Raw genomic sequence first — 57,671 nt, forward strand, 5'->3', positions numbered from 1 at the left:
TCGGACACGCACTCGTTCTGCCACCCGGACAGAATGACGCCCACGCGCCGTCCACCACAGCACCCGGACGGCGCGTCACATCACAACAGGGCAAAGGTTGCCTGATGCGGCACTAGCGTTCCGGCACGCCGGGCGCCGCCATCGGCGACGACTCGACCGTCAGCTAATGGCAGTGGAGCCGGGCCGACGCACTCCAGTAGTCGGACTGCCGGATGTGGGCGGACGGCCCGCCGGGCGGACGGCTCGTCGCGGGCGGATGCGCGAAGGGCCCCGCATGTGCGGGGCCCTTCGACGCGGGATGCCGTCGGGGTGGCCGACCGGCCGGTCAGCTGTCGCCGTTGCGCTCCCCCAGAGTGACCTCGGCCGTTGCCGTCCGGCCGTCGCGCTTGTAGGTCAGCGTTACCCGGTCGCCGGGCTTGTGGGTCCAGATCTCGCCGATCAGGGTCGGCCCGCTGTCGATCGCGGTGTCGTTGAACCTCGTGATGACATCTCCCGCCCTGAGGCCGGCCCGGTCCGCGGGGCCGTCCTTCGACACGGCTGCCGTACCGTCCGCCCCCTGGTCGGAGATGACCGCGCCGCCGGTCTTCTCGTCCATGGTGACCGTGGCGCCGATCACCGGGTAGACCGGCTTGCCGGTCTTGATCAGCTGCTGGGCGACATTCGTCGCCTGGTTGATCGGGATCGCGAAGCCGAGGCCGATGGAGCCCGCCTGGGTCTGGCCGACGCTGCTGCCGGTCGACTGGATGGCCGAGTTGATGCCGATCACCGCACCGCGCGCATCGAGCAACGGGCCGCCGGAGTTGCCCGGGTTGATCGAGGCGTCGGTCTGCAGGGCGCTCATGTACGAGTTGCTGCCGCCGGAGCCGTCGCCGGAGGCGACCGGGCGGTTCTTCGCGCTGATGATGCCCGTGGTGACCGTGTTGGACAGGCCGAACGGGGCGCCGATCGCGATCGTGGAATCGCCCACCGCGACCTGGTCCGAATTGCCGAGGGCCAGCGGGGCGAGCCCCGACGGCGGGTTCTTCAGCTTCAGAACGGCGACGTCGTAGCCCTGCGCCCGGCCGACCACCTCGGCGCCGTACTTCTTGCCGTTGGAGAACGTCACCGTGAGCTGGCCACTGTCCGCCGCGGAGGCCACCACGTGGTTGTTCGTGAGGATGTGGCCCTCCTTGTCGTAGACGAAGCCGGTACCCGTACCGCCCTCGCCGTCACCGCCCTGTGCGTCGATGGTGACGACGCTGGGCAGCGCCTTGGCCGCGACGCCCGCGACCGTACCGGGATCGCGCTTGAGGTCCTGCGGGTTGGCCGAGGCCGAAACCGTGGTCGAGCCGGAGCCGTTTCGGTCGGCCGCCCAGTAGCCGAGGGCGCCGCCGATGCCGCCGGCGATCAGCGCCGCGGCCGCCACCGCCGCCACCAGCCCGCCCATGCCGCGCCTGCGCTGGCCTTCGGGGGCGTACGACTGGGGCGGGGCGCCCCAGACCGGATCGCCACCGCCCGCACCGTGGGACGCGTACGCGGGCACGGCGGGCGGGGGCGGCCAGTTGGCCTCGGCTGCCGACTGAGGCGCATGGGCTGCGTGTGGGGTATGGGGTGCGTGGGGAGGTGTCTCCGGGACGGGAGCCATGGGGGTGGCGGCGGCGGTGGTCGGTTCGGCCACCGGGGCGGGGGTGGACGCGGGCGTGCTCCCGGGTGGCCCCTGAGGAGCATCGGCCGGCACGGGAGGTGCGGACGGAACGGACGGAACGGCCTCGGCCGCAGTGCCCTCGTTGCCCTCGTTCTCTGTGCTCACAGCTCTTTACTCCTCGGTTCCACATCAATTTTTGGCAAGAGATCCGCTGTGTACGTGTCCCGTAACAGCCTTTCCCAAGGCACGTCAGGCCACTGTAAGCAGGACCTGTGCATCCGCACACCAATCTTTACATCGGGCAAAACGGTCTCACGAGGCAAGACGCACCGCCGCCGCGGCGCGGGGTGCGCACATCCGCCGCACAACGTGTGCACAGCGGTCGCCTCCCGGTGACACGATGACGCGGTGACCCACGCACGCCAGCAGCCCACGCACCACCCCATCCAGGTCATCGCTCACCGGGGCGCGTCCGACGACGCCCCCGAGCACACCCTGGCCGCGTACCGGAAGGCGATCGAGGACGGCGCCGACGCCCTGGAGTGCGACGTACGGCTCACCGCCGACGGCCACCTCGTGTGCGTGCACGACCGCCGGGTGAACCGCACCTCCAACGGCCGCGGCGCCGTCTCCACCCTGGAGCTCTCCGCACTCGCCGCCCTCGACTTCGGCTCCTGGAAGGACCGCGAGGAGTCGGAGTCCCCGGACTGGGATCCGGTGCCGGGGGAACTCACCTCCGTACTCACCCTGGAGCGACTGCTCGAACTCGTCGTCGAGACCCGGGCCGCCGGGCGTCCGCTCCAGCTGGCGATCGAGACCAAGCACCCCACCCGCTGGGCGGGCCAGGTCGAGGAGCGGCTGCTGCATCTGCTGAAGCACTTCGAGCTCGACGACCCCTCGACCGACGACCTGTCACCGGTACGCGTCATGAGCTTCTCGGCGCGCTCCCTGCACCGCATCCAGGCCGCGGCCCCCACCCTGCCGACCGTGTACCTGATGCAGTTCCTCTCGCCACGACTGCGCGACGGGCGGCTGCCGGCCGGGGCGCGGATCGCGGGCCCCGGGATGCGGATCGTACGCAACCACCCCGGATACATCGAGCGGCTGCACCGTGCGGGGCACCGCGTGCACGTCTGGACGGTGAACGAACCGGAGGACGTGGAACTCTGCGTCGACCTGGGCGTCGAGGCAATCATCACGAACCGCCCCAAACAGGTTCTGTCACAACTGGGACGCTCTTAACATCAGTTACACGGAGTACACCGGCGCATTCGAACCGTATTTGATCGTTACGAGTGCGTCACCGGCAGTCCATTGGCCGGTTTCCGGTCCAGTCCAGGGGGGCATCCACTCCGTGGCGTGGGGCAAAGGAGGTCTCGGGGGTGGCGTTGGTGGTGGCACAGGAAGTGCCCACGTCGTCGAGCATGGCCGTACCCCATGGCCCTGCGGGCGTGGGCCAGGCGCGGCACCGGATGCGCGAGCAGTTGCGCAGCCACGGGGTGTCGGATTCGGTCGTCGACGATGCTGTACTGATTCTTTCCGAACTGCTCAGCAATGCCTGCCGGCACGGCAGGCCACTGGGCCGGCACACGGATGTGGGTGACGGCGACGTCCGCGCCGCATGGCGCGTCGACAGAACGGGCGGGCTGACCGTCGAGGTGACGGACGGAGGCGGTCCGACCCGTCCGGTTCCGGCCACGCCGTCGGTCACGGCGCGTGGCGGCCGCGGGCTCAACATCATCAGTGCGCTCGCCGACGAGTGGGGCGTACGCGACAGTTCGTCCGGTGAAGTGACCGTCTGGGTCCTCGTCAACGAGGGACACGGGCAGGAGTCCGGGGTGCCGGGTACGCCGGGGCCGGGCGTGTCGGGGCTCGACGCGCTGGGCTTCGCGGACGCCTTCGACGACGTCGGCTGACGTTCCGGCGCGGATACCCGCCGCCGCGGCGGCGGGGGGCGCGGCACCTGTACGGGCATACGCAACGATGCGCGGGCACGCGGAAAGGCGCGTTCCGCACCCCGGTTCCGCCGGACGTGTGGGCGCGTGTGTCCCGGATGTGACAGGGACGGCTAGGCTCGCGGCCCAGACCGCACTGTCGCAAACGGGAGAAAGCCCACCATGGCCAAGAAGCGCCCTCAGACCAAGGCCGGGAAGCAGCAACTCAAGGATGGCGAGATCCCGGTGGTCGGGGCTCGTGAGCCCTGCCCGTGCGGTTCGGGCCGCCGCTACAAGGCATGTCACGGCCGCGCCGCCGCCCAGGCCGTGACCGAGCTCGTCCACCGCCCTTTCGAGGGTCTGGCCGGCGAGTGCGACTGGGTCGCGCTGCGCGAGCTGGTGCCCGCCGCCACGGTCGCGCTGACGCTGAAGGACGGGCTGCCCGAGGGCGTGCCCTCGGTGACGCTCGCGACCGTCCTGCCGATGGCCTGGCCGGCGCTTCGCCGCGACGACGGTTCGGTGCTGCTCGCCCTGCAGAACGACACCCCGTCCGGCGACCTCAGCCGTGACCTCGCGGACACCCTGCGGCGGGCGCTTGCCGCCGAGCCCGGTTCGCCCGTGGCGGCGCAGCGCGTGCCGGCCGACGGCCCCCGGCTCCAGGACGTGCTCGACCCCGACGCGGCGTTCGAGCCCGTCGTCCACTCCGGCTTCGAGTTCTGGGTTCCGGACGCGGAGAACGCCACACCCGAGGTGTCCGCCTCCCTGGAGCGCGCCAACGAGGCGGCGATCCCGACGACGCGGCTCGCCGGCGTGGATGCCGCCTACTGGTGCGAGACCCCGGAGAAGAACCACCTTCGCTGGGTCATGCCGCACGCCGAGGAACGGCTGCTCGACGCGCTCGCCCGGCTGCACACCGCCGGCACCTCCTCGCTGGGCGAAGGGACCAGGCTGGTCGGCTCCTTCCGGGCGCACGGGCTGATGGTCCCGGTCTGGGACCTGCCGAGCGCGATGGGGGCCGAGGAGTGCGAGAAGCCCGCGGCCGAGTTCGCGGAGCGACTGACCGCGGCGCTCGCCTCGGACGCACCGCTCACCGCCGAGGAGCGGCGGGCCCGTGGCGGGCTCACCAACCGCCAGGTGACGCTCAGTTGACGGTGACACCCACCGGACCCGCAGGGCCCGTCGGGTGACTCGCGTCACAACTCCCCGTACTCACAGGTAAATCCCTGTCCGAATACGCGAGATCGAATTTGCGAACGGCAGATCTCTTGTTACCGTTCTAGAAGCCCGGTCGCTGGTGCATCCCCCGTCGCCAGCGATCGGGCATCCTCATTTCCGGGCACGGCGCACAGTGCGCGACGCGGCGCACGAGCCGGCGCACAAGCCCCTCGCCGGTACGCCCCGGCTCATCGGGCACTACGGTCCACGACCGCCCCGCCAGCGAGTACCCCGTCCCACATCCTTTGCTTCCCCCACATTCCCCACTCGACAGCAGACCCCCTGCGTACGACCGACGGAACGGGAGAGCTGGAGGGCCGACGGAACCGTGACCACCGCAGGAGCCCGGACGCCCGGCGCGTCGGTGAACCGCGCGGGGACCGACCGGTCTCGGACAGATACCGGATACCGAATGCCAGATATCGAATGCCGGGTACCGGATGCCGGACGATCTCCACGAATACCCGCCGCCACCCCACTTCGGGGTTAGTCGAATAGATATTCGAAAACTCCGTCCGGGGCGTTCCGGAAAGGCCGTCAGAAAGTCTTCTGCCGCCAGACTTTGCAGCGGCAGACTTTGCATTTGTGCGGCACGGGCCGCGATCGGATCCGCGACCGTATCCGCCCGCGGGAAACCGATCACCCCGACAGTCACGAACCTCGTCTGTCAGCTTCGCATGAGTTTCTGACGTTCCGCCGGATATTCCGACGGAATACCGGGGCCGGCGCGGCTCGCCCCTTCGCTCCGGTACCTGTCAGTACGCGAGCCGGCTGCCGCCGTCCGGTGCGCCGCTGCTCGCCTCGACCAGCGCGTCCAGCACCGCCCCCACGTCCGGCAGCCACGGCGCGGCGGACGCCGGAGCCGGGCCCCTGCCGTTCGGACGCGGTCCGGCCTCCGGGGAGGGAATCCGCTCCCAGCGCACCTGCCCCGCCCCCACTTCGGACGGCGGAAGGACGAGATAGCCGCCCTCCCCGTGGAAACGCAGCGAACTGGGTACCCAGTCCTGGGCGTACAGCAGCTCACCGAGCCGTTCGAGGGTGTACGGGGCGACCAGCAGCGACCACCGGGTCGGCGTCGCCACCACCGGTCCGAGCCGCACGCCCATCCGGTCCAGCTCGACCAGCGCCCGGGCGGCGGCCACGGCCGGCAGGCTCAGCGCGCACGGGGCGCGCCCTCCGGTGGCCAGGAGGATCGGAACTGTGGGCCGGTTGGCCCACCACCAGCGCACCATGCGCTCGTCGGTGGTCGCCGCGAGGAGACCGGGATCGAAGGGGTGTGCGCCGGGCACGGCGCACTCGGGATCAGGACAGGCGCAGCCGCGGCCACGGCCACCGCGACCACCGGCCGCCTCCAGCCCCACTCCGGGGAGCACTGGCCACTGCCATGCGGAGGCACAGGTCAGAGCCGCGTCGAGCTGGGCGGGCCTTCCCCTGCGCCGGAGCCTGCGTCGCCTTCCGAGGATCTCGCGCATGAGCGCTCGTTCCTTTCCGTTGAACGCCGAGAGTCCACTTCACACCACGTGTGAGTCGCTGTACGTGTACATCAATTCACTGTGCGTACATGCTCTTCAAATCTGCGGTACGGGTGGGTCGTCGGTACCGAGCGTGGGCCGAGCCGAGTCGAGCAGGTGCGAGACGGGTCCGGACGAACAGGTCCGGACAAGCATGGCGAGGAGCAGCGCAGGTATCGCGCCTGCCGTCCCAAGGTGCAAACCCCGCCACTCGGGGGTGGGGGCGTGGCCGTCACAAGAGAGGACGTCCGGGCCCACTGCCGGGTTCCGGGGCGATCGAACTGCCCCTGACCTTCATCGATTACGTACCCAGCATGCCCGAAATGACGCTCCCTCCGGGACTTCACCCCGAGAACACCCCCTGTTCGAGCACGCCCAGTCGACCGCAAATGCCTGCCGCGGGGTGCGTTTTTTGGCCAACTTAGCAGCCGCTCGGACACCATAAATACCGTACGGACAATGCTGGACATCGCCTCACTTGTGCGTGTACATGTGGTGCTACGTGTACATGCGGATGCACTGATAGCGGCGCAGTATGACATGGGGGTTTGCGATGCTATTCGACAGAACGCACTGGTCGGAAAGCCGACGACCATGAGCGCCCCACACCTGCCGAAAGTGGCTGGAATCGATCCCAAAGTTCCGGTTTCAGCGCACACTGCCGGGCCACTGTCCGAAGCGTCCTCCGCCCCGGGAGCCTTCATCCAGGACCGGCTCGCCGGCTGGGTCTCCGACCTCACCACGTTGCACGAACTCACCGAGCAGCTGGCCAGAACCGGCACGCTCGACGACGCACTCCACGAGCTGCTGGACGCCGGAGCCTCCCTGGTCGGCGCCCGCCGGGGCCTGGTCGCCTTCGAACCGTCCGACCGGCGCGGCCCCGTGAGCACCATCGGCCTCGGGCTCGCCCATGCCGAGCTCGGGCAGATCGAGACGGTGCCGCGCACCGCCACCTCCTACGGCCGGATCCTGGAAGGGCTCCCGGACACCGAAGGCGCGCAGACCACCCCCGACCTGCTCGGCGACACCGGCCTGGACCCCCGCCGCCGCGAAGTCGCCGCCCGGCTCGGGTACGCCGCCAGCTACGCCGTACCGATCACTGCCGAGGCGACCGGCCGGCTCGGGGCCGCCGTCTGGCTGTACGACGAACCCGCCGAACCGCTGGAGCGCCAGCGCCATCTCATCGGCCTCTACGCCGGATACGCCGGTGAGCACCTGGCCAGGCTGTTGGAGCTGGAGCGGGCCAAGGCCGATGTCGCCACCGTCGCGGAGGAACTGCTGCCCACCCGGCTGCCCCGGGTCGCCGGAGTACAGCTGGCCGCCCGTCACCGCAGGGCGGCGCAGGGTGGCGGCGACTGGTACGACGCGTTGGCGCTGCCGGAGGGTGCGCTCGGTCTCGCCGTGGGCTCGGTGAACGGCTCCGGGCCGAGCGCCCTGGCCGCCATGGGACGGCTGCGGGCCGGCCTGCGGGCGTACGCCGTAATGGAGGGCGAGGATCCGGTCGCCGTGCTCTCCGATCTGGAACTGCTGCTGCGGCTCACCGAACCGGCCCGTACCGCGACCGCGCTCTTCGCCTACTGCGAACCCGCCGAGCGCAAGATCCTGCTGGCCGGCGCGGGCCACACCCCGCCGCTCGTCATCGGCGACCGGCGCACCGAGTTCATCGAGACCTCGGTCTCCGCGCCGCTGGGCATGCTCGCCTGCTGGGAGGCGCCCAGCGTGGAGATCACCCCGGCTCCCGGCGAAACCGTTCTGCTCTACACCGACGGACTGCTGCGCCGCACCGGCAACTCGACGGACCGGTCCTTCGCGCGGCTCCACTCGGCGGCCGCGTCGGTGCCGAAGGCGATGCGCCACGACGCCGGATCCGTCGCCGACCATGTGCTGCGCACCGTGCTGCCGGACGGGCTCGAACGGAGCGACAGCGCCGAGGACGTGGTCGTACTGGCCGCGCGTTTCGAGTGAAGGCGCCCGGTAGCCTCCCGGCGCTCTGATCCTCGCGGCACTCCCGGCCCAGCCATGTAACAGGTCTTCCGGCCCTGTGCCCCCTTCCGTACGCCCGTACGATGGTCGGGGTCCAGTGTCGTATCAAGGAGAGACAAATCGTGGCTGAGGAGCTCACCCCGGAGAACCCGGAGACCGAGGAAGAAGAGACGGTCAAGCAGCGGAAGAACGGCCTGTACCCGGACGTCTCCGATGAACTCGCCGCGAACATGAAGTCCGGTTGGGCCGATACCGAACTGCACGGCCTCGAACCGATCGCCCAGGCCGCACACACGGCCGCCCGCCGCGCCGCGCTCTCCGCGCGTTTCCCCGGTGAGCGACTGGTCATCCCCGCGGGCAACCTGAAGACCCGCTCCAATGACACCGAGTACGCCTTCCGCGCCTCCACCGAGTACGCGTACCTCACCGGCGACCAGACCCAGGACGGCGTCCTCGTCCTGGAGCCGACCGAGGACGGTCACGAGGCGACCATCCACCTGCTGCCGCGCTCCAACCGCGAGAACGGCGAGTTCTGGCTCGACGGCCAGGGCGAGCTGTGGGTCGGCCGCCGTCACTCCCTCGCCGAGGCCGAGCAGCTGCTGGGCATCCCGGCGAAGGACGTCCGCGAGCTCCCCGCCGCGCTGACCGGGGCCACCGGCCCGGTCCGTAACGTCCGCGGCCACGACGCCGGCATCGAGGCCGCGCTGACCGACAAGGTCACCGCGGAGCGCGACGAGGAGCTGCGCGTCTTCCTGTCCGAGGCCCGGCTGGTCAAGGACGCCTTCGAGATCGCCGAGCTCCAGAAGGCCTGCGACGCCACCGCGCGCGGCTTCGAGGACGTCGTGAAGGTCCTCGACAAGGCCGAGGCGACGAGCGAGCGCTACATCGAAGGCACCTTCTTCCTGCGCGCCCGCATCGAGGGCAACGACATCGGCTACGGCTCGATCTGCGCGGCCGGCCCGCACGCCACCACCCTGCACTGGGTGCGCAACAACGGCCCGGTGCGCTCCGGCGAGCTGCTGCTGCTCGACGCCGGCGTGGAGACCAACGACCTCTACACCGCCGACGTGACCCGCACCCTTCCGATCAACGGCACGTTCACGCCGCTGCAGCGGAAGATCTACGACGCCGTGTACGAGGCCCAGGAGGCGGGCATCGCCGCCGTCAAGCCCGGCGCCGACTACCGCGACTTCCACGACGCCGCACAGCGGGTACTCGCCGAGAAGCTCGTCGAGTGGGGCCTGCTGGGCGACCTGTCCGTGGACAAGGTCCTGGAGCTGGGGCTCCAGCGCCGCTGGACGCTGCACGGCACCGGCCACATGCTCGGCATGGACGTCCACGACTGCGCCGCCGCGCGCACCGAGACGTACGTCAACGGAACCCTGGAGCCCGGCGTCTGTCTCACGGTCGAGCCCGGTCTGTACTTCCAGACCGACGACCTGACCGTGCCCGAGGAGTACCGGGGCATCGGCGTCCGGATCGAGGACGACATCCTCGTCACCGAGGACGGCAACCGGAACCTCTCCGACAAGCTGCCGCGCCGGGCGGACGAGGTCGAGGAGTGGATGGCTCGGCTCAAGGGCTGATCCGGAACATCCGGCGGGTCCGGCGACGGGCCCCATGCGTCGAAGGACGCCCTGCTCAGGACACCATGAGCAGGGCGTCCTTCCGCCATTTCAGGACCTTGTCGAAGCTGACCACGGCACCCTGGCCGGGGCGGTTGCCGAAGTGCACGTGGTCGGCGAGCTGCTCGATCAGACACAGCCCCCGCCCGTCCTCGGCACTGAGCGGCGGGTACTGCCGGGGTTCGTACTGCTGGGGTCCGTACTCCCGGGTTCCGTGCTGCTGGGTTCCGTGCTGCTGTGCGGAGGTGCGGTGCGTGCGCCGGGCTGGGAAACCGGGCCCAGAATCGGCGACCTCGATCCGGCACTTCTCGCCGTCCAGATAGGCGGTGACCCGGTACTGCCCCGAGGCGGCCCCGGGCAGCTCGTCCCATACGTCCCACGGGTCCCGGGCACCGCCTTGGTCGGCCTGGCTCTCCTGGACGCTGTGGTCACCGCCGTGCTCGACGGCGTTGGCACAGGCCTCGCTGAGTGCGACCGACAGGTCGAAGGAGATGTCCGGATCCACGCCTGCGGTCTCCATCGTGCCCAGCAGAAAGCGACGGGCGAGCGGAACGCTCGCGGCCTCGCGCCGCAAATGGAGGGACCACCAGATGCTCATGCTCCAGCCTCCTGGCTGCGGCTCGACATACCGATACCTATTGCCGCGCAGCACCGTTCATAAGCGCAGACCGGATGTGAGACCGCTCATTCGGCGGATACCAGCGCTCCGTACACCCGTGTATGCCCGACCCGGCCGACGCCCCCCGACCGGCGTCCTGAACCGGCCACCGCGGCCCCGGCACGCTCCAATCGGACGGAAGACAACCTTCCGGACCTGCCGCACGGAGCCCGGGGGCTCGGTGCGATGATGGCCCCGCCATGTCTATGCCTGTCGCACGCGCCGGAGCCGGTCTGCGGCTCCTGAGGACCGCGGTGTTCACCGCGGTCTGTGTCGCGTTGTCCGCGGCAGGTCACTCCCTGGCCTCCTGCGCGCCCGTCCCCTGGTGGACCCTGCTCGCCGGATTCCTGGGCATGTCCGCGGTGGTGGCACCGCTCGCCGGACGCGAGCGTTCACTGCCGTCCATCGCCGCCGCACTCGCGGGCGGACAGATCGCCCTGCACGCCCTGTTCGGCATGGGTACGCACGGCACCCCGGCGAACGCCGCAGCGGGCGACGACTCACTGATCCGGTTCGCCGCGAGCCTCGTGTGCGGGGCCGGGCCGGCGCAGCTGAGTGCCGCCGAGGCGCAACGCATCGTCACCACCGCGGGCATCGACCCGGCGTCGGTGGCGGCCGGCGGCCACCAGCACATGGCCGCCGCGTCCGGCACGGATCCGGCCGCCCTCGCCGCTCTGCTGCCCGACCTGCCCATGGTGCTCGGCCACCTGCTGGCTGCGGTGGTCACCGGCTGGCTGCTGCGCCGCGGCGAGATCGCCCTGTTCCGGCTCGTCCGGCTGTCCGCGCACGGCGCCCAGCAGATCGCTGCCGGGGCCCGGCTGCGCGCGCTGCGCGCGGCGCTCGCCCTGGTCGACGCCCTGCGCGCCGGACTTCCCGGCGGCCCCACGACCGGGCCGTGCACCGCCCGTACGGCAGTCGACGCCCCGGCCCCCGCCGCCGGGGACCCGTTGCAGCACCTGGTGATCAGGCGCGGTCCGCCCGCCGCGTACGCGCTCGCAGCCTGACGCGACACCCTCCACCCGGCGCACGGACCGCTCCGTGCCGTACCCGGTCGCGCATACCCGCCGCTCGGGAAGGAGAGGAGAGGTGTCGTGATGCCGTCGCGCACCCGCGCGCCGGACCGCCTTTCCTTCGTGCTTCCGTGGAGTAATCCCTGTCATGAACGTTTCCCGCATCGCCCTCGCCGGCGGCCTCGCCGCGTCCACCGTCCTGCTCCTCGCCGGTACCGCCTCCGCGCACGTCAGCGTGCAGCCGCAGGGCGAGGCCGCCAAGGGCGGCTACGCCACCGTCAACTTCAAGGTCCCCAACGAACGCGACGACGCCTCGACGACCAAGCTCGAAGTCAGCTTCCCGACCGACCACCCGCTGGCCTCCGTCATGCCGCAGGCCGTACCCGGCTGGGACATCGAGGTCACCAAGAGCAAGCTGGCCAAGCCGATGGAGATGCACGGCCAGAAGATCAACGAGGCCGTCTCCAAGGTCACCTGGACCGCCAAGGGCGACAAGGACGAGCGCGGCATCCGCCCCGGCGACTTCCAGCAGTTCCCGCTCTCCATCGGCCAGCTCCCCGAGGACGCCGACCAGCTGGTGTTCAAGGCCATCCAGACGTACGACAACAAGGAAGTCGTCCGCTGGATCGAGGAGCCGAAGGACGGCGCCGCCGAGCCCGAGAGCCCGGCGCCCGTCCTCGCCCTGACCGCGGCGACCGCCGGCGAGCACGGCTCGGCCGCCGATGCCAAGGGCGCCGGCGAGCACGCGGCGGACAAGAAGACGACCGCCGCCTCGGACACGTCCTCCAGCGACACCACGGCCCGTGTCCTCGGCATCGTCGGCATCGTCATCGGCGTGGCCGGGGTGGCCTTCGGCGTGCTCGCCGGCCGCCGCCGCGCCGCCTGATCCACAGCCCCACACGTCCCACCGACCACCAGGAATCAGTGCTCCATGCCCAAGAAAACGGTGCTGGCCGCGGCGTTCGCCGCCGCGGCCGCGCTCACCCTGTCCGCCTGCGGCAGCAGCGACGACAGCACCAAGAAGCCCATCGCCGATGTGTCGGTCCAGGCGAAGACCAAGGCCGCGACCGCCCTTGACCAGCCGTTCACCAAGCCGAATCTGGTACTCACCGACACCCACGGCAAGAAGTACGACCTCCGGGAGCAGACCAAGGGCAAGCCGACCCTGATCTACTTCGGCTACACCAACTGCCCCGACGTCTGCCCGCTCATCATGAGCAACATCGCCATCGCCAAGAAGTCGCTGCCCAAGGCCGACCAGGAGAAGCTCCAGGTCGTCTTCGTGACCACCGACCCCGAGCGGGACACCCCGTCCTCGCTGGGCAGCTGGCTCAAGTCCCAGGACGCCTCCTTCATCGGCCTCACCGGCGACTTCCCGACCATCCAGGCGGGCGCGCGCCAGATCGGCATCGGCATCGACGCGCCGAAGAAGGAGAAGGACGGCACGGTCGTCTCGATGCACGGCTCCCAGGTCATCGCGTTCTCCCCGAAGACCGACAAGGGGTACCTCGTGTACAGCGAGGACACCTCGCCCGACGACTACACCAAGGACCTTCCCAAGATCATCAAGGGGGAGACCCCGTGAACCGCCGCACCACCCTCGTCGGCGTCATCGCCCTCACCACCGGGCTGACGCTGGCGGGTTGCTCGTCCTCGGAGAGCAGGCCCGAGCTGAAGGTGACCGGCGCGTTCATGCCGCAGCCCGTCAGCGACATGGCGGCCGGCTTCCTCGTCGTGAAGAACAGCGGCGGGGCGTCCGACCGGCTCACCTCCGTCACCAGCCCCCTCTCCGACGACGTCACGATGCACGAGACGAAGAACCAGACGATGCGCATGGTGACGTCCTTCGACGTGCCCGCGGGCGGCGAGCTGGATCTGGAGCGCGGCGGGAACCACATCATGTTCATGAAGCTCAAGCAGCAGCCCGAGCAGGGCGAGACGGTGCCCGTGGAGCTGCACTTCGAGAAGGCCGACCCGATCAAGGTCGACCTTCCCGTGAAGGAGACCACCCACAACCCGAAGAAACAGTGAGGGACTGACTCGTCATGACAGCCACCGCCCCGCACTTCGGACCGACCCCGTCGACTCCCGCGATGCGACGCCCACTCGCCGCGGCCGCACTCCTCGCCACCCTCATCGGCATGGTGTTCGGCTTGTTGCTGGGAGGCGCGGGCCCGGCGTCCGCGCATGCCGCACTGACCGGGAGCAATCCGCAGGACGGGGCGGTGGTCGACACCGCTCCCAAGGAAGTCACACTCACCTTCTCCGAGCAGGTCGCCCTCGGCGACGACTCCATCCGGGTCCTGGACCCCGACGGCAAACGCGCCGACACCGGCGGCGCACCACGTGATCTGCAGAGCGGCTCCACCGTGAAGTACGGCATCTCGCTGCACACCGGACTGCCCGACGGCACGTACACCGTCGCCTGGCAGGCCGTGTCCGCGGACAGCCACCCCGTGTCCGGCGCCTTCACCTTCTCCGTCGGAGCACCCTCGAAGACCACCGTGGCGCTCCCGACGAACGAGGCCGGGGGCGGCCTCGTCGGCGCCCTCTACGGCATCGCGCGCTACGCCGCGTACGCCGGTTTCATCCTGCTGGCCGGCGGCTCCACCTTCGTGCTGGCCTGCTGGCAGCGCGGCGCGGGTGCCCGTCCCCTGCAGCGCCTGGTCGCACGCGGCTGGATGACCCTCACCGTCGCCACCCTGGCCATGCTGCTCCTGCGCAACCCGTACACCGGGTCCGGGAAGCTCGCGGACGCCTTCGACCTCGACGGTCTCAAGGCCGTGCTCGACACCAAGCCCGGCGCCGCACTCGTCTCCCGACTGCTGTTGCTCGGTGCTTCCGCGCTCTTCATCGCCGTGCTCTTCGGGGCCTACGCCAAGCGCGAGGACGAGCGCGAGAAGAAGGACCTCACCTTCGGACTGGCCATCGGCGGCACGGTGATCGCTGCCGGGATCGCCGGTACATGGGCGCTCGCCGAGCACGCCTCGGCCGGTATCCAGCCCGGCATCGCCATGCCGGTCGACGTGCTCCACCTGCTGGCCGTCGCCGCCTGGCTCGGCGGTCTCACGGCCCTGCTGGTCGCGCTCTACCGGACCCCCGACATCGATGTGACGGCCGTACGCCGCTTCTCCGGCATCGCGTTCGGCAGCGTGATCGTGCTCGCCGCGACCGGGATCTACCAGTCCTGGCGCCAGGTCGGCACCTGGTCCGCGCTCACCGGCACCGGATACGGGCAACTGCTGCTCGTGAAGGTGGGGCTCGTCGCCGTCCTGGTCGGGGTCGCCTGGATCTCGCGGCGCTGGACGGCGCGTCTGATCACGGGCGGGGGCGGCGCGGCGACGGAGGCCGGGACCGAGACCGGAGCCGGGGCCGGAAAGGGGTCTTCGGCAGAGGCGTCCGACAAGGCCGAGGTCCCGGGCGCACCGGCGCCCACGGCCGAGGACCCCGCGCGGGCGGCTCAGCTCGCCCGGCAGCAGGCCGCCGTGGCCACCGCCGAGAAGAAGCGGATCCGCGACGCCGACCCCGACCGGTCCGGGCTCCGCAGGTCGGTACTGGCGGAAGTGGGAGTCGCCGTGGCGCTGCTGGCGGTGACGACCGTACTGACCTCGACCGAGCCGGCGCGTACCGAGGAAGAAGCGGCCCGCACTTCGGCGGCCGCCCCGGCAGCCCAAGGCCCGGTCGAGATGAAGCTGCCCTTCGACACGGGCGGCAAGAACGGCAAGGGAACGGTGCGGATGGAGATCATCCCCGCCCGTACCGGCGCCAATGAGCTCCACCTGTGGATCGACGGCAGCGACGGCCAGGTCATGGACATCCCCGAGGTGAAGGTCGCCTTCACCCTGGAGTCCAAGGACATCGGCCCGCTCCCCGTCGTCCCGGCCCGGCTGGCCGAGGGCCACTGGACCGCAGACGGCGTCCAGATCCCGATGGCGGGCAACTGGAAGGTCGCCGTGACCGTACGTACGTCGGACATCGATCAGACGACCGTCGACAAGAACATGAAGATCGGCTGAGCAGGATCGTGAGCGTAGACAACAGCAGGAAGACCTCCGCGAACAGGAAGACCTCGGCGGGCAGCAGAGGTGACGACACCCGTGGCAGCGGGGACGACCAGGAGGACGATGCCCGTGCCGGCGGTGGTATCTCCCGGCGTCGGCTGATCGGCAGCGCGGGCGCGGCCGGTGCGGCCGGACTGGTGCTGGGCGCGGCGGGCGGCGCCACCGGCTATGCCGCGACCCGGCCCGACGAACCCACCGCACTGACCACGGTCGGCTCCACCCGGGTGATGTTTCACGGGAAACATCAACCGGGGATCACCACTCCGCTTCAGGCATGCGGCCATCTCGTCGCCTTCGACCTGGTGCCCGGTGCCGGACGCAAGGAAGCCGCCGCCCTGATGCGCCGGTGGTCGACCGCGGCCGAGCGCCTGATGGCCGGCGACCCCGCCGGAAGCGGCGCGGCGGACGGCCCGGACCATGACACCGGGATCGCGCTGGATGCCGGACCGTCCTCGCTGACCGTCACCTTCGGCTTCGGCCGGACCTTCTTCGAACGCACAGGCCTGACCGCCCGCCGCCCACCCGGGCTCGACCCGCTGCCGCCCTTCTCCTCCGACCGCATCGACGCCGAGCGCTCCAACGGTGACCTCTGGGTCCAGATCGGCGCCGACGACGCGCTCGTCGCCTTCCACGCGCTGCGTGCCGTGCAGAAGGAGGCCGCCCCGGCCGCCAGGGTCCGCTGGCAGATGAACGGCTTCAACCGCGCCCCCGGCGCCACGGCTCAGCCGATGACCGCCCGCAATCTGATGGGCCAGATCGACGGCACCGGCAACCCGAAACCGGCCGAGAGCGACTTCGACCGCCGCATCTTCGTCCCGGGCGGAACCGATGCGGGGGACGGTGCGCAGACCGACGCGAAGTACGACTGGCTCGCGGGCGGCTCGTACGCGGTCGTACGCCGGATCAGGATGCTGCTCGACGACTGGGAGAAACTCCCGGTGGAACGGCAGGAGCAGGTCATAGGGCGCCGGAAGAAAGACGGCGCTCCGCTGAGCGGCGGCACCGAGACCACCGCGATGGACCTCGACCGGGCGGGCCCCGACGGCAGGCTCCTGATCCCGGACAACGCCCACGCCCGGATCTCCTCCCCCGAGAAGAACAGCGGTGCGGCCATGCTGCGGCGCCCCTTCTCGTACCACGACGGCATCTCGGCGGACGGCACTCCGGACGCCGGTCTGCTGTTCATCTGCTGGCAGGCGGACCCCTTGCGCGGATTCGTTCCGGTGCAGCGCAAGCTGGACCGGGGAGATGCCCTGTCGCCGTTCATCCGGCACGAGGCGAGCGGTCTGTTCGCGGTGCCGGGCGGTGCGGCGGACGGCGAATACGTGGGTCAGCGACTACTGGAGTCCTGAGCCACCGGGGCGCATTAGGGTGACGGTATGTCCGCCACGCGCTACGCATATCTCGGCCCCGAAGGCACCTTCACCGAGGTCGCCCTCCGTACGCTCCCGGAAGCCGCCACCCGCGAACTCGTCCCGATGGTCTCCGTACCGGCAGCTCTGGACGCGGTGCGCAGCGGGGCCGCCGCGGCGGCGCTCGTACCGATCGAGAACTCCGTCGAGGGCGGCATCACCGCGACGCTCGACGAGCTGACCACCGGCGAGCCGCTGATGATCTACCGCGAGGTGCTGCTCTCCATCACCTTCGCACTGCTGGTGCGGCCGGGTACCAAGATGTCCGACATCAAGTCGGTCACCGCGCACCCGGCCGCGCAGCCGCAGGTGCGCAACTGGCTGGCCGCCCACCTCCCGGACGCCGTGTGGGAGTCCGCGGCCTCCAACGCGGACGGCGCCCGGCTGGTGCAGGAGGGCCGGTACGACGCCGCCTTCGCCGGTGAGTTCGCGGCGGCGACCTACGGTCTCGAACCGCTGGTGACCGAGATCCACGACGCGGTGAACGCGCAGACCCGCTTCGTCCTGGTGGGCCGCCCGGCCCGGCCGGCCGCGCCGACGGGCGCGGACAAGACCTCGGTGGTCATCTGGCTGGGCGAGGACCACCCCGGTGCGCTGCTCGAACTGCTCCAGGAGTTCGCGGTACGCGGGGTGAACCTGATGCTGATCCAGTCGCGGCCGACGGGGGCGGGCATCGGGAACTACTGCTTCGCGGTGGACGCCGAGGGGCACATCGCGGACCGCCGGGTCGGCGAGGCGCTGATGGGGCTGAAGCGGATCTGCCCGAAGGTACGGTTCCTGGGTTCGTACCCCCGGGCCGGCGTGGCGGTGCAGGATGTACGGCCGCTGCGGGCGGGGACGTCGGACGCGGAGTTCACGGAGGCCTCCGACTGGCTGGCCAGAAACATGGACGGCCGGGGCTGACGAGGCCGGGGCAGCAAGGCCGGCCCCCGAAGACGTCCGGGACCGACTGGGACCAGGAGCCGAAGACGCCCGGGACCGACTAGGACCGACCGGGTTTCGCCCTGCGGGGCGGGAGCGAGTCGGAGCCCGGGTCTCAACACGCCAGGACCGTCGGTGCTATCTGCCGATTTTCGGCATCCACAGAGTTATCCACAGGGGCGGTTCTCGACCTGGGGACAAGTCGACACCCCAATGCGACATGGTCGACATATTGCTCCAGTCGGCCCAGATGCATCCACAGGCCGACAGGTCGCCCGGGTCGCCCCGTGTCACCTCAATTCCATTGATCGACTCTTCAGGACGGGAAATTCCCACCCGAACGGGCGTCTGAAGTGGGTTTGAACGGGAAATCCGCGAGCCGTCACGCGGCTTTCGGAATGACCTCCTCAGACATCCACAGATCTTCCTCACAGCCTGTGGATAACTTTCGGAGCCCCAGGAACCTGTGGACAAGTAACGGTCAACTGCCCTTCCGGGCACGGGGGATACGTCAAGACGAGTGAAGCCTTCTGCCCCATTTAGGGGAGTAGGCTCTTTTTATTGACGATCGAGATCAACTTCAGCCGCACAATCCCCTCCAGCATTGCCAATTCAGGCAATTAGGGCAAAGTGACACGCTCGTCAATATCGGTTCGAGCTGGGCAAGTGCACACCGGTAGCCTGGAGGGGTGATTGACCTTCGCCTGCTCCGTGAGGACCCCGACCGTGTTCGCGCCTCCCAACGCGCCCGTGGAGAGGACGTCGAACTCGTCGACGCCCTTCTCTCCGCCGATGAGCGGCGCAGGTCGTCCGGTGTCCGCTTCGACGAACTCCGCTCCGAGCAGAAAGCGCTCGGCAAACTCATTCCCAAGGCCTCGCCCGACGAGCGCGCCGAGCTGCTCAAGAAGGCCGAGCAGCTGAAGGCCGACGTCAAGGCCGCCGACGCGGCACAGGACGAGGCCGACGCCGAGGCCAAGAGCCTGATGCTCCAGATCGGCAACATCGTCCACGAGGACGTACCGGTCGGTGGCGAGGAGGACTTCGTCGTCCTGGAGACGCACGGCACGATCCGTGACTTCGGGGCCGAGGGCTTCGAGCCCAAGGACCACCTGGAGCTCGGCGAGAAGCTCGGCGCCATCGACATGGAACGTGGCGCCAAGGTCTCCGGTTCGCGCTTCTACTACCTGACGGGCGTCGGCGCGCTCCTGGAGCTCGCCCTCGTCAACGCGGCAATCGCGCAGGCCACCGAGGCCGGTTTCGTCCCGATGCTGACGCCGGCGCTGGTCCGCCCGCGCGCCATGGAAGGCACCGGATTCCTCGGCCAGGCCGCGGAGAACGTGTACCACCTGGAGAAGGACGACTACTACCTGGTCGGCACCTCCGAGGTCCCGCTCGCCGCGTACCACATGGACGAGATCATCGACGCCGAGAAGCTGCCGCTGCGCTACGCGGGCTTCTCCCCCTGCTACCGCCGCGAGGCCGGTACGTACGGCAAGGACACCCGGGGCATCTTCCGGGTGCACCAGTTCGACAAGGTCGAGATGTTCTCGTACGTCGACCCGGCGGACGCCGAGGCGGAGCACCGCAGGCTCCTCGACTGGGAGAAGCAGTGGCTCACCGCTCTTGAGCTGCCCTTCCAGGTGATCGACGTCGCCACCGGCGACCTGGGTGCCTCGGCCTCCCGGAAGTTCGACTGCGAGGCGTGGATCCCGACGCAGGGCAAGTACCGCGAGCTGACGTCCGCGTCGAACTGCAACGGCTTCCAGGCCCGCCGCCTGTCCGTCCGGATGCGCGACACCCGCGACGGCAAGAAGGTCCTCCAGCCGCTGGCCACGCTGAACGGCACGCTCTGCGCCGTACCGCGCACGATCGTGGCGATTCTGGAGAACCACCAGCTGGCCGACGGTTCGGTACGGGTGCCCGAGGTGCTCCGGCCGTATCTGGGCGGGCGCGAGGTTCTGGAGCCGGTCGCCAAGTGACCTTCCCGTACAAGCTCGTCGCGACCGACCTCGACGGCACGCTGCTGCGTAACGACGACACGGTCTCCGGGCGCACCCGTGACGCACTGGCCTCGGTCACCGCGGCCGGTGCCGCGCACATCATCGTCACCGGCCGCGCGGTCCCCTGGACCCGACACATCCTGGACGACCTGGGCTACGAAGGGCTCGCCGTCTGCGGCCAGGGCGCGCAGGTCTACCACGCGGGCGAGCGCAAGCTGCTGACCTCATTGACGCTGGACCGCCAGCTCGCCGGTCTCGCGCTGTCCAAGGTCGAGGCCGAGGTCGGTCCGCTGGCACTGGCGGCGAGCCGGGACGGGCTCGACGGCGAAGTGATGGTCGGCCCCGGCTACCGGGTACAGGAAGGTCCGCTTCCGGCCGTCTTCGTGGAAGACCCGGCCGAGCTGTGGTCCGCGCCCCTGAACAAGGTCTACATCCAGCATCCCGATCTGGACGACGACGCGCTGGCGAAGACCGCGCGGGCGGCTGTCGGCAACCTCGTGGACGTGGTCATGGCCGGTCCGGGAGTGGTGGAGATCCTGCCGCTGGGGCTGAGCAAGGCGACCGGACTCTCGCTGGCCGCGCGCCGGCTGGGCGTGAAGGCCGCGGACACCCTGGCTTTCGGCGACATGCCGAACGACATCCCGATGTTCGCCTGGGCGCGGCGGGGTGTGGCGATGGCCAACGCGCATGAGGACCTGAAGGCCGTGGCCCAGGAGATCACCGCGTCCAATGAGGACGACGGCATCGCCGTGGTGCTGGAACGTCTGCTCCAGTCGTAGGGGCGGACGCAGGGCCACGCACGGGTGCGTGGCCCTGCTGCGGCGGAGGATGCGCGGATCGAACGCGCGCGGGGTTCAGGGCCCCGACGACGGCTTAGCAAGCCGCTGCCTTACCACTCGGCCAATCCTCCGGGTGGGCGGCCGCGCGCGATGCGCTGACAAGGCCGCCCCGGGCGTCCTGCTCCGAGCGGCACGGCGGAGTCGTCGGTGACTACTCCGGTGCCGGCTCGGGTCCGCCCTGCGGGGAACTCGACGGACTCGTACTCCCGGTCATCGTCGCGCTCCTCTCCCGGCCTGTGGCGTGCGTGTCGGCGTGTGCCGCACCAACCACTGTGCCGGGGACGGCCTTTCGACGCCACCCGTTTTCCGGGCGGCACCGAAAGGCCGCGAACTCCCGCCGAGTCAGTGCTGCTTGCTCCAGCCGGATCAGCGCTGCTTGTTGTTGCGGCGGCCCAGCTCCTTCAGGCTGCGGGCAGATCATCCATCCTGCCGTCGATACGGACGATGTCCTCGGACATGTGGCCCAGCCGCACACTCATGGCACCGACGACCTGATGGGTGACGTCCAGCCTCCGGTCGAGGCTGTCGAGCGCGGTGCGACATCCGGTTGAGGACGGGCCCCAGCTCCTGGAGCGCGGTGCCGACTCCGGCGAGGCAGCTCTCCACCCGGGTGATGCGGTGTTCGAGCGAGGCGTAGCCCGCGCGCAGATCCTGCTCGGCGTCGAGCAGATACGTACGGGCGCATCGGGCGATGTCGCTGTCGCGAAGAAGCATCGCGACGTTGAGGACGGTCCTGCGGGTGTAGACCCTGAGCCGGGTCACTGCCTGTGGATATCTTTCCGACACCTCACCCGCCCATAGCGACATCGTGTCGCTATGGAAGGAGCGCAGGTCAGCGCCGCGCAGCACTCGCATCCCGTTCTCAATCAACTCGTCCTGATGGCGATCCGTGAGCCTCCTGACGGCGGTTGTGGATACTTCGAAGTAACGAGCCACGTCCTCTGTGCGAAGGTGAATTCCGTCCGGGAGCATGACAAGGCTCTTGACCTTGTCGAGGACATCGACGCGCTCCATCTGCTCCACGCGCAGCGCACGCGATTCGAGCAGGGCGACTTCTGTGGGCATGGGCATGCCTTCCGATCGTGAAACCGACGACGGGCAGCTCTGTCCCGGGCTCGGGCGGAGAACGCTCACGGTTGCCACTCACTCAATGACCGACCCGGCTGGTACTCCCTCGCCGGCATCGGCAATCCCTGCTTCACGAAAGCTACGACGCCACAGATTCCAGTTGCCTCCACGCACCCCGCCCAACGAACCGATAACCGTACAGTTACGCGTACGACTGTCCGAAATGCGTCAACCCCCGCCAGAGAGGCGGGGGTTGACGAGTGGACGAGCACCGGAGCGATCAGAGACGGAACACTCGGGAAGACGCGCCGGGCGGGAAACCCCCGGTCACTCCTCCCCGGCCAGCTTCAGCGTGCGCAGCTTCTGGCCCGCGTACCAGGTCGCCACCACCGTGACCGCCGCCAGCAGGACCGTGGCGGCCGGCAGTCCGACGTCGGAGGTGATCGCGCCCGCCCCGCCGACCTTCTCGGCGACCGCGAGGGACCACTGCTGGACACTGAGCGTGCGCGCCCCCGGCACCAGGGAGCCGAACAGGGCCTCCCACACCAGCGCGTAGACGAGGCCGAAGACGACCGCGTGCCGGCTGACGGTACCCAGCAGCAGGAACAGCGCGCTGTACGCGATCGAGGCGACCAGTGCCGCGATGGTGTAGGCCACCGCGATCTGCTGGCCGTTGCCGTTGAGGATCAGGCCCGCGATCAGTGTGGGCAGCGCGGAGAAGACCATCGTCACGGCGATGGCCACGATCAGCTTGGTGAAGATGATCGTCGGCCGCTTCACCGGCTTGGCCAGCAGGTAGACGATGGATCCGTCGTCGATCTCGGGACCGATGGCGCCGGTTCCGGCGATCACACCGATCAGCGGCACCATCGTGGCGATGGCGAATCCGCCCAGCACATCCGAGGCCACCTGGTCGTCGGACCCGGCGAACGTCCGTACCGCGACGGCGATGACCACCAGCAGTACCGGCAGGACGAACAGGATGGCGGCCCGGCGCCGGCCGAGCAGGGCCCGGTAGGTGAGCCGGGCGACTGTGGGGTCGTACATGACGCTTCACAGCTCCTTTCAGGCCACTACTCAGGCCGCTACAAGATAGGAAAAGACCGATTCGAGGGACTCGTCGGACGGCGAAACGGTCAGCAGACGGATTCCGTGCTCCCGCGCGACCTTCGGCAGCAGCTCGGTGAAGCGTCCGAAGTCGACCGCCTGGATACGCAGCGCCCGTTCGCCCTGGTCCACCTCGATACCGGCCGTCGAAGGGTCGGCGATCAGCGCGGCGGCGAGGGCGCGGTCATCGCTGGAACGTACGAGGTAGCGGTGCGGACGGTCCGTCATCAGCCGACGAATCCTGCGGAAGTCGCCGGACGCCGCGTGCCGTCCTGCCACGATCACCTCGATGTGGGAGGCGAGTTGCTCGACCTCTTCGAGGATGTGGGAGGAGAACAGCACCGTACGGCCCTCCGCCCCCATCCGTCGCAGCAGTTCCATCAGCTGCATCCGCTGGCGCGGGTCCATGCCGTTGAACGGCTCGTCGAGCAGCAGCACCGAAGGCTCATGGACCAGGGCGGACGCCATCTTCACGCGCTGGCGCATGCCCTTGCTGTACGTCGAGATCTTGCGGTCCTGCGCGTACTCCATCTCGACCGTGGCCAGCGCCTTCTGCGCCTCCGCGGCACCGAGTCCCTGGAGTTCCGCGTTGGCGACGACGAACTCCCGGCCGGTCAGGAAGTCGTACATGCCTTCCCGCTCCGGCACGATCCCGATCTCCTGGTACACGGCTTCGTTCCGCCAGATCGGCTTGCCGTCCAGCGTGACCGTGCCCGTCGACGGGGCGAGAAATCCGGCCATCATGTTGATCAGCGTGGACTTTCCCGCGCCGTTCGGCCCGAGCAGCCCGGTGACGCCCGGACCCACCGTCATGCTCACGTCGTTGACGGCGACCACATTGCCGAACCAGCGCGAGGTGTGGTCGATCTCGATGGTGGTCACAGCCCGACCCTCCGGTAGCGGCGCATCAGTACGGCGTACGAGCCGGCGACGAGCGCGAGAACAACGATCAGATAGACCACGCCGACCCCGGCTCCCGGGGCCGCCCCTCCGGGGAAGGCCGAATTGGCCCCGAGGAACGCGGTCTGCACGCCGCCGATCAGCGTGATGGGGGAAAAGAGCCCCAGCCACTCGACGGCCCCGGCGGAGCCGGTCTGCCAGGCGATGGCCTGGACCGTGGAGACCGCGCCGTAGGTGATGGTCAGCACGGCGATCACCGCGGCGACGCCGAAGCCGCGGCGCGGCGTCAGAGCGGCCATCACCAGGCCCAGCGCGGCGAAGAGCACGGAGAGCAGCGCCACCGAAAGCAACCCCTGTCCGAATCCCTTGGTCTGGTCGGCGAAGCCGAACTTCCCGAGCAGAGCGCCCGCATAAAGAATGACGAGCGGTGCGCCGGTGAGGATGAAGAGCGCGGACGCCATGGCCGCCAGCTTGGCCACGACGTAGTCGACCCGTTCGATCGGCCGCGAGAAGTACAGCGGCACACTCTTGAAACGCAGGTCCCTGGAGACCGACTGCGGTGCCTGTGCGGCAAGGAAGAGGCCGATCACGGCCTGGAGGTAGATCGCGAACGCGGTGTACTTGATCGGCAGGGCCGTCGATCCGGGGGTGGCGATGGCGACGGCGACGATGATCGCCGCGATCATGCACATCACGCCGGAGAGCAGCATCGGCAGCACCTTGGACTTGGCGGAACGGCCGAGCCCGAATGCACCGCGCAGGGACTGCGAGTAGAGCGAGCGCCGCGCATAGCCGCGGCCCAGCCGCGGGCCGTCGTAGGAGCGGTACCCGATGTTGTGGATGCGGGAGGTCTCGCTCCCGGCCACGGTCCCGGTCTCAGTGCTCATCGCGACCGCTCCCCTTCTGTACGGCGTTCTGCCGCACGGCGTTCTGCTCCCCAGCTGCGGACGCGGCTGCGGTCGCGGTTGCCCCGTCGGTACGGAAGACCTCGGCGATGTGGTGGCGCCGCTGCTCCATCCGTACGAGGCCGAGTCCGAGCCCGGCGACGCTGTCGCGCACGATGTCGTACGTCTCGTCGCCGGTCGCCTCGACCAGCAGGATGTGGCCCGCACCGGGCAGCCCCTGTGCGTCGAGACCGTCGTGGCCGATGAACTTCACGCCGGCCCGGGTGAGGGCCTGGCGCAGCGCGTCGGTGCCGTCCGGGTGGGTGTCGCTGTCGGTGACCTCGACCGCGAGGGTCGCGGTGGTCTGGGTGAAGTCGCTGGTGGAGCTGGAGCGCAGGAGTGTGCCGCCGTCGATGACGACGACGTGGTCGCAGGTGCGTTCCAGCTCGCCCAGGAGGTGCGAGGTGACCAGGACCGAGATGCCGAAGTCGGTGTGGACACGGCGGATCAGTCCGAGCATCTCGTCGCGGCCGACCGGGTCGAGGCCGTTGGTCGGCTCGTCGAGCAGGACCAGCTGCGGGTCGTGGACCAGCGCCTGCGCCAGCTTCACGCGCTGCTTCATGCCGGTCGAGTAGCCGCCGATGGGCCGGTAGCGCTCCTCGTAAAGCCCCACGTGCCGGAGCGTGTCGGCGGTGCGCTCGCGTGCTGCCGTCGGCGGCAGTCCGGACATCCGCGCCATGTGGACGACGAATTCGGTGGCCGAGACGTCCGGTGGCAGGCAGTCGTGCTCGGGCATGTAGCCGACCCGTTCCCGGATGGCGGCACCACGGGTGGCGACGTCGAGCCCGAGCACCGCGGCCCGGCCTTCGGTGGCGGGGGACAGACCCAGCAGGATCTTGATCAATGTGGACTTGCCGGCTCCGTTGGAACCCACCAGGCCGGTCACACCGGGGCCGATGTCCAAGGAGAGCCGGTCAAGAGCGGTCACCCGGGGGAACCGCTTGCTCAGGCTTTCGGTCGCGATCACAGTCACAGTTCGAAGGTAGTGGCGCGCGCCACACCGGTCGTCACCCCTGGCGGCTGGATCGGCCTCCGACTCCAGATGTACGGACCCGTAGGGGGCCAACACTGGGGATGAGGTGCGCGGCCGGGGGCGGCGACCGAGTTGTCCACAGGTCTCCGCACACCTCTTGACGCAGCCGTCGGACATTGTCACATTCATCAGTGTCACGTTACGGGCACGTACCGCACACGGCAGGGAACGGACGGTGGCATGGCCTCGGCAGTGAAGGACGAACAAGCCCCGGAGCTGCGGGGGTTCAGAGAAGTCCAAAGCCTCGCGTACGCCTGCGCGGAGGCGGTCGCGGGCCGGCTCCGGCCGGGCGTCACCGAGCGCGAGGCGGCCCGTATGCAGCGCGACTGGCTGCGTGAGCGCGGGGTGCGGGACTGGTTCCACCTCCCCTTCGCCTGGTTCGGGGACCGCACGGCGTTCGCCGGCTTCAAGGTGCCTCTGCAGTTCTTCCCGAGCAACCGGAAGCTGGAGCCGGGGATGCCCTTCATCCTCGACATGGCTCCGGTCCACAAGGGCTTCACCGCCGACATCGGCTACTCCGGCTGTCTCGGGCTCAACCCCTTGCACGACAAGCTGCTGGCCGATCTTGAGGCCCACCGCGAGCTGATACTGCGCGAGGTGCGCGAGCGGCGTTCGCTGCGCGAGATATACGAGGACGTCGAACGCCTGATGATCAAGCAGGGGTACGCCAACAGGCATCGCGCCTACCCCTTCGGCGTCATCGCCCACAAGGTCGACCGCGTTGCCGAACGCCGTTGGTCCCCGCATGTGTTCGGCTTCGGCACCCAGTCCCTCAAGGGGCTGCTGAGCGACGCGTTGCACGGGCACCGGGACGGCTGGTCACCGCTGTGGAGTCCGTACCGCTTCTCCGATCATCCGCCGCAGCCGGGTCTGTGGGCGGTCGAGCCGCATCTCGGATTCCGCGGTACGGGCGCCAAGTTCGAGGAGATCCTGGTGGTCACCGACTCCAAGGACCCCGAGCAGAGCGCCTTCTGGCTGGACGACGATCTGCCGCATGTGCGGCGCTGGGCCGAGGAAAGGGTGGCGGCATGAGTCTGCGAGGCCTGCCGGGGGCGCGCGAGCGCCGGGTGCGAACGGGCGGAATCGAGCTGTGCGTTACCGAGTTGGGCGAGGAGGGCCGGCCGACGGTCGTCCTTGTGCACGGCTACCCAGACAGCAAGGAGGTCTGGACGGACGTGGCGAGGCAGCTGGCCGACCAGTGGCATGTCGTGCTGTACGACGTGCGCGGGCACGGCCGGTCCACGGCCCCGAAGCCGCTGCGCGGCGGCTTCACCCTGGAGAAGCTCACCGATGACTTCCTGGCCGTCGTCGACGCGGTGAGCCCGGACCGGCCGGTGCATGTCGTCGGGCACGACTGGGGGTCGGTCCAGTCCTGGGAGTTCGCCACGGTCAAGCGGACCGAGGGCCGGATCGCCTCGTTCACCTCGATGTCCGGCCCGTCCCTGGACCACTTCGGGCACTGGATCAAGCAGCGGATGACCCGGCCCACCCCGCGCCGGGTCGGCCAGTTGCTCGGCCAGGGCGCCAAGTCCTGGTACGTCTACATGCTGCATACGCCGGTCCTGCCGGAGCTCGCTTGGCGCGGCCCGCTCGGCAAGCGGTGGCCGCGGATACTCCAGCGGATGGAGAAGGTACCGGCGGGCGACTACCCGACGTCCTCGCTGCCGAGCGACGCGGCGCACGGCGCCTGGCTCTACCGCGACAACGTCCGCGCCCGGCTGAGCCGACCGCGCACCGACGCCTACGCACATGTGCCGGTCCAGCTGATCACGCCTACCGGCGACATCTTCCTCTCCGAGAAGCTGTTCGACCAACTGGAGCTGTGGGCCCCTCAGTTGGTACGCAGATCTCTCGACGCCAAGCACTGGGCGCCACGCACCAGGCCGGACCAGCTCGCCTCCTGGATAAGTGAGTTCGTCGCCGCCAACGAGGCGGCCAAGGAGAACGGCGGCCCGGTGCAGGACGCCGCGCCGACCGGGGCGTACGCGGACAGGTTCGGCGGCCGGCTGGTTCTGGTGACGGGCGCGGCCGGCGGCATCGGCCGGGCCACCGCTTTCGCCTTCGCCGAGGCGGGTGCCCGGGTGGTGGCCGTGGACCGGGACGCGGAGGGGGCGGCCAGGACGGCCGAGATGGCCCGGCTCATCGGCGCCCCGGCCGCCTGGGGCGAAGCGGTCGACGTCAGCGACGAACAGGCGATGGAGAAACTCGCCGAGAAGGTCGCCGCCGAATACGGAATCGTCGACGTCCTGGTCAACAACGCCGGGATCGGTCTGTCCGGCTCCTTTCTGGACACCACGAGCGAGGACTGGAAGAACGTCCTCGACGTCAATCTGTGGGGGGTCATCCACGGCTGCCGGATCTTCGGCAGGCAGATGGCCGAGCGCGGCCAGGGCGGCCATATCGTCAACACGGCTTCGGCCGCCGCCTATCAGCCGTCCCGGGCGCTGCCCGCGTACAGCACCTCCAAGGCGGCCGTGCTGATGCTCAGCGAGTGCCTGCGGGCCGAGCTCGCCGACCGGTCGATCGGGGTCAGCGCCATCTGTCCCGGCATCGTCAACACGAACATCACCGCGACGACGCACTTCGCCGGTGCCGACGCCGCGGAGGAGAAGCGCCTGCGGAAGCGGACCAGCCGGCTGTACGGGCTCCGCAACTACCCGCCGGAGCGGGTGGCCGACGCGATCCTCAAGGCGGTGGTGCGCAACCAGGCCGTCGTGCCGGTGACTCCCGAGGCCCGCGGCGCCCGTCTGCTGTCCCGGCTCAGCCCCCGCGCGCTGCGCGGAATCGCCCGGCTGAAGCCGCCGCTGTGAGCGGGACCGGGCGGTCGGCGGCGGACCGGCAGGCCGCCGCCGAGTACCGGATCGAGGACCTGGCGCACGCGAGCGGGGCCACGGTCCGCACGATCCGCGCCTACCAGGACCGCGGTCTGCTGCCGACGCCGGAACGGCGCGGCCGGGCCAATGTGTACCGGGACACCCATCTCGCCCGGCTCCGGCAGATCGCCGATCTGCTGGATCGCGGTTACACACTGGCCAGCATCAAGGAGCTCCTGGACGCCTGGGACACCGGCCGCGGTCTGGGCGGGGTGCTCGGTCTCGTGGCCGAGGTGCACGGTCCCTGGACGGACGAACAGGCCGACCGGATCACCCGGGACGAGCTGAACCTCAAGTTCGGCGGCGCCCCGGACGACGAGGCGGTGGCCGAGGCGGTGGACCTCGGGGTGCTCGAACCGATCCCGGGCAGGGACGACGAGTTCCTGGTGCCGAGCCCCCAGGAGCTGGCGGTGGCCGCCGAGTTGCATGCGGCGGGCGTACCGCTCAGCGCAATCTCCGGTCATCTGAGGGAACTTCGTGGCCAGGTCGAGCAGATCGCCTCACGTTTCCTGGAGTTCACCACCGAGCATGTCTTCGCCCGCTATCTCGGTCATCGGCCACCGACCGACTCCGACGCGGCCGAAGCGGCGGCCATGGTACGCAGGTTGCGTCCGCTCGCCCAGCAGACCGTCGATGCCGAACTGGCCCGCGCGATGCGGACGTTCGCCACCCGGCATCTGCGTCATCATCTCGGCACGGACACGCCCCTCGGATCGGACTCCCCGTCGCTCGCGACGCGCCGAGTGGATCTGCCGCCGGAGACAATCCTGGCCGTGCAACAGCTGGTTGGCGCGGAGCACGTCTCGGCCTTCATAACGGCAGCCGCCGAACGTGAAGTGCAATCAAGGACATTGGACGTGCTTGTGTCACCTGCTGCCAAAGCGGATCAAATTAACCAAAGCGGTTGATTGCGCTTGGACTTGTCCACAGAATCAGCAATTAGCCTGTGGATAACCAGACTTGACTGTGGATCAAACCTGTGGACGAAAATTGCTTCGCCGAACCGCGAGCGAAATCCGGATGCACCGGGGAGAGCGCCCCGGGCACCCTGGCGGCATGGATGAAAGACGCACCGTAAAGGTGTCCAAGTACCTCTCGAAACACCTGCGGCATCAGCCGGAGCGGATCGGCATCACGCTCGACGCCAACGGCTGGGTGCCGATCGACACGCTGCTGCGCGCCACGGCCCGCAACAACTTCCCCCTCACCCGGGCCGAGCTCGACCATGTCGTCGCCACCAACGACAAGCAGCGCTTCGCCGTCGAGAACGACCGGATTCGCGCGAGCCAGGGCCATACCGTCCCGGTGGATCTCGACCTGCCGCCGGCCGAGCCGCCCGCGTACCTCTACCACGGCACGGTGGGCCATGCGCTGGACTCGATCCGGAGCGAGGGCCTGCGACCCATGGACCGTACGCACGTCCATCTCTCGCCGGACCGCGAGACGGCGACCAGGGTCGGTGCCCGGCGCGGCCGGCCCGTCGTCCTGTCCGTGGACGCGGGTGCGATGCACCGCGCGGGCCACACCTTCTACGTCAGCGCCAACGGCGTCTGGCTCACCTCGGCCGTACCCCCCGCGTTCCTGCGGTTCCGGGGCTGACCAGCGGCCCAGCCGCCCGTCCGGTCGGCCGGTCAGTCGGCCGGTGACCGGTCCCGTGCCCGGCCCGGTGTCCGGCCCCGTGCGGCCGTGTCCCCCCGCATGGTCGTATCCATGCGTCTGAGCACTGCGATTCTGCCGATCCACCGCCGGGGCGAGGGCCGCAAGGTCCGGCAGCGCGCCGAGGAACTGGGGTTCCACGCCGCCCACACGTACGACCACCTGGCCTGGCGGACCTTCCGCGACGGCCCCTGGTTCGGCGTCGCTCCGACTCTCACCGCCGCGGCCGCCGCCACCCACCGGCTGCGCCTGGCCACCCTCGTCACCTCGGTCAGGCCTCGTTCGCCTGTCGCAGCCTGACCAGTCGGCTTCTCCGCACAAGCGCTCAGCGCCGCCCCGCACCGAGCAGCTCACTCAGGCGGTCGCCGATGACGGACACCCCAGGGCGCGGCTCACTCTCGTAATACCAGGGCTTGCGCCGGCGCAGCAGCGCATCACCGTGCTCGCTCCAAGTGAAACCGGGCTTCCGCAGGAGCTTTCGGAACACCGCGTCGGCTGCCTCCGGGTGGGCGGTGGCCAGTCGGCGGATCGGCAGTGGCGTGATCGACTCCTCGCGCAGGTACGTGCGCAGCAGGTCCTGGTGCTCTCTGCGGCCTGCGAGGGCGGGGTCCTCGAAGAGGTCCCGCAGCATCCCGTAGTCGGCGTAGAAGTTGAGCCCGTCGACGTGATCGTAGATGACACCGATGGTGTCCGAGTCCGCGAGTTCCCAAGGCAGTTCGAAGAGAGACGGGCCCGTGCCGGGGAGTCGCCTGCCCCGGGCACGGCCGGGCTGTCCGTCGACAGTTGCCTCCTGGCGCAGGCGGTAATAGGCGTTGATTCGTTCCTCGGCTTCGGCAGGCGGAAGGACCAGTTCGTCGCTGCCGCAGAACTCGATGAATGCGGCTCGGTCCTCCCGCATCCGCTGCCATCCCTGTTCGATCTTCGCAGGGTTGCGGAAGACCAGCTCGGGCCGGCTGGTGGCAACGCGCAGGGCGGCTTGGGCGATCTCGACGGCGCTGGACTTGGGGTAGTACGACATCGCCCCGGACACCAGCCACGCCTCGCCCGTCGACTGCACGGGTACCAGGCAGGTGTGGAGAAAACCTCCCTTGGACACTCCACGGAACGCGGTCCGCCCGACATTCGAGTAGGTGCGATACTCCAGGTCGTTGACCAGGTTGAGCAGGACGACGGCATCCCTGTCCTTACGCCGGACCTCGAAGACGCCCTCGACCGGGTCACGCCAGCCGAGCAGCATCTCCCGGTCGGAGGCGGTCAAGTCCTTCCGAGCGGCGACGAACCGGTCCACCACCGTCGAGCCGCCCGGCAGCCGGTATCGCAGGATGAAGTGGTCGGTGATCCGGATCGCCTCGCTTTCGTCCAACTGCCGTTCAGGCCCTGCGGCCTCCAGCAGGAGCGGCGTCAACCACCGGTCGAAGCGGGCGCTCTGCGCGAAGGCGACCAGTCGCCCCTTCAACGCGGCACTGCGCTCGATGAGATCCGTCAGCGACGGTCCACCGGCGCCCTGATTCGCGCCCTCTACAGGGTCAGCCATGTCCAGCCCTTCCGTGCAAACCCGTTCCGCCTGAAGTGTGAGGCGTCCGGCCTCAACCCACCCAGTGACGGTATGCCTCGATCCACTCCGAGCCCTCAGGCGCCGGGACGGGCAGCGGCAGCTCCAGGATCCCGATCGGCTGCCGCATGCCGCCGCGAGAGCACAGGGTGACGATCCGGCCGTCCGGTGTGAGGTCAATGCCGCGCACGGTCACCTCGACGCCGAGGACCGCGGTGGTGAAGGGCAGGCCGAGGTGTTCCTCAATCTTGGTGAACAGACCGGTCAGTTGCTCGTACTCGCCATAGGCATCGACAGTCGCCTGGTCGATCATGGCTTCGAGTTCCGCTTCGCCCAGCATGCCCATGAAGCCACGGTAGCGGCCTCCATGGCGACGCCGGTGCGGCTTCCTGATTCTGGCTCCGGCGACACATCCGTGGCAGCGGAAAGCACCGCGTATCGTCTGAGGCATGCGTCTGAGCACGGTGATCCTCCCCATCCACCCCTGGGGCGAAGGACAGAAGACCTGGCAGCGGGCCGAAGACCTCGGGTTCCATGCCGCGTACACCTACGACCACCTCTCCTGGAGGACCTTCCGGGACGGGCCGTGGTTCGGTGCCGTCCCCACGCTCACAGCCGCGGCGATGGTGACACGGAGTATCCGCCTGGGCACCCTCGTCACCTCCCCCAACTTCCGGCACCCCGTCACGCTCGCCAAGGACCTCATCACGCTCGACGACGTCTCCGACGGGCGCCTCACCCTCGGCATCGGCGCCGGTGGCAACGGCTTCGACGCCACGACACTGCGCCGGAGCGACGAGGAGCCGTGGACGCCGCGCGAACGGGCCGACCACTTCGACGAGTTCGTACCGCTGCTCGACCGGCTGCTGCGTGAGCCCTCGGTGACGTACGAGGGCACCTTCTATGCGGCGAACGAGGCCCGGAACATCCCCGGCTGTGTGCAGCGGCCCCGGCTGCCGTTCGCGGTGGCCGCCACCGGCCCGCGCGGAATGAAGCTCGCTGCCCGGTACGGCCAGGCCTGGGTCACCACGGGCGACCCGAAGCTGTACGAGACGGGTACCCCGGAGCAGTCCGTGGAGGCCATCCGCGGGCAGCTCACCAAGCTGGGCACGGCCTGCGAGTCCATCGGCCGGGATGTGGCCGAGCTGGACAAGGTCCTTCTCACCGGTTTCACCCCGGACCGCCCGCTGCAGTCCTTCGACGCCTTCGTGGACTTCGCGGGCACCCACTTCGCGCTCGGCTTCACGGAGATCGTCCTTCACGCGCCGATCCCCGACTCCGACTTCGCGGCGGACGAGAAGGTCTTCGAGCGCATCGCCACCGAGGGCCTGGCCCAGCTCGGCCACTGAACCACCCGCCACCGGAACCGGTGGCATATGTACCAGGCATGTTCGCCTGGTCAGGGGCGTGCATCCTCAGATGTGCGCCCCTCCGCACGCCCGTGCACCCTCGTACGCGAGAATGGACCGGTGACCTCAGCTACCGACTCGCCTTTGCCTGCCGCTATCCGGCTGATCGCCACCGACCTGGACGGCACCCTGCTCCGCGACGACAAGACGGTCTCCGACCGTACGGTCGCCGCGCTGGCCGCTGCCGAGGAGGCCGGTATCGAGGTCTTCTTCGTCACCGGACGCCCGGCCCGCTGGATGGATGTCGTCAGCGACCATGTGCACGGCCACGGCCTGGCGATCTGCGCCAATGGCGCGGCGGTCGCCGATCTGCACGCCGGTGGCGAGCTGGTCAAGGTCCGGCCGCTGGAGCGCACCATCGCCCTCGATGTCGTCCGGTCCCTGCGCGCCGCCGCCCCCGGCACCTCCTTCGCCGTCGAGCTGGCCACCGGTATCCACTACGAACCGGATTACCCGCCGCTCCACCTGGACCCGGGCGCCACGGTCGCCACCGCCGAGAAGCTGCTGCACGAGGAGTCGCCCGGCACCGGCGTCCCCGTGCTGAAGCTCCTCGCCCACCACGCCGAACTGACCCCGGACGACTTCCTCGCCCTGGCCCGTACGACGGCCGGCGACCGGGCCTCCATCACCAGGTCCAGCCCCACGGCCCTGCTGGAGGTCAGCGGTCCGGACGTCTCCAAGGCCAGCACGCTGGAGCTCTGCTGCGCCGAGCGCGGCATCACGCCCGCCGAGGTCGTTGCCTTCGGGGACATGCCCAACGACGTGGAGATGCTGAGCTGGGCGGGCACGTCGTACGCGATGGGCAATGCCCACCCGGCCGCACTCGCCGCCGCTTCCGGCCGGACCGCCACCAACGGCGAGGACGGCGTCGCAGTCGTCATCGAGCGGATCATCGCCGAGCGCCGGGCATCCGACGCCGGTCGCTGAGCTCCCCGGGGGAGGGCAGGTGCCCGGGGACCAGGACCCCACGGGAAGACAGGCGTCCGGTTGCTGATCCCCGGAACACAGGCGTCCGGTCACCTCAGAGGGGCACCTCCCACACCACTGTCGTGCCGCCCCCGTCCTCCCCGATCCCGGGCCCGAACCAGCTCGCACCGCCGAGCGACTCCGCACGGCGCGCCAGATTCCGCAGCCCGCTGCGACGGCCGCCCTCCGGAATGCCCACTCCGTCGTCGGCGACCGACAGCCGCACGGCGCCCCTTCCGTCGGGCAGTGTCGCGGTCGCGTCGACGACCACGTCGATCAACGACGCCTCGGCATGCCGGAAGGCATTGGACAGCGCCTCCCGCAGCGCCGCGATCAGGTTCTTGCCGGTCAGCTCGCCGACCAGTGAATCGACCGGCCCGAGGAAGCGGTGCGAGGGCTTGAAGCCCAGCGGGACCGCCGCCATGTTGATCTCGCGCAGAACGCGGGTGCGCAGGCCCGACGGCGCCTCGGCGGGTTCCTGCTGGAGCGCGAAGATCGCGGTACGGATCTCCTGGATGGTCACGTCCAGTTCGTCGACCGCCCGGCCGACACCGGTCCGCACCTCGGGCACGACCGACCGGCGCTGGGCGCTCTCCAGCATCATCCCGGTGGCGAACAGCCGCTGGATGACCAGATCGTGCAGATCGCGGGCGATCCGGTCCCGGTCCTCGTAGACCGCCAGCCGCTCCCGGTCCCGCTGTGCCTCGGCCATCATCAGCGCGAGCGCGGCCTGCGAGGCGAACTGGGCGGCGAGGGTCCGCTCCGCCTCCGTGAACGGCCGGTCGCCCCGGGCGCGGGGGGTGGCGAGCGCGCCGAGCACCCGCCCGCCGCTGTGCAGGGGCAGCAGCATGCTCGGGCCGTACCGATGGGCGAGCCTGGTGACCATGCGGGAGTCGGTGGCCGAGTCGTCCACGAAGACCGCCTCGCCGCCCAGCAGCTTCGCCGCCACCGGGCTCTCGGGCCCGATGATCACCCCGAGCGAGGAGGAGGGGTCGTCCGAGGAGACTGCGACGATCTCCAGCCCGCCGTCCTCGGTGGGCAGCAGCACGATCCCGGCGGCGGAGTCGGCGAGGCGGCGGGCCTGTTCGGCGACGACGGAGAGCGCGTCGTCGGCGTCCCCGCCGGAGAGCAGGGCGGTGGTCACCGCTACCGATCCGTCGATCCATCGCTCGCGCTGGCGTGCCGCCTCGTACAGCCGGGCGTTGCCGATGGCGATCCCGGCCTCCGTGGCGAGGACCCGCACCATATGCAGGTCGTAGTCGTTGAACTCGCCGTCGTCGACCTTCTCGGCCAGATAGAGGTTTCCGAAGATCTCTCCCTGTACGCGGATCGGGACGCCGAGAAAGGTCCGCATCGGGGGGTGGCCGGGCGGGAAGCCGGCGAACCTCGGATCGGCCGTCAGATCGGCGAGCCGCACCGGTGCCGGGTCGTGGATCAGCGCGCCCAGTAGCCCCCGGTGCCCGTCGGGGCGGTGACCGATCTCGTCCGCCACCTCGTCCGGCACCCCGTACGTGACGAAGTCGGAGAGCCCCTCGCCCTCCTCGTCGACGACGCCGATGGCGGCGTAGCGGGAGTGGGCGAGTTCGGCGGCCGTCTCGCAGATCCGGTCGAGGGTGGAGTGCAGTTCCAGGCCCGCGCCGACGGAGCGCATGGCTTCCAGCAGTTGTGGGATGCGGGCGGTGATTTCGGTGGACAGGCCCTGCAGGCTGCGGGTCGCCTGGGTAGCCGCTTCGAGTGAGTCCTTCGGGTCCTGCTCCGGCATACCCCGAGAGTAGTTAGTCCAGATTGGGGAGGAAAGTCGGCTGTCGTGCTGCCCGGCTCACGCGTGTGCGCCCACGGCTTCTTCGGGTACCCGTGCGGTCTGTAGGCCGATGGCTCCTTCCGGCACCCGTGCGGTCTCCCGCTCGCGCTCCAGCATCCGGCGCAGGGGGCCTTCCCCGGCGGCGAGGTCGGCGTACGGGCCGCGCTGCACGATGCGGCCGGCGTCCAGCACCAGCACCTCGTCGACGGCTTCGAGTCCCTGCAGGCGATGGGTGATCAGGACGGTCGTGCGTCCCTCGGTGGCGGCCAGCAGGTCCGCGGTCAGGGCGTCCGCGGTCGCCAGGTCGAGGTGCTCGGCGGGTTCGTCCAGGACGAGGACGGGGAAGTCGGCGAGGATCGCCCTGGCCAGGGCGAGGCGTTGGCGCTGGCCGCCGGAGAGGCGTGCGCCGTGTTCGCCGACGAGGGTGTCGAGCCCGTCGGGCAGCGCATCGGCCCAGTCGAGCAGCCGGGCCCGGCCGAGGGCGGCCCGCAGTTCCTCGTCCGTCGCGTCGGTCCGGGCCAGCCGCAGGTTCTCCCGGATGGAGCTGTCGAAGACATGGGCGTCCTGGGCGCAGAGCCCGACGAACCGCCGGACCGTGTCCCCTTCCAGCGCACCGGCCTCGACGCCACCGATCCGGTACGTCCCCGTCCGTGCGTCCAGGAAGCGGACCAGGACCTGCGCGAGGGTCGTCTTGCCGGAGCCGGAGGGTCCGACGACGGCGATACGCCTGCCGGGCGTCAACGTCAGGTCGACGGCGTCGAGGGCGTCCCGGTCCGCTCCGGCGTACCGCGCCGACAGCCCGCGTACTTCCAGCGGGAAGGGCGATGCGGGTGCCTCGGCCGGGTTGGCGGGTTCGTGTACGGGCAGCGGGGCGTCCAGCACCTCGTACACCCGCTCCGCGCTCCGCTCGACCCTTCCGCGGTACCGCACGGCGAGCGGCAGGCCGGTCACGGCCTCGAAGGCGGCCAGCGGGGTGAGCACCACCACCGCGAGTTCCACGCCCGCGAGCCGGCCGTCGTGCACGGCGGGAAGGGCGACGAGGGCGGTGGCGACGGCGGTGAGGCCGGCGATCAGGGCGATGAGGCCGCCACCGAGCGCGGTGGCGGTCGCCGCGCGGGCGGCGATGCGGGTCAGCACGCCGTCGGCGTCCCGGGTCCGTTCCGTACGGGCGGGCAGGGCACCCGCGACGGTCAGTTCGGCGGTCCCGCCGAGCAGGTCCGTGATCCGGGTGGCCAGATCGGCGCGGGCGGGGGCGAGCCGGCGTTCCGTGTGGCGGGAGCAGGCGCTGCTGATCAGCGGCACTCCCACTCCGGCCAGCAGCAGTCCGACGGCCAGCACGGCGCCTGCCGCCGGCAGCAGCCAGGCCATGAATCCGGCGGCCGCCGTTCCGACCACCACGGCGGTTCCGGCGGGCAGCATCCAGCGCAGCCAGTAGTCCTGGAGGGCGTCGACGTCGGCGACGAGCCGGGAGAGCAGGTCGCCGCGCCGGGCCCGGCGGAGTCCGGCGGGGGCGATGCGCTCCAGCCCTCGGTAGACCGCGACGCGCAGTTCGGCGAGCATCTTGAGCACCGCGTCGTGCGACACCAGACGCTCGGCGTAGCGGAAGACGGCCCGGCCGAGTCCGAAGGCGCGGGTCGCGGTCACGGCGACCATCAGATAGAGCACCGGGGGCTGTTCGGAGGCGCGGGAGATCAGCCAGCCGGAGACGGCCATGAGTCCGACGGCCGAGGCCAGGGCGAGGCTGCCCAGCAGCAGCGCGAGTGCCAGCCGGCCGCGCTGTGCCCCTGCGGCCTCCCGGACCCGTGCCAGGACCCGGCCGGAACGGGCCGCGGTGTCCCGCAACGCCTCGGGTTCCGGGGCGTCTTCATTCCGATCAGCGGGTGCGCTCGCCGGCCGTGGCACGACCGCGGACGTCTCGGTCCTGGCCGGTCGCGCGGTCGCGCCCGGGGTCAGGGTCACCACCCGGTCGGCCACCGGGAGCAGCGCCGGGCGGTGCACGACGAGCAGCACGGTCCGGCCCACGGCCAGCCGCCGTACCGCCTCGACGATCCCCGCTTCCGTCTCGCCATCCAGGCTCGCGGTCGGCTCGTCGAGCAGCAGCAGCGGGCGGTCGGCGAGGAAGGCCCGCGCGAGTGCGAGCCGCTGGCGCTGTCCGGCGGAGAGGCCCGCGCCGTCCTCGCCGATGAGCGTGCGCTCCCCGTCCGGCAGTTCCGCCACGAAGTCGTACGCCCCGGCGTCCCGCAGTGCGGCCATCACCGTGCTGTCGTCGGCGTCCGGCCGGGCCAGCCGTACGTTCTCCGCGATGGTGCCCGCGAAGAGATACGGGCGCTGCGGCACCCAGGCGATCTGTTCCCGCCATCGCTCGGGTGCGAGTGTCGCCAGGTCGACGCCGCCGATCCGTACCCGCCCCTCGTCGGGTGCCGTGAAGCCGAGGACCACATCGAGCAGGGTGGACTTTCCGACGCCGCTGGGGCCGACCAGGGCCACGGTCTCCCCCTCGTCCACCACCAGGGAGGCCGCGTCGAGCGAGGGTTCGGTGCGGCCCTCGTGCCGCACGGTCACCCCTTCCAGCTCCAGCCGCAGCGAACCCGGTACGTCCGCCGTCCCGTTCTGCCGGGGCTCGGTCTCCAGGACCGCGAAGATCTCCTCCGCGGCCGAGAGCCCCTCGGCGGCCGCGTGGTACTGCGCTCCGACCTGGCGGATCGGCAGATAGGCCTCGGGCGCCAGGATCAGCACCACCAGGCCGGTGTAGAGGTCGAGTTCGCCGTGCACCAGCCGCATGCCGATGGTGACGGCCACCAGGGCCACCGACAGCGTCGCCAGCAGCTCCAGGGCGAAGGACGACAGGAACGCGATCCGCAGGGTCCGCAGCGTGGCCCGGCGGTACTGCGAGGTGATCGTACGGATGGACTCGGCCTGTGCCTTGGCCCGGCCGAAGACCTTCAGTGTCGGCAGTCCGGCGACCACGTCGAGGAAGTGTCCGGACAGCCGGGACAGCAGCCGCCACTGGCGGTCCATCCGTGACTGGGTGGCCCAGCCGATCAGGATCATGAAGAGCGGGATGAGCGGCAGCGTCACCACGATGATCGCCGCCGAGACCCAGTCCTCGGTGACGATCCTGGCGAGGACCGCCACCGGCACGACCACCGCGAGTCCGAGCTGCGGCAGATAGCGCGCGAAGTAGTCGTCGAGCGCGTCGACACCGCGGGTCGCGAGTGCCACCAGGGAGCCGGTGCGCTGGCCGCTCAGCCAGCCGGGACCGAGCGCCGTGGCCCGTGCCAGCAGCCGGCCGCGGAGTTCGGACTTGACCGCCGCGCTGGCCCGGTACGCGGCCAGTTCGGTCAGCCAGGAGACCAGGCCCCGGCCGAGCGCGACCGCAGCGAGCAGGATCAGCGGGGTCCGCAGACCGGAGACCGTCAGTCCGTCCTCGAACCCGCCCACCACCACTTCGGCGATGAGCATGGCCTGGGCGATGACCAGCGCCGCCCCGACGACTCCGAGCGCCACCACGGCTGCCAGGAAGAGGCGGGTGGCGCGGGCGTGGCGGAGCAGACGCGGGTCGATCGGTTTCACGTGAAACAGCCCCTAGCGAGCTCGGTCGATGGACCGGGTTCTGCCCGGCGGATCGGGGTCGGCGTCGCGCCCCGGGTCGTGATCCGCCGGCCAGGCCCCGGCTGCGTTCAGTGCGCTTCGGCGATGTGCTGCGTACCGATGCGCTTGCGGAACACCCAGTACGTCCAGCCCTGGTAGAGCAGAACGACCGGAGTGGCGATCCCCGCACACCAGGTCATGATCTTCAGCGTGTACGGGGTGGACGAGGCGTTGGTGACCGTGAGGCTCCAGGCGTCGTCCAGCGAGGACGGCATGACGTTCGGGAAGAGCGTCAGGAAGAGCATCGCGACCGCGGCCGCGACGGTCACTCCGGAGAGCGCGAACGACCATCCCTCGCGCCCCGCCGCGATCATGGCGATCGCGCCGACCAGCGCCACCGCAGCAATGATCATCGCCAGCAGGCTCCAGCCGTCCCCGTTGTCGAGCTGGGTCCAGATCAGGAAGCCGAGCGCGAGCACCGCGGTGACGATCCCCAGCTTCAGCGCCAGCCTGCCCGCCCGCTCCCGGATGTCTCCGACCGTCTTGAGCCCCGCGAACACGGCTCCGTGGAAGGTGAAGAGGGAGAGCGTGACCAGTCCGCCGAGGATGGCGTACGGGTTGAGCAGGTCCCAGAAGTTGCCCACGTACTCCATGTCGGCGTCGATCTTCACGCCGCGCACGATGTTCCCGAAGGCCACGCCCCAGAGCAGGGCCGGGATGAGCGAGGTCCAGAAGATCGCGTGTTCCCAGTTGGTCTGCCACTTCTCGCCGGACCGCTTGGCCCGGTACTCGAAGGCGACCCCGCGCACGATCAGGCAGACCAGGATGATCAGCAGCGGCAGATAGAAGCCGGAGAACAGGGTGGCGTACCACTCGGGGAAGGCGGCGAAGGTCGCGCCGCCCGCGGAGAGCAGCCACACCTCGTTGCCGTCCCAGACGGGCCCGATCGTGTTGATCAGGACCCGTCGTTCCTTGCGGTCCCGGGCCAGCAGCTTGGTGAGGACACCGATCCCGAAGTCGAATCCCTCCAGGAAGAAGTAGCCGGTCCAGAGGACGGCGATGAGCACGAACCAGACGTCGTGGAGTTCCATCTCTCAGCTCCGCTGCTCTCAGTAGGAGAAGGCCATCGGCCGGTCGGCGTCGTCGTGGTCGCCGCCGATCTTGGTGGGCGGGTTGAGGTCGGCGTCCGTGAGTTCCGGCGGGCCTGCCTTGATGTACTTCACGAGCAGCTTGACCTCGACGACCGCGAGCACGGCGTAGAGCAGGGTGAATCCGATCATCGAGGTGAGCACCTCGCCCTGCGAGACGCCGGGGGAGACCGCGTCGCGGGTCTGGAGCACGCCGTAGACGACCCAGGGCTGGCGGCCCATCTCGGTGAAGATCCAGCCCCAGGAGTTGGCGATCAGCGGGAAGAGCAGGGTCCAGAGCGCGACGATCCAGTAGCACTTGGCGAGCTTCGGGCTGAGTGCCTTGTTCTTGAAGAGGACCAGGTTGGGCACTTCGTCCTCACCGGTCCGCAGCCTCGGCGGCAGCATGAACTTCTTCCGGGTCAGCCACAGTCCGAGGATGCCGAGGGCGAAGGACGCCATCCCGAAGCCGATCATCCAGCGGAAGCTCCAGAACGCGACCGGGATGTTGGGCCGGTAGTCGCCGGGGCCGAACTTCTCCTGCTCGGCCTTGTTGATGTCGTTGATGCCTGGGACATACGAAGTGAAGCTGTCGTCCGCGAGGAAGGACAGTATCCCCGGGATGGAGATCTCCACGGTGTTGTGGCCCTTGGCTACGTCGCCGACCGCGAAGATCGAGAAGGGCGCCGAGTTCTGTCCCTCCCAGAGCGCCTCGGCGGCGGCCATCTTCATCGGCTGCTGCTTGAACATGACCTTGCCGAGCTGGTCGCCGCTGATGGCGGTGAGCAGTCCGGCGATGACCACCGTGACCAGGCCGAGCCGCAGCGAGGTCCGCATCACCGGGATGTGCTTCTTGCGCGCCAGGTGGAAGGCGGCAATGCCGACCATGAACGCGCCGCCGACCAGGAAGGCCGCGGTGATGGTGTGGAAGAACTGGGCCAGCGCGGTGTTCTGGGTGAGCACATGCCAGAAGTCGGTGAGCTCGGCCCGGCCGCGTTCCTTGTTGATCCGGTAGCCGACCGGGTGTTGCATCCAGGAGTTGGCCGCCAGGATGAAGTACGCGGAGAGGATCGTCCCGATCGAGACCATCCACATGCAGGCGAGATGGATCTTCTTCGGCAGCTTGTCCCAACCGAAGATCCACAGGCCGATGAAGGTGGACTCGAAGAAGAACGCGATCAGTGCCTCGAAGGCGAGCGGAGCGCCGAAGATGTCGCCGACGAACCGCGAGTAGTCGGACCAGTTCATGCCGAACTGGAACTCCTGGACGATGCCGGTGACGACGCCCATGGCGATGTTGATCAGGAAGAGTTTTCCCCAGAACTTCGTAGCCCTGAGGTACTTCTCGTTGTTCGTCCGGACCCAGGCGGTCTGCAGGCCGGCGGTGAGCGCGGCGAGCGAGATCGTCAGTGGGACGAACAGGAAGTGATAGACGGTAGTGATACCGAACTGCCATCGCGCCAGGGTCTCCGGCGCCAGAGCTAGCTCCACGTCGTCTTCTCCTTACGTCGCCGTAGTCGCACCGGCAGTTTGCCCTTTAAATCCGACTAATCATGGGAGGAAGCAGGACACGCTTGTGAACGCGTTCACATTCACAAACATTATGGCGCACAGACTTTCGGGACGTTCGGGCGGGGTACCCCTCTTGGGACGTTCCGATCAATCCACCCGAACCAGACGCCCGGGAGCACAGCGTTCCGGACCCGGCGTACCCGGACAACGAGAAGGGCCCCGTACCCCGTCGAACGAGGTACGGGGCCCGGCCCCGAGTCGCGCAGGCGGCCTGCGCCGCCGCGCTACAGCTCCTTGCGGTAGGACTCCGCCACCTTCAGGAACAGGTCGTTCGCCTCGTCCTCCCCGATCGTGACCCGCACCCCCTCGCCCGCGAACGGCCTGACCACCACTCCGGCCCGCTCACATACCGTGGCGAAGTCGGCGGTACGGTCCCCGAGCCGCATCCAGACGAAGTTCGCCTGGGAATCCGGCACAATCCACCCCTGGCCGGCCAGGGTCCGCTGCACACGCTGACGCTCGGACACCAACGAGCCCACCCGCCCCAGGAGTTCGTCCTCGGCACGCAGCGAGGCGACCGCCGCGTCCTGCGCGAGCTGGCTGACCCCGAAGGGCACCGCCGTCTTGCGCAGCGCCGCCGCCACCGGCTCGTGGGCCACGGCGAAACCGACCCGCAGCCCCGCCAGGCCGTACGCCTTGGAGAAGGTCCGCAGCACCGCCACATTGGGCCGGTCCCGGTAGATCTCGATGCCGTCCGGCACCTCGACGTCACGGATGAACTCCCGGTACGCCTCGTCGAGCACCACGAGGACATCGCCCGGCACCCGGTCCAGGAACCGCTCCAGCTCGGCCCGGCGCACCACGGTGCCGGTCGGGTTGTTCGGGTTGCACACGAAGATCAGCCGGGTGCGGTCCGTGATCGCGTCCGCCATCGCGTCGAGGTCGTGCACCTCATCGTCGTTCAGCGGAACCTTCACCGAGGTCGCACCGCTGACCTGCGTGATGATCGGGTACGCCTCGAAGGAGCGCCAGGCGTAGATCACCTCGTCGCCCGGGCCCGAGGTGGCCTGGATCAGCTGCTGCGCCACACCGACCGATCCGGTTCCGGTGGCGAGATGCGAGAGGGGCACACCGAAACGGTCGGCCAGCTCGTTCATCAGACCGGTGCAGGCCATGTCCGGGTAGCGGTTGAAGTTCGCGGCCGCGGCCAGGGCGGACTCCATCACCCCGGGCAGCGGCGGATACGGATTCTCGTTGGAGGACAGCTTGAACGCGACCGGTCCGCCGGCAGCAGCCGGCTTGCCCGGTACATAGGCGGGGACGCCGTCCAGCTCGGCGCGCAGCTTGGGGCTCGTCTCGCTCACCGCAGGTCCTCCTCGACCGTCTGTACACATCAATACTGCTCACCTTATGAGGATTGGGCGCCGCTGCGAATGGCCGGAGCACCCAATCGTCCGGTGCGACCAGGAATGGGGGGAGCGCGCTCCGCCCCGACGCGCGCCGGTGGCTCACTCCGTGGCGCGCGTCCCTCGAAGAGGTGAGATGAGACCTCTTCGAGACATCGACCATTTAGTAGGCCCATCGGGTTCGACGCATGACACACTACGGTCAAGCCCTTCAACCCCCTTGGTTTGCAAGGCATTTGACCCTTAATGATCATGCAGAAACGTGCCTGTCAACGAGTGAATATGCGATCAGGCCAACCGCCCTTCCGAGCCCTACTATCGGCTCGCCATGACAGCAGCAGGGAAGCACCAGGTGAGCCGGACGGACACACCCCGGCGCGGCGGCCGGCAGGGACGAGCGGGAATCCGGGACGTGGCCGCCGCCGCGGGGGTCTCCATCACGACCGTCTCCGACGCGCTCAACGGCAAGGGCAGGCTCCCGGACGCCACCCGCCGCCATGTCCGCGAGGTCGCAGAGCGCCTGGGCTACCGCCCTTCCGCCGCGGCCCGAACCCTCCGTACCGGCAAGTCCGGCCTCATCGGCCTGACCGTGACGACCTACGGGGACGAACCTTTCACCTTCACCGAATTCGCGTACTTCGCGGAGATGGCCAGAGCGGCCACCTCTGCCGCGCTCGCCCGCGGCTACGCCCTCGTCATCCTGCCCGCCACCTCACGCCACGACGTCTGGTCGAACGTCGCCCTCGACGGCACCGTCGTGATCGACCCCTCCGACCAGGACCCGGTCGTCACGGAACTCGTACGCCAGGGGCTGCCCGTCGTCTCGGACGGACGCCCGGCCGGAACGCTCCCGGTCACCGCGTGGGTCGACAACGACCACCGGGCCGCCGTGCTCGATCTGCTCGACCACCTCGCCGCCGCCGGAGCCCGCCGCATCGGCCTGCTCACCGGCACCACCACCGATACGTACACCCGCCTCTCCACCACCGCGTACCTCCACTGGTGCGAGCGCGTGGGCCAGGACCCGGTGTACGAGTCGTACCCCGCCCATGACCCGTGCGCGGGCGCGGTCGCCGCCGATCGGCTGCTCGCCCGCCCCGACCGGCCCGACGCCGTCTACGGGCTCTTCGACCCCAATGGCACCGATCTGCTGGCGGCGGCCCGCCGGTACGGTCTGCGCGTCCCCGAGGACCTGCTGCTGGTCTGCTGCAGCGAGTCCACCGTGTACGCGACGACCGAGCCCCCCATCACCACCCTCTCGCTCAAGCCGCGCAGAATCGGCACGGCGGTCATCCAGCTCCTGATCGACGCCATCGAGGGCGTGGATCAGGACGGACCGGTGGAGCAGGTCATACCGACGGAACTCATCGTGCGGACCTCCTCGCAACGCCGCCCACCCCGCACCACGGTCAGCGCACCCCGCTCTCCGGCCAGGGACTGATCAGGCGATTTCGGACCAATCGGCCGGTGAACCCGACGTGCGTCCGGATTCACCACCCCGGGTGCGTCACAGAGGACGATCCGCATTCCTATGATGGGCGCACGACACCGCGGACCGCCCCGACCAGCAGGGCCCGTCAGGTGTACGGCGGCGCGACGGTGGTGGAGGGGTCGATGACACAGGGGGCCGGTCAGGAACCCGTGGTGCGGACTGCGACGTTGCGCGACTTCCGCGTACCGCCCTATGCCCAGAACCCGGTGCCGCCATCGTCACCGCACCCGGGCAACGCCCTCCCCGTTGACGTGCCGCCGGACGGGTACACCCCCACCGCGCGCGATCTTCCCGTGATCAACCGCGGTGACACCCTGGAGGTGGCGGCCGTCCCCGACCCCCGGCCCGTCCCGGAGCAGGGCCGCGGACCGCTCTACGTCGTCGGCGACGTGCACGGCTATCTGGACGAGCTCCACGCCGCCCTCGCCGAGCAGGGCCTCATCGACGCCGACGGCAAGTGGTCGGCGGGCAATGCCCGGCTCTGGTTCCTCGGCGACTTCACCGACCGGGGCCCCGACGGCATCGGGGTCATCGACCTCGTGATGCGCCTGTCCGCCGAGGCCGCGGCCGCCGGCGGCTACTGCAAGGCCCTGATGGGCAATCACGAACTGCTGCTCCTCGGCGCCAAGCGGTTCAGCGACACCCCGGTCAACTCCGGCGCGGGCACCGCCACCTTCCAGGCGGCCTGGCTGCTCAACGGCGGCCAGAAGAACGACATGGAGCGGCTTCAGGACGTCCACCTCCAGTGGATGTCCCGGCTCGACGCGATCGTCGAGGAGGACGGGCATCTGCTGATGCACTCCGACACGACGGCATACCTCGAATACGGCACCACCATCGAGGACGTCAACGACACCGTGCACGCCATCCTCACGCGTAACGACGCCGATGAGTGCTGGGACCTCTTCCGCAAGCTCACCAAGCGGTTCGCCTTCCGCGACGAGTCGGGTCCACAGGCGGTCCGGGAGCTGATGTCGGCCTACGGCGGACAGCGCATCGTCCATGGTCACAGCCCCATTCCGTACCTCCTCGGAGAGGTCGGTTCGGAGGACGGCGAGGACGGCTCCGGCCCCGTGGTCGAAGGTCCGCACGTGTACGCGGACGGGCTCGCCATCGCCATGGACGGCGGAGTGACCATGGCCGGAAAGCTACTGGTCGTCCAACTGCCTCTGCATGACTGACGTTCTTCTGGGAAGACGCTCCCACGACCTGACCACGCCGACCACTGGGCCTATTTACGGAAACCCCCTGTCACCCCGTGCCGTGGGCGCTCTACCATCGGCGTATCAGTAGCAGGCTCTCCTCCGTTTCCGCCCAACTGCCCGTTCCCAACGGGCACTCAGGCCCGACGGAGCATCGGGGGATGCACATGAACAGCGCTCCGCACCTGCTGGCCGAGGACCGACCCGAGTTCGAGCGGATCCTCGACGACGCACTGCGTCATGCCCATGAACGACCGGATCTGGCCGCGGTCGGCGAACGGCTCAACGCCGTGCAGCTGCGCACCATGGCGCTGGACGCCACGGAGCTGATCACCGCGACGGCCGCCACCGAGTACGAGCACTACGTGCGGGCCCGCGAGGAACTGCGCAGACCGGCCGAGGGCGAGGACGAGGATGTGGGCCCGGTCTCCGGCGCGAGCCGGACGAACCAGTCGGGCGCGGGCATAGGAGCCGTCGTCACGGTCCTGGCGCCGGTGCTGGCCGGAACCGCCGCGTTCATATTCCTGCTGGCCGGCTATCTGCTGAGGCTGCTCGACCCACCACCGTCCTTCGCGTCCACCATGGTCTCCGCGGGCTGGTTCTTCGCGGCGGTCACGGCCGCCGCGATCCTGGCCGCCGCCGTCGGGCTGCTCATCACGGCACTGCGCAACGGATCGACGTCGCAGCCCGCCGAGGACGCCGAGGACGAGTTGCCGGAGGATGTGGCACGGGCCAGAGAGGCGTGGCGCCACGCCCTGCTGGAGCGCGGCATCCTGCCGTTCCTGCGGGACGCGCTCGCCGATCCCGCCGCCGGCCCCGCCTCACGCACGCCGGTCCGCTCGGCGAACCGCATCCCGAAGGTCGGCTACAGCCCGCCGGACTTCTCCAGCCCGGACGGCGGCCCGGCGGCGGGCCCCCGCCCGACGTTCACCAGTCCGGACTTCACCAGTCCCGACTTCGGCGGCCCCGAACACGAACCGGACTGACCGGGTCCTACGAGACCCGGGCCGGGCCGGGCCGGGCCGGATTCGGTTCGGGGCGGGTTGGGTTGGGTTGGGTTCGAACGAGTTCGGGGGCGGGCCGCCTCGCCGAGCATGGCTGCCGAGATCACGCGCGCCTCCGCGGCCGGAGCCGTCGTACGTTCCCTGGGTGCCGTGACGATCGCCCCGTCCATCAGCAGCACGAGCCGTCGTGCGAGTGCCTCGGTGTCCTCGTGCCGGCCGCTCTCGGCGAGCAGGCCCGCGACGTACGCCGTGCCCCGCTCCTTGTGTTCGGCGGCGTCCCGGTACGCGGAACTGCCGGTGTCGGTCATCCGGCTCCCCGACGTCCCGTACACCCAGGTGGTCTCGGCTCCGGCCGTACGCCTGATCACCCACGAAACCTGAACTCCGAGCCCTGCAACTTCGAGCGCGGGCCTTCGAGCGCGACGTCGCCCCGGAAGCCGGAGCCCCGGGGCGACGCCGTGTCCCGGGTCAGTCCGCGATCGGCAGATAGACCCGGTTGCCGGCCGCCGCGAACTCCTTGGACTTCTCCGCCATGCCCGCCTCGATCTCCGACTGCGATCCGCCGTGCTCGCGCCGGATGTCCTGGGAGATCTTCATCGAGCAGAACTTCGGACCGCACATCGAGCAGAAGTGCGCCGTCTTCGCCGGCTCGGCCGGCAGCGTCTCGTCGTGGAACTCCCGTGCGGTGTCCGGGTCGAGAGCCAGATTGAACTGGTCCTCCCAGCGGAACTCGAACCGGGCGTCGGAGAGCGCGTCGTCCCAGTCCTGCGCCCCGGGGTGCCCCTTGGCGAGGTCCGCCGCATGCGCCGCGATCTTGTAGGTGATGACGCCGGTCTTCACATCGTCCCGGTTGGGCAGGCCGAGGTGCTCCTTCGGCGTGACGTAACAGAGCATCGCCGTCCCCCACCACGCGATCATCGCCGCGCCGATGCCCGAGGTGATGTGGTCGTACGCCGGGGCGACATCGGTGGTCAGCGGGCCGAGCGTGTAGAACGGTGCCTCCTCGCAGATCTCCTGCTGGAGGTCGATGTTCTCCTTGATCTTGTGCATCGGGACATGGCCCGGGCCCTCGATCATGGTCTGGACGCCGAACCGCTTGGCGACCGTGTTCAGCTCGCCGAGCGTGCGCAGTTCGGCGAACTGCGCCTCGTCGTTGGCGTCGGCGATCGAGCCGGGACGCAGCCCGTCGCCCAGCGAGTACGTCACGTCGTAGCTCGCGAGGATCTCGCAGAGCTCCTCGAAGTGCTCGTACAGGAACGACTCCTTGTGGTGCGCGAGGCACCACGCCGCCATGATCGAGCCGCCGCGGGAGACGATGCCGGTCTTGCGGCGGGCGGTCAGCGGTACGTACGGCAGGCGCACGCCGGCGTGGACCGTCATGTAGTCGACGCCCTGCTCGGCCTGCTCGATGACGGTGTCCTTGTAGATCTCCCAGGTCAGCTCCTCCGCCCGGCCGTCGACCTTTTCGAGGGCCTGGTAGAGCGGAACGGTGCCGATGGGCACGGGGGAGTTGCGCAGAACCCACTCACGGGTGGTGTGAATGTTGCGGCCGGTGGACAGATCCATGACGGTGTCGGCGCCCCAGCGCGTCGCCCACGTCATCTTCTCCACCTCCTCCTCGATGGAGGACGTCACCGCGGAGTTGCCGATGTTGGCATTGACCTTCACCAGGAACCGCTTGCCGATGATCATCGGCTCGATCTCGGGGTGGTTGACATTGGCCGGCAGCACGGCCCGGCCGGCCGCGATCTCCTCGCGCACCACCTCGGGCTCGGCGTTCTCCCGGATCGCCACGTACTCCATCTCCGGGGTGACCTCGCCCCGGCGGGCGTACGCGAGCTGGGTCACCGGCTGCCCGTCCCGGCTGCGGCGCGGCAGTCGCGGGCGGCCGGGGAAGACCGCGTCGAGGTTGCGCAGCCCTTCCCCGAGCTCTCGGCTTCGCTCAAGCAGGGGAGACCCCATTCGCGGCGAGGTGTGCTTGAGCCCGTCGTCCTCGGGGCGGGCGGGGCGGCCCGGGTACTCCTCGGTGTCGCCGCGGGCCACGATCCAGTTCTCCCGCAGCGGTGCGAGCCCGCGGCGGACATCGGTCTCGACGGTGGGATCGGTGTACGGCCCCGACGTGTCGTACAGCGTCACGTCCTTGCCGTTGGTGAGGTGCACCTGACGGACCGGCACCCGGAGGTCCGGGCGCGAGCCCTGGACGTACCCCTTGTGCCAGCCGATGGACTTCCCGGCCTCGTCGCTCTGGTTCGAGGCAGGCGTGCGTGCGTCCGCTGTGGTCATGAGACCTACTCCCTACGCCGGCATTACCCGGTAACAGGTTCGGCGGTCGGCGCAGCCCGTCCCGTACGGATGTACGGATTTCAGCGCCCTCTCAGCCCGGTGCTCCGAGCTCCCGCGTGTGCAAAGGTCCCTCCACGCTAGCGCCCCGTCCGGCGTACTGAACAGAGGGCCCGTCTCTTCTTGCGATGATCGGCCGGTGACGTCCCCCCAGATCGACCTCGAACCGCAGGGCCATCAGCACGGCCACTCGCACAGCCATGGCCCCGCCGCGCCCGTCTCCAGACATCTGCGCAAGGTCATCGCGGCCGTACTGATCCCGTTCGCCACCGCCGTTCTCGTCGGTCTGGTGGCTCTCTGGCCGGGCGGTGCGCCGCCGCACGAGCGGACCGGCGTCGGATTCGACCGGCAGACCCAGCAGGGAAAGGTGGTGAGTATCGACAAGGTGGACTGCAAGGACGTGAACGCGGTTCAGATGCCCGTCGACGGGGCCACCACATCACCGTCGGGAAGCGAACGGGGACTGTGCAAGAGGGCCACGATCGAGGTGGCGACCGGTCACGACAAGGGCCGGACCTTCGTCGAGATCGTCCAGCCCGACGCACCGCGTCAGTTGCGCGACGGTCAGAGCGTGGTCGTGTCGTACGCCCCCGACGCGCCCCGTGATCTGCAGTACTCGGTGACGGATGTGAACCGGAAATTCCCGATGACTCTGCTGGCCGGGATCTTCGCCCTGGCCGTGGTCGCGGTGGGCCGCATGCGCGGGGTGATGGCACTGGTCGCGCTCGCCGTGTCGTTCGCCGTGCTGACCCTGTTCATCCTCCCGGCCATTCTCCAGGGCTCGAATCCGCTGCTCGTCGCGGTGGTCGGGGCCAGCGCGATCATGCTGATCGCGCTCTACATGTGCCACGGCCTGACCGCCCGCACCTCGGTCGCGGTGATCGGCACGCTGATCTCGCTGCTGCTGATCGGGCTGCTCGGATCGCTCTTCATCGGCTGGGCGAGCCTGACCGGCAACACCGACGACAACACCGGCCTCATCCACGGTCTGTACCCGCACATCGACATGAGCGGTCTGCTGCTGGCCGGTGTCATCATCGGTTCGCTCGGAGTCCTCGACGATGTGACCGTGACCCAGACATCGGCGGTCTGGGAACTGCACCAGGCGAACCCGGCGATGGGTGCGCGGGGTCTCTACCGGGCAGGAATCAGGATCGGGCGCGACCACATCGCCTCGGTCGTCAATACGCTGGTGCTCGCCTATGCGGGCGCCGCACTGCCGTTGCTGCTGCTGTTCTCCATCGCGCAGAGCAGTGTGGGGACGGTGGCCAACAGCGAGCTGGTGGCTGAGGAGATCGTACGAACGCTGGTCGGCTCGATCGGACTGGTCGCCTCGGTGCCGGTGACGACGGTGCTCGCTGCGCTGGTCGTCTCCGCGGACCGCACAGGGCTCGGCGCGGAAGCCGGAGCTTCGGCACCCGTACGGGCCGGGAAAGGCCGTCGTCGTAGAGCTAAGCCTTGAACGTCCCCGTCAGGTGAATAATTCACCCATTCGGCAGGTACCGTGTTCGACCGGTGAGCCGGTCGGCGGCGCCGTTCTTCTCAGCCTGCGTTCTGTTCCTCGGCGAGGATCCGGCCCAGGGCCTCTTCCAGGTTGCCCTCGAAGTCACCCAGCGTGCACTCCTGTCCGAGCGGCACAAGCTTGTCGGTCCGGTCGAGAAATGCCACAAGCGGTGCCGTACCGGCCCTGAAGAGAGCCCGGTCCTCACCGACCTGGAGCCGGATATGTACGTCGGACAGCCCCTCGGGCTCAGTGGGACCGATGTGCACATCGCCGTCGCCACTGGGGCTGTTGAGGCCGTCGAGCAGCAGCTCACGGCCGAATGCCCAGGTGACGGGGGCGTCACCGGGCAGATGGAAGGTCATCCGGATCGCATACGGATCGCAGACCTCGTACCGGAGCTCCACCGGGATCCGGAAAGAGAGCTCCTCGGAAACGAGGAAGCTCATCATGACCTCAGCTTGAACCGACTCGCGCATCGTTCAACCCCGCAGTAGATGAATCTGGCCAGGAATGATCCCCCGTGGCCCTATTGACGCCATCGTGGTGCATGCGATAGCAGATCACAAGGAGTGATTTTTCAGATACTGATAGAGAACACGAACGAACGCAAGAGGTTGGCCACTTCGCCACGTAGTTGTTCGACTGCGGGAAGCAACCGGCTTTCCTGCTCCAGGGGTACCGAAATGGCCATCGCGGCGGCCGTGAATCCCGCTGTGATCGGGATGGCCGCGCAGACCGTGCCCAGGGCGTATTCCTGTCGTTCGATGACGGGTTCCATCCGTTCCAGCGACCGCAGTCGCTCAAGGAACGCCGCACGGTCCCTCACCGAGTAGCGGGTCAGCGGACGCACAGGGTGACGGTCCAGGTGGTCCTCGCGGGCCTTCTCGTCGAGCTGGCTCAGCAGACACTGGCCGATCGCGTGGGCATGCCCGGTCTCCCGGAAGGATGCCCACTCGTCGACGGCGGGGTTGGCGGGGGTGTCGGCGACCGCGACGAGTTCGATCTCGCCCTCGCGGTAGACGGCGCAGTACACCGGTGCACCGATGATGTCGCGCCAGCGGCTCAGCGACTCGGCCATTCCGCCGCGCCGATTCTGCAGCGCCCCTTCGCCGACCAGGCGTTCAGCCGCGACCCCGATGCGGAAGACGCCGTTCTCCCGGCGCAGATAGCCCTCATGCGTCAGGGTGCGCAGCAGATGGTAGGCCGTGGGAAGAGGAAGGCCCGCTTCCCTGGCGAGTTGTTTGGCGGGCGCCCCGTCGCGATGGGTCACCACGGCTTCCAGCAGCCTCAGCGCTCGCTGCACCGAACCGATCAGCGTCGGGGCAGCAGTGCTCGATGCCGTGGTCAACAGTCACCCCCAGGCATGGTGACGGGTGGTCAGCCCGCCTGTGGGGGCCGCCCCCACGGACTGCCGCACGGCTGGGCTCCGGATGCCGAACGCCGTACAAACCACTGGTCAGTGTGGTGACGGACCGTTAATTCCCAGGTGGTGGCAGCAAACTGCCACTTTAATGGCCGGGTCCGCGAGGGACATCGTTTCGTCTCTCGCTTAGCTCAGCTGGGCTAACGCCCCGGCCGGCTTCCGATCGTCCTACCAGTCGCCGCGCGAGGAGGACGACGACATGAACTTGCGTACGACGAAGATGAGCCCGCCGACCAGGATCACGAAGATCAGGACCTTGAAGAGCAGTCCGATCACGAACCCGATCACGCTGGCGATCAGACCGCCGAACACGACGATCGCGATGACCGGCACCGCGATCCACTTCACCCACCAGGGCATCCCAGCGAATATCTCCCGCACGGCCATCGTCCTTACCTCGTCTCCATGAGCTCCTGCTTCGATGCTAGAGGCGCGGCAGGGGTCGGCGGGGGTTGCGCAGCCCTTGAAGTCCCCTGACCGACCCCTGAGGGATCCCTGAGACCGGACCCTCGCCCTCCGGCGGATCGGCTCAGCTCTCCGGCGGGGAGAAGACCACCATCACCCGCAGGTCCTCGGTGATGTGGTGGAACTTGTGGGCGACACCGGCCGGTACGTACACCACGCTTCCTCTGCCCACCTGCGTGGTTTCCATGCCGACCGTGATGGAGGCACGGCCGCTGACGACGAGGTAGACCTCGTCCTGGTTGTGGGGCTGCTGCGGGTCGAGTGCACCGGCGTCCAGTGCGTACAGGCCGACGGACATGTTCCGTTCCTTCACGAACTGCAGATACGCGCCGTCGTTGGCGGCCCGCTCCGCCTCCAGCTCGTCCAGTCTGAATGCCTTCATGGCCTGTCCGCCCCTTGCCTCTGCACTGCCGGTGTCCGCCACCGATCAGGTCTGCCACGATCAGACACATGAAGAATTTCGTAGTCAAGACGATCGCCAACGCAGGTGCGCTGGCCGTAGCCATCTGGCTGATCCAGGACATCACGCTGACCGGCGGCAGCACCGGGCGCAAGGCACTCACTCTGATCGTGGTGGCCCTGCTCTTCGGCCTGGTGAACTTCGTGGTCAAGCCGATCGTGAAGCTGCTGACCCTGCCGCTCTTCATCCTCACGCTCGGGCTGATCACGCTGGTGGTCAACGCACTCATGCTGCTGCTGACCTCCTGGCTGGCCGGTCTGTTCAATCTGAGCTTCCATGTCGAGGGCTTCTGGACCGCCGTCCTCGGCGGCCTGATCATCTCGATCGTGTCGTGGGCACTGAACGTGATCCTGCCCGACGAGGACTGACCCGACGCCTCCTGAGAAAGTGCAGGTCAGGTCCGGTGGCGCACCGGGGAGAGAAGTGAGGGAGCGGTATGAGCACCATGGGTGAAGGAACCCGGGCGGTACGGGCCGGGCTGCCCGAACCGGAGCAGTTCGAGCCCACCCTGCCCGGGCCGGTCTTCGCCGCGCACTTCCATCTCTCCGGTGAACCGACCGGTCCGTACACCTACGGCCGGGACACCAATCCGACCTGGACCCATCTGGAACGTGCCATCGGTGAGCTGGAGGCGCCGGGGGAGCCCGTCGAGACCACGGTCTTCGCCTCCGGGATGGCGGCGATCTCGGCCGTGCTGCTGTCCCAGGCACGCACCGGCGATGTGGTCGTGCTGCCCGACGACGGCTATCAGGCCCTGCCGCTGGTGCGCGAGCAGCTGGAGGCGTACGGCGTCGAGGTGCGGACCGCGCCGACCGGTGGCGATGCCCAGCTGGCCGTCCTCGAAGGCGCCAAGCTGCTGTGGATCGAGACCCCGTCCAATCCGGGGCTCGATGTCTGCGACATACGCCGGCTCGTCGAGGCGGCGCACTCGGCCGGCACTCTGGTGGCCGTCGACAACACCCTCGCCACACCGCTCGGCCAGCGCCCGCTGGAGCTGGGGGCCGACTTCTCGGTGGCCAGTGACACCAAGGGCATGACCGGACACGGAGACATCCTGCTCGGCCATGTGACCTGCCGTGATCCGGAGCTGACAGCGGGGGTACGGCGCTGGCGCAAGGTGGTCGGCGCCATTCCGGGCCCCATGGAGGCCTGGCTCGCGCACCGGTCGCTGGCCACGCTGGAGCTGCGGATCGACCGGCAGTGCGCCACCGCCCTGACGCTAGCCGAGGCACTCGGCAAGCGGCCGGAGGTGACCGGGCTGCGGTATCCCGGGCTGCCCTCCGACCCTTCGTACCCCAACGCCGTACGGCAGATGCGGCGCTTCGGCTCCGTGGTGTCGTTCGTACTGCCCGACCGCGTGCGGGCCGAGCGTTTTCTGACCGAGCTGCGGCTGGTCGACGACGCGACGAGCTTCGGCGGTGTGCGCTCCACCGCCGAGCGCCGGGCGCGCTGGGGCGGCGACGCCGTGCCCGAGGGCTTCATCCGCCTCTCGGTCGGCGCGGAGAGCCCGGCGGATCTGGTGGCGGATGTGGAACGGGCGCTTGACGCGGCACTGGGCGAGCGCTGACCGACCGGTGGTACGGGTGGTCCGAACCTCCCCCCTCGTGGCTCGGACCACCCCCGGTTCCTCCTGCGAAGAACCGCCCGAACAAGGCTAGTTGACTCTCCGTCAGTGTCCAATCACCGTAGCGACAGCGACCTATCGACATATTTATAGTTGTACGGGTCCGAAGCGTCGCGAGGGTGGAAGGGGCAGGACATGGACCTGACCCTGCTGCGCACATTCGTCACCGTGCACCGGGCCGGTTCCTTCACCAGGGCCGCCGCCCTGCTCGGCCTCTCCCAGCCCGCGGTCACCTCGCAGATCCGGACCCTGGAGCGACAACTGGGCCGCCCGCTCTTCCTGCGCAGGGCCCGCGGCGTGACCCCGACGACCATCGGCGACGAACTCGCGCACCGGGCTGCGCCCCATCTGGACGCGCTGATCGAGATCGCCGAGACGGAGCTCGACGAGGAGTCGGGCGTACGGTCGCTGCACCTGGCCGGACCGCCGGAGTTCACCTCGCTGCGCGCCCTGCCCGCGCTCGCCCCTCTCGTCGCCCAGGGCCTGGCCCTGCGCAGTTCCTTCTTCACCGGCGCCGAGGAGGCGCTGGAGGGGCTGGCCGCCGGGCACCATGATCTGGCCATCGCGACGACCCGCCCGCGCGGCGGGCTGCTCACCGCGACCCCGCTCTGCGACGAGGAACACGTACTGGTCGCCGCGCCCCGCTGGGCCGGGCGGCTCGGCCCCGGCACCTTGCGGCACAAGGGGCCCGTGGTGCTGGAACAGCTGCCGGTCGTGGAGGTCCACGAGAGCCTGCCGCTCGTCTCCCGCTACTGGTCCACCGTCTTCGAGAGTCGGCCCGCCCTCGCGGGAACCGTCATCGTGCCGGATCTCCGGGCGGTCCTGGAGTGCACCGCGGCGGGCGCCGGACTCGCCGTGCTGCCGCGCTATCTGTGCGAGAGGGCGCTGGAGCAGGGCGAGGTCGTGGCCCTCCTGGACCCTCCCGTGCCGCCCCTGCGCACCTATTTCCTGACCGTGCGGACCGGCACACTCGCGCTGTCCCACATCGCGCGGGCGCACGAGTGGCTGCTGAGTGCTGCCGCCGACTGGTGAGCGCAGGACCGCCCGGCACCGCTCCGGTGTTTCAGAACCGGTTCTGCGGGCCACTCTCTTGCCATGACCGAACGTCCTGTGGTCAAGCGCACCGCACGCGCCATCCTGCTCGACGGCAACGACCTCATCCTCATCAAGCGCACCAAGCCCGGGGTGGATCCCTACTGGCTCACCCCCGGTGGCGGGGTCGAGCCGGAGGACGCAACCGTCATCGACGCCCTGCACCGCGAGCTGGACGAGGAGCTCGGCGCCAAGATCACCGATGTGGTCCCTTGTTTCGTCGACACCGTGGAGCACATCGAGGGCAGCGGGGTGAAGGGCGTGAAAGTCCAGCACTTCTTCGTCTGCCGACTGGAGTCGATGGACCCGTCCCGGCGGCACGGCCCCGAAATCGACGATCCCTGCGGGGAGTACGACATCGTACGGGTGCCGTTCAGCCGGATGGGGATCGCCGCCGTCCACCTCGTGCCGCTGTCGCTGCGCCACTACCTGGACGGCAATATCGAGGGCGTACGTGCGATGCACGCGCCCGATCTGGGCTGACCGCCGCCGCTCCGGGGGCGAAGGCAGCCGCCGTGGTGGGGCGGGGCCGGTCGTGGTGGTCAGGCGGGGCCGGGCGGCACGGTCAGGCGGGGCCGGGCGCGGCCGGTTCCTCGAAAAAGTCGTGGCGGATGCGCTCGGTCGGCATGCCGATGCCCCGGAGCGTGTCCACACCGCTGCGGATCATGCCGGGCGGGCCCGAGAGATAGGCGTCGTACTCGTGCCACGGGCCGCACTCCCGCACCGCCTCGGGCAGCAGTCCTCGCATCAGGCCCCCTCCCGTTCCCTGGCCGGTGGAGACCACCGGCCGCACCGCGAGCCAGGGATAGGTCCTCTGGAGCCGCATCATCGTGTCGATGTCGTACAGGTCGTGATCGCTGCGTGCCCCGTAGAAGACCTCCACGGGACGCCGGTCGCCATGCTCCGCGACGTCCTCGACGAGTGCCTTGATGGGGGCGATGCCCGTGCCTCCGCCCAGGCAGAGCAGACCGTTGTGGGTGGAGTGGTCGACCGTCATCGAGCCCGTGGGCGGGCCGAGGCGCAGGACGTCCCCGGGCCGGGCCCGGTGCACCAGGGCATTGGAGACCCAGCCGGCCGGGACCGCCTTGATGTGAAAGGTCAGCAGTCCGTCCGGGCGGGGTGCCGAGGCGAAGGAATAGTGCCGCCAGATCCGGGGCCACCACGGGGTCTCCACGGCCGTGTACTGGCCTGCGAGGAAGGGGTAGGGCTGGTCGGGGCGGAGCGTGAGCACCGCTATGTCACGGGTTCTGAGGTCATGGGACACCAACTCCGCGAGCCACAGGGCAGGGGCCCACTGCTCATCCTCGGCGGCCGCATCGATCATGAT

At 69.5% G+C, this 57,671-nt stretch carries 49 protein-coding genes, 1 tRNA gene, 2 pseudogenes and 1 riboswitch (1 of these 53 running past the window's edge); of the genes and pseudogenes, 30 read left to right on the plus strand and 22 right to left on the minus strand.

All coding sequences use genetic code 11. The features are described 5' to 3' along the window. Positions 1 to 325: 325 nt before the first annotated feature. Positions 326 to 1,789, minus strand: a complete 1,464-nt coding sequence (locus tag ABZY11_RS03490; protein ID WP_356477517.1) for a trypsin-like peptidase domain-containing protein — start codon at positions 1,787 to 1,789, stop codon at positions 326 to 328. A 243-nt stretch (positions 1,790 to 2,032) separates the two neighbouring features. Here ABZY11_RS03490 and ABZY11_RS03495 point away from each other — a divergent pair, with 243 nt between their 5' ends. The 3 genes from ABZY11_RS03495 (at position 2,033) to ABZY11_RS03505 (ending at position 4,707) form a co-directional block, all read left to right on the plus strand. Next, complete coding sequence (locus tag ABZY11_RS03495; protein WP_356477518.1) at positions 2,033 to 2,866, plus strand: glycerophosphodiester phosphodiesterase; 834 nt, start codon at positions 2,033 to 2,035, stop codon at positions 2,864 to 2,866. Between the two features lie 53 nt (positions 2,867 to 2,919). Further along, entirely contained in the window at positions 2,920 to 3,540 is a 621-nt protein-coding gene (locus ABZY11_RS03500) for an ATP-binding protein (RefSeq protein WP_356477519.1), read from the plus strand. 201 nt (positions 3,541 to 3,741) lie between these two features. After that, the gene (locus ABZY11_RS03505) at positions 3,742 to 4,707 is read left to right on the plus strand and encodes a DUF5926 family protein (RefSeq protein ID WP_356477520.1); all 966 of its coding nucleotides are present in this window, start codon (positions 3,742 to 3,744) and stop codon (positions 4,705 to 4,707) included. 821 nt (positions 4,708 to 5,528) lie between these two features. Here ABZY11_RS03505 and ABZY11_RS03510 read toward each other — a convergent pair. Then, entirely contained in the window at positions 5,529 to 6,245 is a 717-nt protein-coding gene (locus tag ABZY11_RS03510; RefSeq protein ID WP_356477521.1) for a bifunctional DNA primase/polymerase, read from the minus strand. A 657-nt stretch (positions 6,246 to 6,902) separates the two neighbouring features. Between ABZY11_RS03510 and ABZY11_RS03515 the strand changes: the two genes are divergently transcribed. Next, positions 6,903 to 8,249, plus strand: a complete 1,347-nt coding sequence (locus ABZY11_RS03515) for a PP2C family protein-serine/threonine phosphatase (RefSeq protein WP_356477522.1) — start codon at positions 6,903 to 6,905, stop codon at positions 8,247 to 8,249. 140 nt (positions 8,250 to 8,389) lie between these two features. Then, positions 8,390 to 9,853 carry an aminopeptidase P family protein gene (locus ABZY11_RS03520; RefSeq protein ID WP_356477523.1) on the plus strand — a complete coding sequence of 488 codons (1,464 nt, stop codon included), beginning with the start codon at positions 8,390 to 8,392 and terminating at the stop codon, positions 9,851 to 9,853. A gap of 55 nt (positions 9,854 to 9,908) precedes the next feature. On the opposite strand, the gene ABZY11_RS03525 is transcribed toward ABZY11_RS03520, so the two are convergent. After that, positions 9,909 to 10,490 (minus strand): ATP-binding protein, encoded by a 582-nt coding sequence (locus tag ABZY11_RS03525; RefSeq protein ID WP_356477524.1) that lies wholly within the window; start codon positions 10,488 to 10,490, stop codon positions 9,909 to 9,911. 260 nt (positions 10,491 to 10,750) lie between these two features. On the opposite strand from ABZY11_RS03525, the gene ABZY11_RS03530 reads away from it, so the two are divergent. The 9 genes from ABZY11_RS03530 to ABZY11_RS03570 all read left to right on the plus strand — a co-directional run bounded on the left by ABZY11_RS03530 (position 10,751) and on the right by ABZY11_RS03570 (position 20,733). After that, positions 10,751 to 11,554: a hypothetical protein gene (locus tag ABZY11_RS03530; protein WP_356477525.1), complete on the plus strand. Its 804-nt coding sequence runs from the start codon at positions 10,751 to 10,753 to the stop codon at positions 11,552 to 11,554. Positions 11,555 to 11,708: 154 nt separating this feature from the next. Further along, positions 11,709 to 12,446 (plus strand): YcnI family protein, encoded by a 738-nt coding sequence (locus ABZY11_RS03535; protein WP_356477526.1) that lies wholly within the window; start codon positions 11,709 to 11,711, stop codon positions 12,444 to 12,446. A 45-nt stretch (positions 12,447 to 12,491) separates the two neighbouring features. Beyond that, entirely contained in the window at positions 12,492 to 13,145 is a 654-nt protein-coding gene (locus tag ABZY11_RS03540) for an SCO family protein (RefSeq protein ID WP_356477527.1), read from the plus strand. Continuing rightward, positions 13,142 to 13,591, plus strand: a complete 450-nt coding sequence (locus tag ABZY11_RS03545; RefSeq protein ID WP_356477528.1) for a copper chaperone PCu(A)C — start codon at positions 13,142 to 13,144, stop codon at positions 13,589 to 13,591. Before ABZY11_RS03540 ends, ABZY11_RS03545 begins: the two co-directional genes overlap by 4 nt. Positions 13,592 to 13,605: 14 nt before the next feature. After that, positions 13,606 to 15,576, plus strand: coding sequence for a copper resistance protein CopC (locus ABZY11_RS03550; RefSeq protein WP_356477529.1), 1,971 nt, complete (start codon positions 13,606 to 13,608; stop codon positions 15,574 to 15,576). A gap of 128 nt (positions 15,577 to 15,704) precedes the next feature. Beyond that, entirely contained in the window at positions 15,705 to 16,973 is a 1,269-nt protein-coding gene (gene efeB, locus ABZY11_RS03555) for an iron uptake transporter deferrochelatase/peroxidase subunit (RefSeq protein WP_356477597.1), read from the plus strand. A 27-nt stretch (positions 16,974 to 17,000) separates the two neighbouring features. Further along, positions 17,001 to 17,936, plus strand: coding sequence for a prephenate dehydratase (gene pheA / locus ABZY11_RS03560; protein ID WP_356477530.1), 936 nt, complete (start codon positions 17,001 to 17,003; stop codon positions 17,934 to 17,936). Positions 17,937 to 18,643: 707 nt separating this feature from the next. Then, entirely contained in the window at positions 18,644 to 19,933 is a 1,290-nt protein-coding gene (gene serS / locus ABZY11_RS03565) for a serine--tRNA ligase (protein WP_356477531.1), read from the plus strand. Continuing rightward, on the plus strand, positions 19,930 to 20,733 hold the full coding sequence (locus tag ABZY11_RS03570; RefSeq protein ID WP_356477532.1) for an HAD family hydrolase: 804 nt from the start codon (positions 19,930 to 19,932) through the stop codon (positions 20,731 to 20,733). The genes serS and ABZY11_RS03570 overlap by 4 nt, the downstream gene beginning before the upstream one ends. 43 nt (positions 20,734 to 20,776) lie before the next feature. On the opposite strand, the gene ABZY11_RS03575 is transcribed toward ABZY11_RS03570, so the two are convergent. From ABZY11_RS03575 to ABZY11_RS03600, 6 genes and pseudogenes are all read right to left on the minus strand, one after another. Then, positions 20,777 to 20,864 (minus strand) — tRNA-Ser (locus tag ABZY11_RS03575). Between the two features lie 295 nt (positions 20,865 to 21,159). Further along, positions 21,160 to 21,858, minus strand: a pseudogene (locus ABZY11_RS03580) (hypothetical protein). A 330-nt stretch (positions 21,859 to 22,188) separates the two neighbouring features. Next, positions 22,189 to 22,908, minus strand: coding sequence for an ABC transporter permease (locus ABZY11_RS03585; protein ID WP_356477533.1), 720 nt, complete (start codon positions 22,906 to 22,908; stop codon positions 22,189 to 22,191). A gap of 30 nt (positions 22,909 to 22,938) precedes the next feature. Then, entirely contained in the window at positions 22,939 to 23,850 is a 912-nt protein-coding gene (locus tag ABZY11_RS03590; protein ID WP_356477534.1) for an ABC transporter ATP-binding protein, read from the minus strand. Next, a complete protein-coding gene (locus ABZY11_RS03595) occupies positions 23,847 to 24,755 on the minus strand; it encodes an ABC transporter permease (protein ID WP_356477535.1) in 909 nt (302 codons plus the stop codon). The genes ABZY11_RS03590 and ABZY11_RS03595 overlap by 4 nt, the downstream gene beginning before the upstream one ends. Then, positions 24,745 to 25,740, minus strand: coding sequence for an ABC transporter ATP-binding protein (locus ABZY11_RS03600; protein WP_356477598.1), 996 nt, complete (start codon positions 25,738 to 25,740; stop codon positions 24,745 to 24,747). Before ABZY11_RS03600 ends, ABZY11_RS03595 begins: the two co-directional genes overlap by 11 nt. Before the next feature lie 285 nt (positions 25,741 to 26,025). Here ABZY11_RS03600 and ABZY11_RS03605 point away from each other — a divergent pair, with 285 nt between their 5' ends. From ABZY11_RS03605 to ABZY11_RS03625, 5 genes and pseudogenes are all read left to right on the plus strand, one after another. Further along, the gene (locus ABZY11_RS03605) at positions 26,026 to 26,877 is read left to right on the plus strand and encodes a M24 family metallopeptidase (protein ID WP_356477536.1); all 852 of its coding nucleotides are present in this window, start codon (positions 26,026 to 26,028) and stop codon (positions 26,875 to 26,877) included. Continuing rightward, on the plus strand, positions 26,874 to 28,655 hold the full coding sequence (locus tag ABZY11_RS03610; RefSeq protein ID WP_356477537.1) for an SDR family oxidoreductase: 1,782 nt from the start codon (positions 26,874 to 26,876) through the stop codon (positions 28,653 to 28,655). The genes ABZY11_RS03605 and ABZY11_RS03610 overlap by 4 nt, the downstream gene beginning before the upstream one ends. Further along, a complete protein-coding gene (locus ABZY11_RS03615) occupies positions 28,652 to 29,626 on the plus strand; it encodes a MerR family transcriptional regulator (RefSeq protein ID WP_356477538.1) in 975 nt (324 codons plus the stop codon). Before ABZY11_RS03610 ends, ABZY11_RS03615 begins: the two co-directional genes overlap by 4 nt. Positions 29,627 to 29,774: 148 nt before the next feature. Continuing rightward, positions 29,775 to 30,317 (plus strand): RNA 2'-phosphotransferase, encoded by a 543-nt coding sequence (locus ABZY11_RS03620; protein ID WP_356477539.1) that lies wholly within the window; start codon positions 29,775 to 29,777, stop codon positions 30,315 to 30,317. Positions 30,318 to 30,428: 111 nt separating this feature from the next. Continuing rightward, positions 30,429 to 30,644 (plus strand): annotated as a pseudogene (locus tag ABZY11_RS03625) (LLM class flavin-dependent oxidoreductase); the annotation flags it as partial. Positions 30,645 to 30,699: 55 nt separating this feature from the next. On the opposite strand, the gene ABZY11_RS03630 reads toward ABZY11_RS03625, so the two are convergent. Both ABZY11_RS03630 and ABZY11_RS03635 read right to left on the minus strand, forming a co-directional pair. Further along, positions 30,700 to 31,908, minus strand: coding sequence for a hypothetical protein (locus ABZY11_RS03630; RefSeq protein WP_356477540.1), 1,209 nt, complete (start codon positions 31,906 to 31,908; stop codon positions 30,700 to 30,702). 52 nt (positions 31,909 to 31,960) lie between these two features. Then, the gene (locus ABZY11_RS03635; RefSeq protein ID WP_356477541.1) at positions 31,961 to 32,272 is read right to left on the minus strand and encodes a hypothetical protein; all 312 of its coding nucleotides are present in this window, start codon (positions 32,270 to 32,272) and stop codon (positions 31,961 to 31,963) included. Positions 32,273 to 32,375: 103 nt separating this feature from the next. Between ABZY11_RS03635 and ABZY11_RS03640 the strand changes: the two genes are divergently transcribed. Further along, positions 32,376 to 33,275, plus strand: a complete 900-nt coding sequence (locus ABZY11_RS03640; RefSeq protein WP_356477542.1) for an LLM class flavin-dependent oxidoreductase — start codon at positions 32,376 to 32,378, stop codon at positions 33,273 to 33,275. Positions 33,276 to 33,395: 120 nt separating this feature from the next. After that, entirely contained in the window at positions 33,396 to 34,262 is an 867-nt protein-coding gene (locus ABZY11_RS03645) for a Cof-type HAD-IIB family hydrolase (RefSeq protein WP_356477543.1), read from the plus strand. A gap of 94 nt (positions 34,263 to 34,356) precedes the next feature. Here the strand turns inward: ABZY11_RS03645 and ABZY11_RS03650 are convergent, their stop codons facing one another. The 5 genes from ABZY11_RS03650 to hisC all read right to left on the minus strand — a co-directional run bounded on the left by ABZY11_RS03650 (position 34,357) and on the right by hisC (position 43,696). Then, positions 34,357 to 36,063 carry a GAF domain-containing protein gene (locus tag ABZY11_RS03650; RefSeq protein WP_356477544.1) on the minus strand — a complete coding sequence of 569 codons (1,707 nt, stop codon included), beginning with the start codon at positions 36,061 to 36,063 and terminating at the stop codon, positions 34,357 to 34,359. A gap of 57 nt (positions 36,064 to 36,120) precedes the next feature. Further along, on the minus strand, positions 36,121 to 39,675 hold the full coding sequence (gene cydD / locus ABZY11_RS03655; RefSeq protein WP_356477545.1) for a thiol reductant ABC exporter subunit CydD: 3,555 nt from the start codon (positions 39,673 to 39,675) through the stop codon (positions 36,121 to 36,123). A 107-nt stretch (positions 39,676 to 39,782) separates the two neighbouring features. Next, positions 39,783 to 40,784 carry a cytochrome d ubiquinol oxidase subunit II gene (gene cydB, locus ABZY11_RS03660; RefSeq protein WP_356477546.1) on the minus strand — a complete coding sequence of 334 codons (1,002 nt, stop codon included), beginning with the start codon at positions 40,782 to 40,784 and terminating at the stop codon, positions 39,783 to 39,785. Positions 40,785 to 40,802: 18 nt separating this feature from the next. Next, the gene (locus ABZY11_RS03665) at positions 40,803 to 42,311 is read right to left on the minus strand and encodes a cytochrome ubiquinol oxidase subunit I (protein ID WP_356477547.1); all 1,509 of its coding nucleotides are present in this window, start codon (positions 42,309 to 42,311) and stop codon (positions 40,803 to 40,805) included. Between the two features lie 305 nt (positions 42,312 to 42,616). Further along, positions 42,617 to 43,696, minus strand: coding sequence for a histidinol-phosphate transaminase (hisC, locus tag ABZY11_RS03670; RefSeq protein ID WP_356477548.1), 1,080 nt, complete (start codon positions 43,694 to 43,696; stop codon positions 42,617 to 42,619). Positions 43,697 to 44,066: 370 nt separating this feature from the next. Between hisC and ABZY11_RS03675 the strand changes: the two genes are divergently transcribed. From ABZY11_RS03675 to ABZY11_RS03690, 4 genes are all read left to right on the plus strand, one after another. Beyond that, complete coding sequence (locus tag ABZY11_RS03675; RefSeq protein ID WP_356477549.1) at positions 44,067 to 45,179, plus strand: LacI family DNA-binding transcriptional regulator; 1,113 nt, start codon at positions 44,067 to 44,069, stop codon at positions 45,177 to 45,179. Positions 45,180 to 45,352: 173 nt separating this feature from the next. Beyond that, positions 45,353 to 46,411 (plus strand): metallophosphoesterase, encoded by a 1,059-nt coding sequence (locus ABZY11_RS03680; protein WP_356477550.1) that lies wholly within the window; start codon positions 45,353 to 45,355, stop codon positions 46,409 to 46,411. A gap of 182 nt (positions 46,412 to 46,593) precedes the next feature. Further along, positions 46,594 to 47,418: a hypothetical protein gene (locus ABZY11_RS03685; RefSeq protein ID WP_356477551.1), complete on the plus strand. Its 825-nt coding sequence runs from the start codon at positions 46,594 to 46,596 to the stop codon at positions 47,416 to 47,418. A gap of 108 nt (positions 47,419 to 47,526) precedes the next feature. Further along, positions 47,527 to 47,817: a hypothetical protein gene (locus tag ABZY11_RS03690; RefSeq protein ID WP_356477552.1), complete on the plus strand. Its 291-nt coding sequence runs from the start codon at positions 47,527 to 47,529 to the stop codon at positions 47,815 to 47,817. Between the two features lie 87 nt (positions 47,818 to 47,904). Here the strand turns inward: ABZY11_RS03690 and thiC are convergent, their stop codons facing one another. After that, positions 47,905 to 49,719 carry a phosphomethylpyrimidine synthase ThiC gene (gene thiC / locus ABZY11_RS03695; RefSeq protein ID WP_356477553.1) on the minus strand — a complete coding sequence of 605 codons (1,815 nt, stop codon included), beginning with the start codon at positions 49,717 to 49,719 and terminating at the stop codon, positions 47,905 to 47,907. After that, positions 49,712 to 49,845, minus strand: a riboswitch (TPP riboswitch). Its footprint overlaps the gene before it by 8 nt. Before the next feature lie 70 nt (positions 49,846 to 49,915). Here thiC and ABZY11_RS03700 point away from each other — a divergent pair. Further along, positions 49,916 to 51,238, plus strand: a complete 1,323-nt coding sequence (locus ABZY11_RS03700) for a YibE/F family protein (RefSeq protein ID WP_356477554.1) — start codon at positions 49,916 to 49,918, stop codon at positions 51,236 to 51,238. A gap of 80 nt (positions 51,239 to 51,318) precedes the next feature. Here ABZY11_RS03700 and ABZY11_RS03705 read toward each other — a convergent pair whose 3' ends face one another. The 4 genes from ABZY11_RS03705 to ABZY11_RS03720 form a co-directional block, all read right to left on the minus strand. Further along, positions 51,319 to 51,756: an SsgA family sporulation/cell division regulator gene (locus ABZY11_RS03705; RefSeq protein ID WP_266747352.1), complete on the minus strand. Its 438-nt coding sequence runs from the start codon at positions 51,754 to 51,756 to the stop codon at positions 51,319 to 51,321. Positions 51,757 to 51,857: 101 nt separating this feature from the next. Beyond that, positions 51,858 to 52,628: a helix-turn-helix domain-containing protein gene (locus tag ABZY11_RS03710; RefSeq protein ID WP_356477555.1), complete on the minus strand. Its 771-nt coding sequence runs from the start codon at positions 52,626 to 52,628 to the stop codon at positions 51,858 to 51,860. A gap of 243 nt (positions 52,629 to 52,871) precedes the next feature. Further along, a complete protein-coding gene (locus tag ABZY11_RS03715) occupies positions 52,872 to 53,084 on the minus strand; it encodes a DUF5326 family protein (protein ID WP_266731284.1) in 213 nt (70 codons plus the stop codon). Between the two features lie 148 nt (positions 53,085 to 53,232). Beyond that, complete coding sequence (locus tag ABZY11_RS03720; protein ID WP_356477556.1) at positions 53,233 to 53,550, minus strand: cupin domain-containing protein; 318 nt, start codon at positions 53,548 to 53,550, stop codon at positions 53,233 to 53,235. Positions 53,551 to 53,618: 68 nt separating this feature from the next. Here ABZY11_RS03720 and ABZY11_RS03725 point away from each other — a divergent pair, with 68 nt between their 5' ends. The 4 genes from ABZY11_RS03725 (at position 53,619) to ABZY11_RS03740 (ending at position 56,827) form a co-directional block, all read left to right on the plus strand. After that, positions 53,619 to 53,996: a phage holin family protein gene (locus ABZY11_RS03725; RefSeq protein WP_356477557.1), complete on the plus strand. Its 378-nt coding sequence runs from the start codon at positions 53,619 to 53,621 to the stop codon at positions 53,994 to 53,996. Between the two features lie 68 nt (positions 53,997 to 54,064). Further along, positions 54,065 to 55,195, plus strand: a complete 1,131-nt coding sequence (locus tag ABZY11_RS03730; protein WP_356477558.1) for a cystathionine gamma-lyase — start codon at positions 54,065 to 54,067, stop codon at positions 55,193 to 55,195. A gap of 192 nt (positions 55,196 to 55,387) precedes the next feature. After that, a complete protein-coding gene (locus ABZY11_RS03735; RefSeq protein ID WP_356477559.1) occupies positions 55,388 to 56,284 on the plus strand; it encodes a LysR family transcriptional regulator in 897 nt (298 codons plus the stop codon). 63 nt (positions 56,285 to 56,347) lie between these two features. Further along, entirely contained in the window at positions 56,348 to 56,827 is a 480-nt protein-coding gene (locus tag ABZY11_RS03740; protein WP_356477560.1) for an NUDIX hydrolase, read from the plus strand. Positions 56,828 to 56,909: 82 nt separating this feature from the next. Here ABZY11_RS03740 and ABZY11_RS03745 read toward each other — a convergent pair whose 3' ends face one another. Beyond that, positions 56,910 to 57,671: the 3' portion of a globin domain-containing protein gene (locus tag ABZY11_RS03745; protein ID WP_356477561.1), read on the minus strand. The gene runs 528 nt beyond the window's last position; only the last 762 of its 1,290 coding nucleotides appear in the window; the start codon falls outside the window, past its right edge; it ends in the stop codon at positions 56,910 to 56,912.

It is taken from the genome of Streptomyces sp. NPDC006510 (genome assembly GCF_040611955.1).
Lineage (GTDB): Bacteria > Actinomycetota > Actinomycetes > Streptomycetales > Streptomycetaceae > Streptomyces.

Bases quoted from the DNA above. Each gene is read 5' to 3' on its own strand.
- ABZY11_RS03740 (WP_356477560.1), top strand. From the start codon at position 56,348: ATGACCGAACGTCCTGTGGTCAAGCGCACCGCACGCGCCATCCTGCTC.
- ABZY11_RS03730 (WP_356477558.1), top strand. From the start codon at position 54,065: ATGAGCACCATGGGTGAAGGAACCCGGGCGGTACGGGCCGGGCTGCCC.
- ABZY11_RS03705 (WP_266747352.1), bottom strand. From the start codon at position 51,756: ATGCGCGAGTCGGTTCAAGCTGAGGTCATGATGAGCTTCCTCGTTTCC.
- ABZY11_RS03735 (WP_356477559.1), top strand. From the start codon at position 55,388: ATGGACCTGACCCTGCTGCGCACATTCGTCACCGTGCACCGGGCCGGT.
- ABZY11_RS03510 (WP_356477521.1), bottom strand. From the start codon at position 6,245: ATGCGCGAGATCCTCGGAAGGCGACGCAGGCTCCGGCGCAGGGGAAGG.
- ABZY11_RS03610 (WP_356477537.1), top strand. From the start codon at position 26,874: ATGAGTCTGCGAGGCCTGCCGGGGGCGCGCGAGCGCCGGGTGCGAACG.
- ABZY11_RS03535 (WP_356477526.1), top strand. From the start codon at position 11,709: ATGAACGTTTCCCGCATCGCCCTCGCCGGCGGCCTCGCCGCGTCCACC.
- ABZY11_RS03530 (WP_356477525.1), top strand. From the start codon at position 10,751: ATGTCTATGCCTGTCGCACGCGCCGGAGCCGGTCTGCGGCTCCTGAGG.
- ABZY11_RS03605 (WP_356477536.1), top strand. From the start codon at position 26,026: ATGGCCTCGGCAGTGAAGGACGAACAAGCCCCGGAGCTGCGGGGGTTC.
- ABZY11_RS03640 (WP_356477542.1), top strand. From the start codon at position 32,376: ATGCGTCTGAGCACGGTGATCCTCCCCATCCACCCCTGGGGCGAAGGA.
- ABZY11_RS03630 (WP_356477540.1), bottom strand. From the start codon at position 31,908: ATGGCTGACCCTGTAGAGGGCGCGAATCAGGGCGCCGGTGGACCGTCG.
- thiC (WP_356477553.1), bottom strand. From the start codon at position 49,719: ATGACCACAGCGGACGCACGCACGCCTGCCTCGAACCAGAGCGACGAG.
- ABZY11_RS03685 (WP_356477551.1), top strand. From the start codon at position 46,594: ATGCACATGAACAGCGCTCCGCACCTGCTGGCCGAGGACCGACCCGAG.
- ABZY11_RS03680 (WP_356477550.1), top strand. From the start codon at position 45,353: ATGACACAGGGGGCCGGTCAGGAACCCGTGGTGCGGACTGCGACGTTG.
- ABZY11_RS03650 (WP_356477544.1), bottom strand. From the start codon at position 36,063: ATGCCGGAGCAGGACCCGAAGGACTCACTCGAAGCGGCTACCCAGGCG.
- cydB (WP_356477546.1), bottom strand. From the start codon at position 40,784: ATGGAACTCCACGACGTCTGGTTCGTGCTCATCGCCGTCCTCTGGACC.
- ABZY11_RS03675 (WP_356477549.1), top strand. From the start codon at position 44,067: ATGACAGCAGCAGGGAAGCACCAGGTGAGCCGGACGGACACACCCCGG.
- ABZY11_RS03505 (WP_356477520.1), top strand. From the start codon at position 3,742: ATGGCCAAGAAGCGCCCTCAGACCAAGGCCGGGAAGCAGCAACTCAAG.
- ABZY11_RS03620 (WP_356477539.1), top strand. From the start codon at position 29,775: ATGGATGAAAGACGCACCGTAAAGGTGTCCAAGTACCTCTCGAAACAC.
- ABZY11_RS03720 (WP_356477556.1), bottom strand. From the start codon at position 53,550: ATGAAGGCATTCAGACTGGACGAGCTGGAGGCGGAGCGGGCCGCCAAC.
- ABZY11_RS03725 (WP_356477557.1), top strand. From the start codon at position 53,619: ATGAAGAATTTCGTAGTCAAGACGATCGCCAACGCAGGTGCGCTGGCC.
- ABZY11_RS03595 (WP_356477535.1), bottom strand. From the start codon at position 24,755: ATGAGCACTGAGACCGGGACCGTGGCCGGGAGCGAGACCTCCCGCATC.
- ABZY11_RS03690 (WP_356477552.1), top strand. From the start codon at position 47,527: ATGGCTGCCGAGATCACGCGCGCCTCCGCGGCCGGAGCCGTCGTACGT.
- ABZY11_RS03635 (WP_356477541.1), bottom strand. From the start codon at position 32,272: ATGGGCATGCTGGGCGAAGCGGAACTCGAAGCCATGATCGACCAGGCG.
- pheA (WP_356477530.1), top strand. From the start codon at position 17,001: ATGTCCGCCACGCGCTACGCATATCTCGGCCCCGAAGGCACCTTCACC.
- ABZY11_RS03540 (WP_356477527.1), top strand. From the start codon at position 12,492: ATGCCCAAGAAAACGGTGCTGGCCGCGGCGTTCGCCGCCGCGGCCGCG.
- ABZY11_RS03550 (WP_356477529.1), top strand. From the start codon at position 13,606: ATGACAGCCACCGCCCCGCACTTCGGACCGACCCCGTCGACTCCCGCG.
- ABZY11_RS03525 (WP_356477524.1), bottom strand. From the start codon at position 10,490: ATGAGCATCTGGTGGTCCCTCCATTTGCGGCGCGAGGCCGCGAGCGTT.
- ABZY11_RS03585 (WP_356477533.1), bottom strand. From the start codon at position 22,908: ATGTACGACCCCACAGTCGCCCGGCTCACCTACCGGGCCCTGCTCGGC.